The organism is Photobacterium atrarenae (assembly GCF_024380015.1).
GTDB lineage: Bacteria > Pseudomonadota > Gammaproteobacteria > Enterobacterales > Vibrionaceae > Photobacterium > Photobacterium atrarenae.
Map to the genome: position 1 here is coordinate 1 of NZ_CP101510.1, position 57,671 is coordinate 57,671.

Genomic DNA, 57,671 nt, shown 5'->3' on the forward strand with positions numbered 1-57,671 from the left:
ATGAAGTCCCTTTTAAGGATGACCCCGGTGGCACTGGCGGTGCTGCTTGCCGGCTGTGACAGTGACGATGACCAAACAACGTGGGTGCAGCCGGCGCTGTCGGCTCGTGTTGCGACAATCATGAATGTTGACGGCTATTTGTTTAAGGATCTGAATAAAAACGGTGCGCTCGACATTTATGAGGACTGGCGACAATCCGTGGATGTGCGGGTCAACGACCTGGTCGCGCAGATGAGCCTCGAAGAGAAAGTCGGCATGATGCTGATAGATACCATGAATGCCGGTGCTTATGGCCAGGTGAACGACACCCACCTCGATTACATCGCACAGCAGAAGATGAATCGCTTTATCTTCCGCAACCCGATCCTGACTTCGGCCGAGCTGAGTGCCATGACGCCTGAAGAGCGTGCGCCGTCGGGGGCGACGATTGATGGGCGTGCCAGTGCGCCGATCTCTCCTTTCGAAGCAGCGCTGTATATGAACGCCGTGCAGGAGCTGAGTGAAAATACCCGTCTGGGGATCCCGGCGCTGTTTAAATCCAATGCCCGTAACCATAACGATCCCAATGCCAAGCCGGGGATTAACGTCGCTGCGGGGGCGTTCTCTGAATGGCCGAAAGAGGCAGGTCTGGCTGCCGCTGCCCTCGGTGAGGGCGATATGTCGCTGATCGGCGAGTTTGCCGAAATCATGAATACCGAATGGAAAGCTATTGGCCTGCGCGGCATGTACGGTTACATGGCCGATTTGTCGACCGAGCCGCGCTGGTATCGGGTGCATGAAACCTTCACCGAGGATGCTGATCTGGCGGCTGAGATCATGACCGCCCTGGTCAAGAACCTGCAGGGCAAGCAGGTTGATGCCAACAGTATTGTGCTGACCATGAAGCACTTCCCCGGTGGTGGCCCGCAGTTCCTGGGACTGGATCCGCACTACCTGGCTGGTCAGCATCAGAGTTACCCGAGCGGAAATTTCGACTACCATGTTAAACCGTTCAAAGCGGCCATTGAGGCTGGCGTTGCGGCCCTGATGCCGTACTACGGGGTTGTCGGCGGCGGTGTCGGATCTGGGGCAGGGAGAGACCCGTGCGCCGGATGGGACCAATTTGTATGTCGGAACCGATAGCAACACCAACAATGACTGGTCGTTGGCCGATGTGGTCTCTGACCGGGTCCAGGACACTGTCCGGGTTCCTTATAACGCTTACAGCACCAGTGTCGGCACACCGGCCGGAAACGTCGGTATTGCGTTTTCCAAAGGGATTCTGGATGACTTATTACGCAAAGAGCTGGGTTTTACCGGGGTGATCAACTCGGACACCGGAATTATCAATGAGCCGAATGTCGGCCTGCCTGATGCGCAAACGGTTCAGAATAACCGGGCTTGGGGACTGCAGGATAAGACTAAGAACCAACTGTTCCAGACCGCGATGGATGCCGGGACCGATGTGTTCTCCGGTTTCCACAAAAATGCGGATATCCTCAGTGTGGTCAAGCAGGGACTGGTTTCGGAAGCGCGAATCGATGAGTCGGTCAAGCGTCTGCTGAAGGTCCAGTTCGAGCTGGGACTGTTTGAAAACCCGTATGTCGACGCGACGCGTGCCAATGATATTGTCGGCAATGAGCAATTCCAGCAAGCCGCGAACCAGGCTCAGCGTCAGTCGATCGTCTTGCTTGAAAACCAGAATGCGCTGTTGCCGTTGCCGGCCAGCGAACAGGCCGCGGATAAGAAACTCTATACCCTGGGGATGAATGAAGGGGTTGCAGAGCAATATGGCTATCAGGAGGTCACGGTCGGGGATGCTGCGGATCTGAATACTCGGCCGAGCGCGGCCGGTCATGACTATGCGCTGATCCGGGTTCGGGTCACCAATAAGGACACCGGCTTGCTGGTCTTCGGTGGTGCGGACTTCGCGGAAGTGGATGTACTCGATTTCACCAGTATGGCGCAGGCCAATACTTGGGAAATCAGCCCGTCTCTGGATGAAATCAAGGCGGTGATGAGCGAAGTCGGTGCCGATAAAACCGTGTTGTCTGTGTATTTCCGTCAGCCGTTCGTGATGGATGAGGCCAGTGGCCTGAAAAACGCCGGGGCAATTTTGGCGACGTTCGGCTCCCGGGATGAGGCCTTGATGGATGTGATCACCGGCAAGTTCAGCCCGAGCGGCAAGCTGCCGTTTGCGCTCGCCAACAGTGCCCAAGCGATCATCAATCAGGCGTCTGATGCACCGGGCTATGCGCCGGCGGAGACGTTGTACCCGTTTGGTTATGGTCTGAGCTATGACTAAGACCTGAAGGGCTCGGTGGGGCGTTGAAATCTCGGCCCTGCCTGACCGGCGCCACCCACCAGTGGCGCCGGCTATCGGACGCGATGCGGAGCATTGAGCGGCCAGCTTGGTAAACATCACATTTGACCCAGACGTCTGCTTTCAGGATCAGGAGCGCTCAGCCTCCAGGGACTTTCGGGCTCTGAGCATCCTGGCAATGGAGAATAAGTTCATCCCGATAAAGGTCATTTCCATCAAGGTGGCGCCAATCGACCCCAGCAGCAGGTTATGGGTCAGCCAGCAAAATGAATTGAATAAGATCATGAGCTTGAGTTGAATGCCCTGCGCCTTAAATAACCCCCAGGTGGCCACAGAGGCGCCGAACAGGGTCAGGAGCTCATAGGCATGATGCGCGCTGGGTGCCCCCGTCAGCCACAAAAGGGTGATAAACAGCCACATCATGGTGCTTGAGTCCGTCTTGGTCGAGACGTAACTTCTCAGCGCACTGATCCCGCAGCCGAAAGCGGCGGTCATGGCGCCCATCAATATAAAATGACTGCATAAAATGATCTGAAACAGCATTAAGTGGAGACGAAACTTGCGGTCGTCCTGGTGCAGAAATGCCGTTGCCCCGATCACAAAGGCGATGATCCCAACCCCCTGAATAAAAGCAACAGACCCCGCCTCCTGAATCAGGCTGGAATTAATCATGCGCGGCCTCCTTATGCGCTGACACCATAGGGAGTGACGCCAGGTAGCGCAGGCATAGCTCCGGGCTGGTCAGGATTTGTCCGGCTTGTCGCCCCCGGACCAGCTGAGCGGCCGGGGCCATCGAGGCCTGGGCAAGCAGCAGGGCGCCGGAAAGCCCCTGGCAGTTTTCGCGGATGAAACGGGCAATGGTCGCGGCATAGCCTCTCTGATCGCCGGCCTGATAGGATTGCCAGGCTTGGGGCACCACGGCCGTGCTGATCTTGGGCTCCCTGCCAGCGGCTTTTGCAGTGCTTCTTAACAGCGCCATCGTCGGCTCGAGGGTGTCAGGCAGGGCGGCGAGCACATGGATCTGCGGGAAGGCAACCGCAGCCCGGGCCATCGGCCGGTCGACCCGGATCACGGTTGCTGTAACGGCCGGGGTCTGCTCGGCCAGGTCGCCGATGGTCGAGCAGGTACAGACAATCATATCGGCACCTGTATCGGCAATCTCGGTCACGGCTTGGTGGATCTCGGCCGCAACGTTGGCCGTCAGGCCGTCTTCCCTGGCGTGCTGCAGCAGTTCTTCATTGAGGTGATGGGTCACCGTCATGTTGCGATCGCGTAAATACCGCTGAATATACGGGCTGAAGAGCGGAATGTTGTCGCTGAGCGTGTAGAGGAAGGCGATGTGCATGGCTTTGATGGGCGTGGTTTTGATGTACATGGGTTCATGGCTCCGGTGACATGAAAAATAAAGGCTTCCGTCTGGAAGCCTTTGCCGGGAGGGAAGGGCGCGTTACTGCACCAGATCCGCGGCTTCCCGTGCCAGGCGGCCAATCTCGTCCCAGCGTCCCGCTTTGATGAGTTTTTTATCCACCATCCAGGTCCCGCCGCAGGCAAACACTCGATCAATGGCCAGATAGTCTTTCACATTGGCAGCATTGACGCCGCCGGTCGGCATAAACTGGATCTGGGTGTAAGGGCCAAGCAGGGACTTCACCATGTTTAGCCCGCCTGAGGCCTCGGCCGGGAAGAACTTCAGGGTGGTCAGGCCCATTTCCAGCGCGGCTTCAACCGCCGTTGGGTTATTGACCCCCGGGACGATATCAATGCCGATCTCCTGGCAGGCCTTGACCGTATTGGGATTAAATCCGGGTGACACCACAAAGGTCGCACCGGCTTCCTTGGCGGCTATCGCCTGCTCGCGGCTCAGGACCGTCCCGGCCCCGATCAGCATGTCGGGCTGGGCCTCGCGCAGCAGGCGGATGGCTTCTGCGGCCGCGTCTGAGCGGAAGGTGATCTCGGCCGCCGGCAGGCCGTTGTCAGCCAGGGCCTTGCCCAGTGGCAGAATGTCTTCGGCGCGATCAATGGCAATCACCGGGATTACTTTAATCGCGGCCAGTTGTTGTGCAATAGTGCTCATGATTGGACTTCCTTGGTGTAGATAAAACGGGGTTGAACGTTAAAGTTCAGGTGTGATGTAGCCGAGGCCGGGATAATTGCCCCCCGGTGCTGGATCACAGTGCCGGCCAGGCGATGGCCCTGCTCGGAGCAGATCGCCGGACTCTGGCGGGTTATCACCCCGGCCAGAAAGCCGGCGTTGAACGCATCGCCGGCGGAGGTGGTATCAACCACTTTGGCGACCGGCTGGGCGTCAATCCGTACCCGCGAGCGCAGAGTAAAGTTTTCATAGCAGCTGCCCCGGGGGCCCAGTTTCACCACGGCCTTTTTTACCCCGACGGCCTGCAGCCGGGCGAGGGTGTCTTCTTCACACTCATCTCCCCACAGGGCCTGCTCGTCATCGTTGGTGACCAGGGCGAGTTCAGTCAGTGCGAATAGCTGGGCATAGTACAGCCGGGCTTCGTCTGCGCTTTCCCACAGTGCCGGCCGGTAATTGGTATCAAAGGCGATCTGTACGCCGCGCTGTTTCAGCTTGCCCAGTACTTCAATCAGTAATTGGCGATCCTCCGGCGGTAAGATCGCCAGGCTGATGCCGCTGAGGTAGATCATATCAACAGACGCCAGATGGGCGGCAATGGCCGGAAAGTTCGGATGGCGTACCAGGTAGCGAGCCGCGGACTGGTTGCGCCAGTACAGAAAGGTTCGCTCCCCTGCATCATCCAGCTGGATCAGGTAGAGACCCGGCTGGCGGGCCGGATCCCGCAGGACTTGCTCGGTATGGATCCCTTCAGCCTGCCAGGCGCGGATCATGCCTTCGCTGAGCGCATCGGTGCCGAGGACGGAGATATAGTCGACGGCCACGCTGTCACCGGCCGTGCGGGCCAGGTAGACGGCGGTATTGAGCGAGTCACCACCATAGGTCTGCTGCATCGGCCCAAAAGGGGTCCCGTTCAGTTCAATCATGCACTCGCCGAGTATTGCGATTCGCTTCATGTCAGCTCTCCCGGTTGCTGGAAGTAGGTTTTGGCATTGTTGAAGCAAATGTCCTTAACCAGTTGCCCCAGCATTGCCGGATCGTTTGGCGCTTCGCCATTCACCACCCATTGTCCGATCAGGTTACAGAGAATGCGGCGGAAGTATTCGTGACGGGTGTAGGACAGGAAGCTGCGTGAATCCGTCAGCATGCCGACAAACTGGCTCAGCAGACCCAACTGCGACAGCTGCTCCAGCTGGCGCTGCATACCGTCTTTCTGATCGTTGAACCACCACCCGGAGCCGAACTGGATTTTCCCGGCAATACCACCGCCCTGGAAGTTGCCGATCATAGTGGCCATCATTTCGTTATCCCGTGGATTCAGGCAATACAGGATCGTTTTCGGCAGCTCGTTTGTGGTATCCATCGCATCGAGCAGCGAAGCCAGCTGGAGCGCAAACGGCTGATCGCCGATGGAGTCGAAGCCGCTGTCCGGACCCAGCTGCCGGAACATCCGGGTGTTGTTGTTGCGCTGGGCCCCGATGTGGAGCTGCATCACCCAGCCGCGCTTGGCATATTGCCAGCCGAGCCAGATCTGGACAGCGGTGCTGAACTGGTCAATTTCAAGCTCGCTCAGGGTCTCACCGGCCAGTCGGCGGGCCAGGATTGCGTCGAGCGTTGATTCGACCGGGACCCGGGCATAGCGGACGACTTCTATCCCGTGATCGGCCGCACGGCAACCATGGGCGGCAAAATGCTCCAGCCGGCGATCCAATGCGGTGAGCAAATCCTGGAAGCGGGTGATATCCATATCGGCCGCTGCCCCGAGTTGCCGCATGTATTCGACGAAACCATCGAGTTCGATTTTAAACGCCCGATCCGGACGCCAGCTCGGTGCGACTTCGACCTCAATTTGATCATTTTCAGCAATGGCCTTGTGGTATTCGAGGCTGTGGATCGGGTCGTCGGTGGTGCCGGCCATGACCACATTCATCTGCTTCATGATCCCCTGCGCGGAGAACGCCGGACTGGCCAGCATCTCGTTGCACTCATGCCAGATGGCTTCGGCGGTGTCCGGTCCGAACAGCTTGCCGGTGATGCCGAAGGGACGACGTAACTCGAGGTGGGTCCAGTGGTACAGCGGGTTCCCCAGGGTTTTCGGCACGGTTCTGGCCCAGGCCATATATTTGTCAAAATCAGAACTGTCTTTACCGGTGATCAGGGTTTCCGGGATCCCGGCGGCCCGCATACCACGCCATTTGTAGTGATCGCCTTCGAGCCAGATCTGACCCAGGTTGGCAAACTGGCGATTCTCTGCCACCTCCTGTGGGTTGAGGTGGCAGTGGTAGTCATAAATCGGCATGTCTTTGGCGTAGTCATGGTACAGACGACTGGCGATATCGTTGGTCAGCAGGAAATCGTCACAGAGAAAAGGTTTCATTTTCGGACTCCATTTCATGGGGCGGGCATCGGGTGCCCGCCACGCGGGATCGGTTACAGGGCAGCAACGGCGGCTTTGGCGCCTTTGGTGATCAGTAGCTCATAGGCTGTTGTGATGTCGGCAACCAGCGCTTCGTTCTGGACCAGGTCGCTGCCGAAAATCGCTTCAATCCCGAGCAGGGCTTTGACCACCGAAGGATTGATCTCATGCGCCTCATAAATCGCCCGGAACTGTGCGGCCATCGGATCCTGAACATCAATTGGATTGCCGTGCTCGTCGATACCGCTGATATAGCGCATCCAGCCGGCAATCCCCATCGCCAGCCAGCGATAGTCCGTGCCTTGCGCCAGGTGGTGACGCAGGGAGGCGCCCAGGCGTTGCGGGATTTTCTGGCTGCCGTCCATTGCGATCTGCCAGGTCTGGTGCTTCAGGCTCGGGTTACGGAAGCGCTCGATGAGCAATTTGGCATAGCTTTCCAGATCGGTGCCTTCCGGCATCTTGAGGGTCGGCGCCTGGGCCTGCATCATCATGTCGAAGGCTGCTTTGCGGTAGCTGAGGTTGGTCATAGTGTCCGAGATATGGTCATAGCCGCCCAGGTAACCCAGATATGCCAGGAAGGAGTGACTGCCATTGAGCATCCGCAGCTTCATTTCTTCAAACGGCACCACGTCCGCGACAAACTCGGCCCCGGCCTGGTCCCATGCCGGGCGGCCGTTGACAAAGTTATCTTCAATCACCCACTGGCGGAACGGCTCGCAGGCGATGCCGCATGGATCGGCGACCCCAACCAACTTGGCGATTTCCGTCAGGGTCTCGTCGGTTGCTGCCGGTACAATCCGGTCGACCATGGTGCAGGGGAAAGTCACATGGGCTTCAATCCAGCCGGCCAGCGCCGGGTCAACCAGGTTGGCGTAATCGAGGATTGCAGCCCGGGCCACATGACCGTTTTCCTGGATGTTGTCGCAAGACAGCACGGTGAACGGCTTGTGGCCGAGCTCCCGGCGCAGGCGCAGGGCTTCGACGATATAGCCGATCGCAGAGTCGGGATCATGTGGGTGGGTCAAATCCGCCTTGATCAGCGCATTCTCTTTGTCCAGTCGTCCGGTGGCCGGATCCGCGCAATAGCCTTTTTCGGTGATGGTCATTGAAACGATGGCCACCTGCGCTTCGGTCATTTTGGCCAGGACCGCCTGTTTGCCGTCAAGAGCCGGATGCAGCGAGCCGGTGACGGCACCAATCATTTTTACTTCCGTGGCGCTTGCGCCTTTTTCGGCAACGGTATAAAGGTGATCCTGCTCGCGCAGCTGGGTGATCAGTGCTTCGCCGCCGAATAAGTTGATTTCACAGATCCCCCAGTCACTGCCGGTTTTTTCCAGCATCTCATTGGTGAACAGGGCCTGGTGTGCCCGGTGGAAAGCACCGAAGCCGAGGTGGACGATGCGATCGGCTAATGTTGTTCGATCATAACCGGGACGAAGAACCTGGGCGTGGACGGGGGTGTTTGAAATATTTTTCATGGTCGTATCCTTGATCGTGCCGACCTGTGCCGGCACAAAATTCTCTGTTTGGGGAATCTCAATTCCGGATTAATAGCCCAGTACCAGGTTGGGCAGAAACAGGCTCAGCTGCGGCATAAAGGTGACCGCCAGGAGGGCGGCGATCAGCGCTGCGTAGAACGGCAGCAGCGGCTTGATGATTTTCTCAATTGAGACCTTGGCGACCGAGCAGCCGATGAACAGCGCGCTGCCGACGGGTGGGGTACAGATCCCGATGGCCAGGTTGAAGGTCATCATGATCCCGAAGTGAACCGGGTCGATGCCCATATCCAGCACAATCGGCAGGAAAATCGGGGTGAAGATCAGCACGGCCGGCGTCATGTCCATGAAAATACCAACAATCAGCAGGATCAGGTTGATGATCAGCAGGATGACCAGCGGGTTTTCGGACACCGCTAACAGGGCATCGGCAATCATGTAGGGGATGTCGGCATTGGCCATGGCCCAGGACATGCCCATTGAGGCGCCGACCAGCAGCAGGACGATCGAGGTGGTGACGGCTGACTCGAGCACGATTTTCGGCAGCTCACGAAACTTCACCTCGCGGTACACCAGGACGGCCAGCACGAAGGTATAGACAACCGCAATGGCCGAGGCTTCAGTGGCGGTGAAAATACCGCCGATGATCCCACCCATAATCACCACGACCAGCAGCAGCGAAGGCATGGCCTTGAGGAAGGTATTCCAGACTTCGGCCTTGCTCGGTTTGGGGGCTAATGGGTAGCCGCGGCGTTTGGCGATAAAACCCGCAACCAGCATCAGGCTCAGCCCCATCAGGATCCCGGGAATATAGCCGGCCAGGAACAGGGCCGCGATCGACGTGCCGCCGGAGACCAGCGAGAACACAATCAGGGTGTTGCTCGGCGGGATCAGCAGGCCGGTCGGGCAGGAGGTGATGTTGACCGCTGCCGAGAAGTGCTCATCATAGCCGTCTTTTTTCTGCAGCGGCGACATGGTTCCGCCGACCGCAGCGGCCGAGGCAACTGCTGAGCCCGAGATTGAGCCGAACATCATGTTGGCCATGACGTTGACGTGGGCCAGCGATCCCGGCAGGCGGCCGCCGAGCACTTTGGCAAAATTAATCAGCCGCAGGGCAATGCCGCCCTGGTTCATGATGTTGCCTGCCAGAATAAAGAAGGGGATTGCCAGCAGGGCAAAGTTGTCGAGTCCTGCCGCCATGCGCTGGGCGACGACGGCAATGGCCGGCTCCAGCGGCAGACTCATCAGAATGGTGGTCAGTGAGGAAAGCCCGATCGCAAATGAAACCGGGACCCCCAGGGCCAGGAGTGCTGCGAAGGTACCAAAGAGGGTCAAAATGACTTGCCAGTCCATAAACAAACTCCTGTAATGTTATTTTTTCTGCGTTGCTGCAATCAGCACATCGCATTTCAGCAACTGCCTGGCTTTTTCGTACCCGAAAATGAGCGAGTAGAAAATCATCAGCCCGCCGCTGATCGGCAAGCAGAAGTAGATGTATCCCATTTCAATGCCCAAGGCGGGCGTGACCTGGCCTGTAGCCAGCGTTTTCAGCGCCAGCTGGGTTCCGCCGTAAACCAGCACGATCATTGCAAATAAGGCGATGGCGCCCTGAATGACGATTTCATTCAGCAGCTTACGTTTGCCGCTCAGCTTCATGGTGAGCAGGTCGATGGCTAAGTGGCGCTTTAAGCCGGTGGTGTAGGCGGCGCCAATCAAAGCGACCCACATAAATAAATACCGGGCCAGTTCGTCGGTGACTGTGCTGGGTTTCCCGATGACATACCGGGAGATGACCTGCCAGATCACGCAGAACACCAGAAAGGTCGAGAGTGTCACGGTGAACATGGCCAACCCTCTGTTTATGTAATCAACGGATTTATTCATCTTTCATTCCTTTTTGTTGAGCCCGGAATCATTTGGTTTACCAATTTAGAGCCGTTCACTGGCATTTAATGGTGAAACCCGGCCTCATTACCGCTGGGATTATAGGAATAATGACAAAATTGTCATGTGAGCTTGCTCACACCTGCTTTGGTTGACCAATTTAAAGGGGTTTATTGTGATATAGGTCAACCAATTTGGTTTTTTGCTTTGACGGTTTTGAAATTGGTTGCCAAGATTGATTTCGTTTTTATGACATACCCTACAAAAACGTACCCTATAACACGGATAAAGATTCTCACGGAGACAGAAGATGATGACGCGTAAAAGAGTGTTAACCGCAATGATCGGGGCAGCCCTGACGTTCGGTGCGACGGCCTCAACCTATGCCGCCACGACGTTGAAACTGAGCCACAACCACCCGCGTGACCACGCGGTCCATAAAGCGATGTCACATATGGCCAAGGAAGTCCGCAAGCTGACCGATGGCGATGTCCGGATCCGGATTTACCCGGATGCCCAGCTCGGTACCCAGCGTGAATCGATGGAGCTGATGCAGAACGGCGCGCTGGACATGGTGAAGTCGAACGCGGCGGAGCTGGAAGCTTTCGCTCCGGCATATGCAGCATTTAACCTGCCTTATCTTTTCCGTGATAAATCACATTATTACAACGTACAGGAAGGCTCGGTCGGCGAAGAGATCCTGGCTTCATCCCGGGAAAGCGGCTTTATCGGCCTGACCTACTATGATGCGGGTGCCCGCAGCTTTTATACCTCAAAGCCGATCAAGACCCCGGCTGATTTGAAGGGGCTGAAAGTCCGTGTTCAGCCAAGCCCGTCAGCAATCAATATGGTGAAAGCGCTGGGTGGTAGTCCGACACCGCTGGCCTATGGCGAGCTCTATACTGCGCTGCAACAAGGTGTGGTGGATGCTGCGGAAAACAACATCCCGTCGTTCAGCTTGAGCCGTCATAGCGAAGTGGCGAAATACTACAGCATGGATGAGCACACCATGGTGCCAGATGTGCTGGTGATCTCGACCAAGACTTACGATGGCCTGTCGGATGAAAACCGTAAAGCGCTGAAACAGGCAGCCATGGAATCCATGGAGCTGATGAAGCAGCTGTGGGCGGAGTCGGAAGCCAAAGAGCGGCAAAAAGCAGAAAAACTGGGTGTGACCTTTGTGTCACCGGATAAAACCGCGTTTGTTGAGTCCGTCCAGCCGATGTATGCGGACCTGGAAGCGTCAAACCCGGCGCTGAATGATCTCGTCAAACGAATTAAAGAAGTCCAATAACCTGAAACGTAAGTAAATAATAAAAAACCAAGGTGTTGCTAGACTCTAGTATATAGAGGTTGACCAATTTTGATTGGTCGCTATGATGGCGTGAAGTGTGCGATGGAAAACAGTGACAATATCATCATGATGCCTTTTGAACCGAAACGGCCTTACCAAGAGCTAGGGCTTATCCTGCGACAGGAACTTATTGATGGCCACTATCAAGTGGGTGATCGTTTGCCGCCGGAGCGAGATATCGCTGAGCGGCTGGATGTGAGCCGGACCGTGGTCCGGGAAGCCATCATTATGCTGGAGCTGGAGAATCTCGTTGAAGTCAAAAAAGGCTCAGGTGTTTACGTCCTGAATATTCCGAATCAGGCACACAGCCGGGAAGCGGTGATCAGTGATGATGCCGGCCCGTTTGAAATGCTGCAGGCAAGGCAGTTACTGGAAAGTAATATTGCCGAGTTTGCAGCCATTCAGGTCACCCCTGGCGATATCGTCAAGATGCGTGCTGCGCTTGATCTGGAGCGGCAGGAGCTCGCCAACGGTGTCGAGGATGAGGCGCTTGGTGACAAGCAGTTTCATGTTTGCATCGCTGAGGCGACACAGAACTCGGTGCTGGTTGATATGCTCAAGGACTCCTGGGAGCGCCGTGAGCAGAGCCCGATGTGGAAAAAACTCCATACGCACATTAATGATCAGGCCTATCGCGAAGAATGGTTGGAAGACCATGCGCGTATCCTGGCAGCCCTGCAACGCAAAGACCCTGTCGCATCCAAAAATGCCATGTGGCAACACCTTGAAAACGTGAAGCAACGATTATTAGAGCTGTCGGATATTGATGATCCGAATTTCGATGGCTACCTGTTCAGTTCAAACCCGGTTGTTCTCCTCGGCGGAGATTAATCTTGCGTGACTGATCCGGGCCAATCACCGATTGGCCTATATCCAGAGCAGCCGCATTGCCCGAGCTGTTTATTTTTATCGTTCAAAGACGGAGCTTGACGCGGTTCGAGCGGGTTTCGTCTGTCTGTTAAAAGGTGATTGTTATGGAGCAAACCTGGCGTTGGTATGGCCCGAATGATCCTGTTTCCCTTGATGATATTCGTCAGGCCGGGGCAACAGGAATTGTGAATGCGCTACACCATATCCCCAACGGGGAAGTGTGGTCCAAAGAAGAGATCCTCAAGCGCAAAGCCCTTATTGAAGAAAAAGGACTGACCTGGTCGGTAGTCGAGAGTGTGCCGGTCCACGAAGAGATTAAAACCCAGTCAGGCAACTATCAGCAATGGATTGACAATTATAAGCAGACGCTGCGCAATTTGGCTGAATGCGGGATTGATACCGTCTGTTATAACTTCATGCCGGTGCTGGACTGGACCCGAACCGATCTGGAATTTGAATTGCCGGATGGCTCGAAAGCCCTGCGTTTTGATCAGATTGCCTTTGCTGCGTTTGAACTCCATATTCTGAAACGTCCGGGCGCGGCAGCAACATATTCTGATGCGGAGCAGGCGGAGGCGCTGGCGTATTTTCAGCAAATGACGGCACAGGATATTGATCAGTTGACCCGGAATATCATTGCCGGTTTGCCGGGGGCCGAGGAAGGCTACACCCTGGAAGAATTCCAGGCCCAGCTCGACCGCTATGCCGGGATCAGCAAAGATCAGCTGCGTCAGCATCTGGCTTATTTCCTCCGTGAGCTGATGCCGGTGTGCGAAGCGCACCAGCTGAAAATGGCGGTTCATCCGGACGATCCACCGCGTCCAATCCTCGGTCTGCCGCGGATTGTCTCGACCATCGAAGATATCGACTGGCTGACGGAGAACGTGCCGAGCCAAATGAACGGCCTGACCATGTGTACCGGCTCTTACGGCGTGCGTAGTGACAATGATCTGGTGCGGATGATTCAAAAGCATGGCGATCGGATTTATTTCACTCACCTGCGCTCGACGCTGCGCGAGGAGAACCCGAACACCTTCCATGAAGCCGCCCACCTCGATGGTGATGTCGATATGTATCAGGTGGTGATGGCGATCCTTGAAGAAGAAAAGCGCCGGGCACAAGCCGGGGATACCCGGTTGATCCCGATGCGCCCGGACCATGGTCATCAGATGCTCGATGATCTGAAAAAGAAAACCAATCCGGGCTATTCCGCGATTGGTCGCCTCAAAGGTCTGGCTGAAGTTCGTGGCCTGGAAATGGCCCTCAAAAGGGCGTTCTTCCAGCCCTCGTAACTCGGTTGCTCCGGGACTTGACCCAGGGAAGGGTCTTGTTCCGCGCATCCGCACCTTCAAGCGAGGTCAACCCGTCCAATCCTGGTCCCCATCATTCGAGGGAAGTTGTATTGACTAGTGACGCTGTCACACCTTAGGTGTTCCGACCTGCAGCGTTTGACCCTGTGTTGGAGCGGACCGTTGCCATCGCTTTGTTTTGCTTACCTCATGCCGGCATTGTGTGAATAAAGGAAAACCTGCTGTGATATCAGATGCCTGTCCGCCATCGATTGGCTCGGCCTTGCCCGGACATATTAGAAAAGGCCATCAGTTGCTTTTCAGCCGCCAGGATCTCTCTGCCCGTGAGGCCGACTTGCTGGCGCTGATGATGGCTCACATGCAAGCGCCGGACTGGCATCACCATACACCGGTATACCGATTTTCCTGCAACCAGCTTTCCCAATGGCTCGGGATTGAGCCGCGTCATGTCGCCTCGGTGCTCAGTCCGGTTGCCGAACGGTTGTCGCTGCGCCAGGTCGGCCTGCGAACATTGTCGGTCAAAGGCAGGGAAGAATTTGATTACCTCCCTTTTTTCAAGCGCCTGACTTACAGCGACGGTCATTTGGTGATGATCCCCAATGATCTGCTGCGGGCTGAGTACCTCGCGTCCGCCCAGGGCTGTGCCCTGATTAATACCCGGTATTTCCTGCAGCTGAAAAAGGAGTACTCCAAGCGTCTTTACGAGCTGCTGAGCTGTTTCAAGACCGCCGACACTCCCCTGCAAGTGCAGAGCATGAATGAGCTGAAAGGGTTGTTCGGTCTGCTCGATGAAAAAGGCCGGCTTAAAGCCGGCAAGCGTTCCTTCCAGAACAACAGCGTGTTCATGAAGCGCTGTATCCGCGACAGCATCGAGGAGATCACGACCAGGACGCAGCTCCGCAAGGAGCTGCTGTTCCTGACCAGCGAGCGTGGCGAGAAGGGCTATCGACTGATCAAGCAGGGGCGGGAAATCGTCGGCATCGAGTTCCTCTACCGCTGGCATGAGCCGCGGTCATGGACAAACGAGGTGACATCGGTCGCGACCTGAGCGGCGTCTCCAGGTGATAGACGCGCATCTCTCACAAAGTCATATGCATCACATTTAACATAATTAATATAATGTGCATTTATTTTGTAAGATCTAATTAGAAATGTCCTGTTTTTCCTACGGTGATCAGTATCTATCTGGTCTGTGTGAGATAAACAAACGATGTTGGTACCATGAATGAGTAAGAGATTTTACGCCTGAGTGCTATTCGGGACGTATGTGAAAAACTCACTGAATGCCACAACATTTCTATCTCATTGGAAACCCTGCGCCAATGGATGATCGCCGATGGCCTGTGGATCCCCCATGCCAAACGCAAACCCCGGGTTTATCAGCCTCGCCATCGCCAGGACTGTCTCGATGAGCTGGTTCAGATTGACGGCTCCCCATAGGGTTCGTGCCAAGCAGTCGCCAAAGCCGAGAGTTCGTGTATTGGTATAAAGCGGAAGTAGAGCGAGGAGATGATTGAAGGGCTGGGTATCGAACAGACGCGAAAGATCACTTCGCGTTTAATCGCCAGAGCGTTTGACGGGAACCCGCCCCTCCGCGCAGTTTGACTCTGGCGGAGGGACAGGCACTTATGCCATCAATAGCCCATATAGGAGGCTGCCACCATCATGATCCAGCACATGACATACATGGGAACCATGATCGGCAGAATGACCGGTAGCCAGCGAGCATAGGATACGCGCCCCAGAGCCAGCATGGCCAGGATGCCGCCGGCCGTCGGGATGAACAGATTGGTCAGGCCGTCGCCAATTTGGAACGCGGTGACCATCAACTGGCGACTCATGCCGAGCAGGTCAGCCACCGGGATCAGGATCGGCATGGTAACCAGTGCCTGGGCCGAGCCGCTGGGAATGAACAGGTTGATCACCCCCTGAATGACGCTGGTCATCACGGCGGCCAGCGCCACAGGTGTCCCTTCAAGGATGGAACTCAGGGATATGACGATAGTATCGACAATGTGAGCATCGTTCAGAATGACCTGTATCGATGCCGCCAGGCCGATCACCAGTGCTCCCGAGGTCACGGATGCCGCACCGTCCATCAGCTGACGGACCAGTTGATTGGCGTTCAGGCCTGAAGCGAAACCGATCACAATCGCCATCATCAGGAAAATTGCGGTGATTTCCTTGATATACCAGCCACGCGTGAATACCCCGGTCAGCAGGATCGCCAGTCCGGTCAGGAAAATTGCCAGAATGACCACATCCTGACGTGATACTCGGTACTCATGCAGTGCCTTGCTCATTTCCACCGGTTGATCATCATGGAACTCCATATTGACCACACGCAGGCAGATATAGGCCGACAGGGTGGCCAGACAGGTCACGACCATCAGCGTACGCAGCTCCCAGCCTGAGAACAGCGGCAGTTCACCGATGCTCTGGGCTACACCCACGGTATAGGGGCTGATCGGAGACAGGGCAAAGCCCACGCCGATCCCACCCACTGCCATGGTGACCCCAACCAGCCGTGAGCAGCCGATGGCGGAAGCGATCAGCGCTCCTATCGGTACTAGGGCGATATTGTTTTCACCGCCTACCGCAACGCCGAAAAAACCGTAAATGAAGGTCCCCAGAGTGAGAATCAGGTTACGGCTTTTGATACTGTCGTTGGCCCCCAGTTTGTTGGCGGTCACACCGATCAGGTTTTCCAGTGCACCGGTGCCCTTGAGCACATGGAAAAGGCCGCCGGCGATAAACACGATGAACAGAAACTGCGCCGCATTGATCATCCCCTGGGGAATAGCCAGGAACAGTTGGAAGAAGCTCAGCGTTGCAACACCCTCCAGGTACTCGAAAGAGCCCGGAATCACCCGGTTGCGGCCATCCACGAGCTCCCGTGTGAATTCACCCGCCGGAATGATAAACGTCAGCAGGTACACGCCGACCAGTACCAGAAAGATCAGCACCATGGGGTCAGGAAATTCGCTGAACCAGCGGCGTTTTTTGACGTCTCCACCGTGATGCGTCTGGGGTGGTTTTGAGCTCATGGTGACCTCCTGGGTGTTGGGTATAATCTTGATAATATTAATTTATGCTTAAGCGTGGGGGCTGCCGCTGAAATAGCGGGATACCAGGCCGACCAGGAAGTTGGCCGCCGCTGCCATGCAGTCGTCGTTGAAATCATAATGTGGGTTGTGCACGCTGCAAGGTCCCACCCTGACGCCGGCGTCGTGGCCGTTGTCGCCGTTACCGACCAGGAAATAACAACCGGGCACCTGCTCCAGGAAGTAGGCACAGTCCTCGCTACCGGTCAGGGGTTGTATGGATGCATCGACGCGGTCGTCGCCGAACAACTTCCTGGCTGTGTCGATGGCCAGCCGGGTCATCTCCGGGTCATTTTTCAGCACGGGGTAGCCACGGGCGTACTCAACCTCACACTGGCAGTCGAAGGCGTCAGCCTGTGACTGGGCCAGGGTGCGAATCCGGCGTTCGAGGGTGTCGCGCACCTCGGGGGACAGGGTACGGATGCTGAGCTCCAGCTCAGCCGTGTTGGGAATCACGTTGGCCGAGGCACCGGCTTGCATCCGACCCACGCTGATCAGCGCCATCTGATTGGGATCCACATTGCGCCCGACAATGCTCTGCAGCGCCAGCAAGGTAGCCGCAGCCGGCAGGGTCGGGTCCTGCGCCAGATGCGGCAGAGCAGCGTGCCCCCCTTTGCCGGTAAAGGTCAATTTGGCCGTGTCCGATGAAGCCATGAAGGCCCCTTCACGGAAACAGAGTTTGCCCATGGGGATACCCGGAAAGTTGTGCAGTGCAAAGAGCGCATCACAGGGAAAACGCTCGAACAGACCTTCCTCTATCATGCGCTCAGCCCCACCACTGAACCCCATCTCCTCAGCCGGCTGGAATATCAGATGCAGGGTGCCGCTGCCAGGCAGCTGCTGGGTACGGTGCAAGCGCGCGATTGTCTCGGCGACTCCCAGCAAGATGGCGGTATGGCCATCATGGCCACAGGCATGCATTTTGTCCGCGACCTGGCTGGCCCAGGGCAGGCCGGTGGCTTCCTGAATGGGCAGCGCATCCATATCCGCACGCAGCCCCAGGCGTAGTACCGGCTCCTCTCCCCAGCGCAGCACACCAACGACCCCAGTGACCGCTATGCCGGTATGGACCTCATAGCCCCAGTTCTTGAGCTGCTCGGCTACTAGCTGACTGGTGGCGAACTCTTCAAACCCCAGCTCCGGGTGCTGATGGATTTGGCGGCGCCAATCCCTCATCTGATCGAGATCTGGCGTAATTTTCGAGTGAACTATCATAACAACCACCTGCTGGCATGGACTTTCATCATGGTGGCGTAATAATATCCGTCGACTATGATAGTGAAAAGGCAGATCATTTTGCCTGGTGACAACCTATGGTGTTCACATAAAATGAAAGATCATCAGCTCAAGGCCTTAGTGAAAGTCGCTGAGGAGGGCTCGATTCGCGCAGCGGCAAAGGCGCTTCATCTAAGCCAGAGCGCGCTGACCAAGGCCTTGCGTGAACTGGAAGCTGATCTGGGTGCACAGCTGCTGATTCGCAGTTATCGTGGTGTCGAGTTCACCCCGTCGGGAAAAGCGTTATTGACTCGGGCGCGCCTGGCGATGTCCACCCTGGATAAGGCGCGAGATGAGATACGCTGGTTACAGGGCGGCGTCGGGATGCGGGTAAACGTAGCTGTGACCTCTTCCGTTGCCGCCACCGCACTGGCAACTGTGTTGAATGAGTTTGAGAAAGAGTTGCCTGATGTCAGTCTCAGATTTGTCGAGGGCATGTTGCCTACGGTGCTACCCGGCTTGATGGAGGGAGACCTGGACTTCGCCATTGCCGTCGCCGAGCCGGGGCAGTTACCCTACGAGATCGCTTTCGAACCCCTGACCCAAATTTTATCTGAACCGGTGGCGCGGGTGGGGCACCCGCTGCTGGGAGCCACCGACTGGTCGCAGATGTTGGCTGCCCGCTGGGTACTCAGCCTGGCGGCCGGCAGCTCGGCCCAGCAGCTGGTGAACTGGCTTGAATCTGAAGGTGTGCCATTGTCACAGCGCATTGTCCACTGTGACTCGCCTTTCCTGATGATTGAACTTATCCGCCGCACAGACCTGGTGGGTTTTGGTCCCCGTATCTTCTTTACCGACCCCCTTTCCGGCAGTGGATTGGCGTGTTTTGACGGCCTGCCCACCTTTCCGTCGCATGCCTTGGGCTTGCTCAAGCTCAAGGGGGCTCCCCTGAGCCCGGGGGCACAGAAACTTGCCAACCTGTTCCGGCGTCATATCAGCCAGTAGGCACTGATACCTGAGTACCCGAACCAGAGCGCAATAAAAATCACCCGTGACGCCGTCACTTTCCTGGAGGCATCAGTTCTGCCAATCGCGCTGGCTTCTGCCGGTTTCATCACGCCGGAAACATCAAGACAATCACCTGCACCGGAATTTAACCCGGCAGCAGACTGTCAGGTAGGCTCCCCCGTCGCTCATCATATCGGATCGAGCCCCGACGATGATCCCGGCGGCGGAGGCTTGCTATCACCCAGAGCTGACATCAAAAAGCCCGCCGTATCACCGGCGGGCTTTGCTTAATGTTCGCGAGAAGGCATGGTGTGTTGAACGCTTATGCAGCTTTCTCCACCATCGGCTTACTTTGCGACTTTACAAAATAAATGCAACCTGCCAGGCCCCCCACCGGGAGCACCGGATCAAACCAGCTGCCGTGCGTCCCGAACATCAGGTTCATGATCATCACCAGTGCACCACCAATCGCCCAGGCAATTGTCGTCGGGACCGTCCAGATTACCAGCTGCTTACGCACCTCGGTGACGCCCATCAGGCGGTTGACGATGTGGAACAGGCTGTCGTTGAAGTAACCGGCAAACAGGCTGCCCATGGTGGCGGCTGATGCTGCGAACAGCATGTTGATCCCTTCCATTTCCGCCAGTACCGGGGCAGAAATCGATGCCGCGGTGATCATTGATACCGTCCCGCTGCCCTGAATGACGCGCACCAGGGTGGCGATAATAAACGGGATCATAATAGGTGAAATCGCCAGCGCCGCAATCTGGTTGGCAATCTCAGCACCAGCACCGGATTCGCGCAGGACACTGCCCAGCGCACCGCCGGCACCGGTGACCAGCAGAATGATCCCTGAAGTGGAGATCCCTTCTTCTAGTTTATGGGTTGTGGTGGCCTTATCCAGGTACGGTGTCAGCGTGTAGACTGCCAGCAGCGTACTGATCGACAGGGCAATCACCGGGTGACCCAGGAAGCTGATGGTTGCACCCACAGCACTGGCCGACAGCCCTTCCATGCCCAGCTGCTTTTCAGCCAATGACATCAGCGATTTCACCAGGATCAGCACAATCGGCACGACAATCGGCATGATCGACTTGGTCAGTGAAGGCAGGGTTTTCGAGGCCTTCGATGCCATGTAATCGTCATGGACTTTTTTCAGATCACCGGACTCATGCGCCAGGCTCGGCGGTGTCATGTATTCCGGGAAGTGGTTTTCCAGCCAGCGCGCGTACATCACGATGCCGTAGATACAGGGCAGTGCGATCAGCAGGCCCAGACCCAGCATCGAAGCGATGTTGACGCCGAAAATACTGGCCACACCCAGCGGCCCGGGTGTTGGCGGAATACAGTGGTGCGCCACCACCAGACCCCCGGCCAGTGCCACGGTCAGCGTCAGGATCGAGCGCTGTGAGGTTTTCGCCAGCGACTTGGCAATTGGGTACAGGATAATGAGTGCGCTGTCGACAAACACAGGGATACTGACAATATAACCGGTAATGGCCAGCGCCATTTCTTCCCGCTTTTTCCCCAGCCATTTAATGAAATGGTAGGCAATCGACTCACCGGCGCCGGAGGTTTCCAGAATCGCCCCCATCATGACGCCGAGACCGATCACGATCCCGATCCCGCCCAGGGTGCCGCCAAAGCCCTTACTGATCGCGGCCATGGTGTCATCAACACTCAGCCCCCCAATCAAGCCGGCAATACAGGCAGCCGCCAGCATGGCGATCAGGACGTGGACCCGGGTCCGCAGGACCAGGAAAATCAGGACAAATACCGCAATAATCAAACCAATCACTGAAATAGGTAACATTACACCGCCTCCTCTTGTGAGACCGGGTACTGGCTCAGATACATCGCCAGGACCGATTGAAAATCACTGTCTGCCTGAAAGCCCAGCGCCAGCTCTTTCTCATTGTTGAATGCCTGCGGCCAGCTCGCCACAATCTGCGCAATGGCCGGATCCGGCTCGTTGCTGACCAGTGCCACCCGTGCCGGACTCACCACGTCTGCCATCGCCGCCAGCATGGTGGCCGGTGTCACCTGAATCCCCGGCAGGTTAAAGGTACGGAACCCTTTGATGGACTCTGCGGGTAACTGGCTGGCGTGAATGATGTTGTTGATCACCGTCGCCGGGCTGGAAATCCACAGCGGCAGATCCTGCGCCACCGGACAGTTGGAGCGCTCGCCTTTGAGCGGCTCGCGGATGATCCCGCTGACAAAAGAAGAGGCAGCTTTGTTGGGCGTCCCCGGACGAATGCAAATGGTTGGCAGACGCACGGAGATGGCATCAACCAGACCCCGGCGGCCGTAGTCATTGACCAGCAGCTCGCACATGGCTTTCTGAGTGCCGTATGACGAACTCGGCTGAGTGGCGGTCATCGGCTCAATCACAGCCGGTAATGCACCGCCGAAGACAGCCAGTGAGCTGGAGAAGACAAAACGGGTCGCCGGGTTGACCTGGCGGCATTTTTCCAGCAGCAGTTGCGTTGCGGTGAGGTTGACCTGAACGCCGAGATCAAAATCTTCTTCCGCGTGGCTCGACACAATGGCCGCCAGGTGAAATACGTGGGTGGTGTCAGCATCCACAAGGGTCTCGACATCAGCGGCATTGGTGATGTCGGCAACCACAGAGGTCACGCGCGCGTCAGTGAGTGCAGTTTCGGGTAGCGGCACCCGATCAACCACTTTCAGTGAGGCAATGTCCGGGTAGCGGTCCAGTAGGGTATGGGTCAGCATGGCGCCTAAAAATCCGGCGCCACCGGTAATTACGATGTTCATAGGATTATCCTTGTCGTGATATCTCATTTGTACTTCCTGTTACAGGTACGGTTTTACCCAGCTCAGGCCTTCTTTGGTGCCTGTTTTCGGGTTGTATTCGCAGCCGATCCAGCCGCTGTAGCCCGCTTGATCCAGCGTGGCAAAAATATGGGGGTAATTCACCTCTCCTTCTGACGGCTCATGACGGTCCGGCACAGAAGCAATCTGGACGTGACCGATGGTCTGCGCTAAATCCCCGATCATCGTGGTCAGATCGCCATCCATGATCTGGGCGTGGTAGACATCAAACTGCAGCTTCACATTTGGCCGATCAATTCGCTCGATGATCTTTGCTGCTTCACGCTGATGGGCAATCAAGTAGTTCGGCACATCCCGGCTGTTGAGCGGCTCGATCAGCAGCGTGATCCCATGCTCGGCAAACTGGTCTGCGGCATAACGGATGTTGGCCACAAACGTTTCCAGGTGCTGCTCATCGCTGTAGCGAGCATCAACAATCCCGGCCATGGCGTGAACTTTCGGACAGTTCAGCACCCTGGCATAGTGGAGTGCGGTCGCCACACTGTCGCGAAATTCGGCTTCACGCCCCGGCAAGGCGGCGATGCCGCGTTCGCCGCTGCCCCAGTTGCCCGGCGGCATGTTAAACAGTGCTTGCTCCAGCTGGTTTTCTTGCAGCAGCTCGGCCAGCTCGTCGGCTTCATACGCATACGGAAACAGATATTCCACCGCCTGAAAGCCGGCTTCGCGCGCCAGCGCAAAGCGCGCCGAAAACGGCTGCTCAGTGAACAGCATGGTCAGGTTTGCAGCAAAACGGGCCATTACTTCCCTCTCCCTTTCAGAGCAGTTACTTCAGCCGCCGTCAGGTAACGAATGGCTTTGCCGTCGAGCATCAGCGCCAGCTTGGCGGTCTCTTCGAGCTCCTCGGCGTTATCCACGGCGTCACATAAATCCGTCCCGGTCACCACCGGGCCATGGTTGGCCAGCAGGAATGCCCGGTAATCCCCGGCACGGTTGGCCAGCTCGGTGGCAATTTGCGGATCCCCCGGACGCAAGTAAGGGATGACCGGCAACTGCCCCACCCGCATGACATAGTATGGCGTGAACGGACGGATCGCATTGTCAGGGTCCAGCCCTTCCAGGCAGGACAGCGCAGTCAGGTAGGTCGAGTGCAGGTGCACAATGGCGTTGCACGCCGGGTTGTTGCGGTAGATGGCCAGGTGGAACGCGACCTCTTTCGACGGTTTATCCCCTGACAGGTGGTTCCCGTCGATGTCTACCACAGACAGCGTGTTTGCATCCAGGCGGCCGAACGAGGAGCCTGTCGGTGTGGCCAGGAAGTTGCCGTCAGGCAGTTTCAGCGACAGGTTTCCCGCACCGCCGGTGGCATAGCCCCGTTCGAACATGGAGCGTGCCAGGCTCACCATCTGCGCTCTTAATTGTTGTTCAGTCATGGATAAACCCTTGTGCCGTTGTAAAGAATTGTTCATCGCCAAAGTTGCCGGATTTGAGTGCCAGCGAGAGCGGCTGATCGGTTGCTTTGACCCACGGGACGCCCGGCGCAATTTGCGGCCCGATGTAGAAGCCTTTGACGTTCAGGCTCTGGGTCACCACACCGGATGTTTCGCCGCCGGCGACAATGAAGTTGGTGACACCATGCTGTTGCAGGCGCTGGACCAGGCGATGGAAGAAGTGCTCGACCGCCTGGCTTGAAGCCTGGGCACCATACGCTGCCTGAATAGCACGCAGGATCTCCGGCTCGGCGGTGGCGTAAACCATCGGGGCCAGTGTGCTGCCCAGGTGAGAGACGACCCAGTCGTAGACCGTATCGACATAGTGCGGCTCGCTCAGACACGACTGCACATCCAGCGCAAAATGCGGCGCCTGTGACTGGTAGACTGCCACCTGACGGTTGGTCATCACCGAGCAGGAGCCGGATAAAATCACGGTAGGACCGGGTGCCGGCTGCCCGGCTTGCATCGCTTGGGACTGATCAGACAGCGACTCCGTCCAGTTGTGTGCAATCCCGGCTGCGAGGCCTGAGCCACCGGTGATGAGTTTCAGTGTTCGGCAAGCCTCACCAATCGAGGCCAGGTGGGTATTATCGAGCGTATCGACGACGGCATAACGACAGCCCTGCTGCTTGAGCGCCTCAAAGCGGGCGGCGATCTGAGCGGCTCCCTGTGCAATGTCGTGGTATGCGACCAGTCCGGTTTTCCCGTTTGCCTGGGCATCCATCAGCCGCATCAGGTTGGCATCTTTCATCGGTGTGACCGGGTGGTTGCGCATGCCTGACTCGTTAAGCAGGGAGCCCTGAACAAACAGATGGCCCTGATAGACGGTGCGGCCGTTGACCGGCAGCGACGGGCAGAGAATCGTGAATGACTCCCCCAATGTATCGAGCAGCGCATCAGTGACCGGTCCGATATTGCCTTCAGCCGTGCTGTCGAAGGTTGAACAATATTTGAAGTAAAACTGCCGGCAACCTTGATCCTGTAACCATTTCAGAGCACTGACCGATTGTTCAATGGCCTCGTTGACCGGACAGGAGCGGCTTTTCAGGCTGATCACAACCGCATCCGCTTTAACCGCAGCTTGTTCCTGCGGGACACCGTTCAGCTGAATGGTCTTCATGCCGTTGGCTACCAGGAAACCTGCAATATCCGTGGCGCCTGTGAAATCATCAGCGATGACACCTAATAACATCGTTTTTACTCCTTGTTCGGCAGCGTGATACCCGGAAAAATTTTAATGACGGCACTGTCATCTTCTTTCCCGTATCCGGCATTGCTGGCCGTGGTAAACATATTGAGTGCCGTACTGGCCAGCGGCAGCGGGAAGTGCAGCGACTTGGCCGTCTCCGCGACCAGGCCCAGATCCTTGACGAAAATATCGACCATGGATGTCGGGCTGTAGTCGCCGTCGACGACATGTTTCATCCGGTTTTCAAACATCCAGGAATTGCCGGCGGCATGCGTGACCACGTCGTACATTAAATTGAGCGGAATATTGGCGCGTGCCGCCATGGCCATGGCTTCTGCACCGGCAGCAATGTGGACCCCGGCCAGCAGCTGATGAATGATTTTCACCGTAGAGCCCATCCCGATCGCGTCACCGACAGGATAGACCTGGCCGGCAACCGCGGACAGCACCGGTTCCAGCCGGGCAAAAACGGACTGCGGGCCAGACGCCATCACCGTCAGCTCACCCGCTTCTGCTTTCGCGGCCCCGCCGGAAATCGGCGCATCCAGCATCGGTAATGCATAGACGGCCAGCTCAGCAGCAATCGCTTTGGCATCTTCAGCAGAGATGGTGGCACAGACCATCACCGGGGTATTCGGCTTCAGCGCCGCGGCAAGCCCCGAGTCAAACAGCACCGTTCTGACCTGTTGCGCGTTGACCACCACAATGACAACGGCATCAAGCGCTTTTGCGAACGGCACGGCACTGGTTGCGGTTGCTTTGGCACCACACGTCGTTAGTGTTTCCAAAGCCTGCGGATTGATATCAATCCCATACACGTCGAATTCGGCACGGAGGCAAGATTTCGCGACGCCCATGCCCATGGAGCCCAGCCCGATCACCGCGACCGATTGGATTATGTTCATCTCTCTCCCCTTCTCTGGGCTGTTATATTTTGTGAATTAATGTTCATGTTTGTGATTCTAGTCGTTCATTGAAACATTACTGCAATGCCAATCACAAAAATTAACATTTCTGTAGGATGTTTTTGTGAATCGTTGTGAGGATAGATACATCAATTGCAATCTACGGCGTGATATCAGAGGCTTACATAGCGTTAATTCTCAATGTTTAACAAATGTTCACAATTTCGCGTCATGACGTGTTATGCTTTTTCCGGATTTGATCGAGAGACGGGTAATAAATATGATTCCAGCCGAACGTCAGCGCGCCATTTTGGCGTTACTGGGTAACCAGCAAGTCATCAGTATTAACGAGCTGACCCAGCAGCTGGATGTGTCACATATGACCATCCGCCGGGATATCGCCAAGCTGGAAGCTGACGGGCGAGTCATGTCGGTCTCCGGCGGGGTGCAACTGACGGAATCGATCCATATCGAGCTGCCGCATGATGACAAAATGACCCAGCAGCGAGAAGAGAAGGTCAAGATTGGTCTCTACGCCGCTGAATTGATCCGCCCGCATACGACGATTTATCTTGATGCCGGGACCACGTCCCTGGAAATCGCTCATCAACTCACCCAGCGAAGCGACTTGACGGTGATCACCAATGATTTTGCGATTGCAGCCTATCTGATGGCCAACTCGGATTGCGTGCTTTATCACACCGGCGGCAAAGTCGACCGCCATAACCAATCCTGTATCGGAGAAAAAGCGGCGAACCTGCTGCGTGAAATGAATATCGACCTGGCATTCGTTTCCACCTCCTCCTGGAACCTGCGGGGGATTTCCACCCCGAGCGAAGAAAAAGTGCTGGTCAAAAAGGCCATTGTTGCTGCGGCGCAGCATAACTACCTGGTGAGCGACTCGTCAAAATACGGCCGGGTGGCGACCTTCCATGCCGTGGATATCAGCAGTTTTGATAAAGTGATCACCGATAAGTATTTCCCGAAAAGCTGTATTCAGGATTTTGCGGAGCGAGGGGTCGAGGTGATCGCGGTTTAACGAACCAGGGGCATGGAGCTCGAGAGGACGGATTTAACATGTCTCGGTTGGCCCGTAGCGAAGTCCTGAATCGCTCAGCTTCCTTGCTGCGCAGGAAGCAGTAAACCGGTGGCTTGCCATCCAGGTGCTCCCCTGCTGTGGTGCAACTGCACTTCGTTCTAACGGTGAACATTAACCAGAATGATCGGCAGAGAAGTGCTTTCTCAGCCGATCATTGACTGTATTGAACCGCTTGGGTAATACACGATGACGTTTACTGACCAGATATAAGGTTTCCTTCACTTCTTTTCCTGGGCTGAAGACAGCAAGTGTTTCAGGGTGGCTGAAACTATCGACTGCTGATTTGGGTAACACTGTGAACCCTAATCCTTTCGAGATGGGGAGCAGTATTTGGTTAATTTGGTTCACATATCCTGTCACCGGAAAGCTATCCGTCTTCAAGGCAGAAAAGGTTTCATCTCCAAACTTGGCCATGTATAAAGACAGGTAATGATCGATATCGGGGTGGCGAATGAGTCCCAGCTCCATCAATGCGTCAAAGACATTGGCTGTATCAGCATATTTTTGAGGGAGTACCAGGCAGAGAGACTCCTGGCCGAGTAACTCAGTGTCAAAATGGACTCTGTTTGGCATTGATGTCACGATCCCCACATCAATATCACTGTTTTTAATTGCGATTAGAATCTTATGATTCGGTGCGGCTTCCAGCGTGACAATAAGTTTAGGAAATTCTTGCTGGAGCTCGAGCAACTTAGGGTAAAGAGTCAGGGCCTGGGAGCCGGAGCATGCAATTCGGTACTGGCCTGCGTAGGGGTGGTTTGTACTGAGTTTGTCCAAAAGGGTCGCTTCACTCCGCTCCAGCTGACATGCATATTCATACACATCCCTTCCCTGCTCAGTGATCTCAAAGCGTTTTTTAACTCGCCTCACCAGTTGGTGCCCACAGGCTTCTTCCAGTTTGCGTATTTGCTGGCTGACACCGGGTTGGGTCATATGTAACTTTTCGGCCGCTTTTGTAAAGTGTCCCGTATCAATCAAAGTTTTAAATGTATTCAACCAGACTGAGTTTAGCATGACAAAAAACCATAAATTTATATTATTAAAATAATAATAAATAATAATTTTTTATTTAGCAAAAGCTGCTCTACTCTCCTCCTGAAACTCCATCCGAAGATAGCAATGGACAATACCATATCCGCATCCTTTCCCTCATATGGGGGGCATACCGGCTTTTGAAGCCGCTGTACGGTTTTCTACCGATATGTGGATACCTTAATCATGGGTTAACTGAAATCGTCAAGGCGGTTCAGAATCTATCTATATTCTACCCATTGCATTTTGTTGGGTTAGTATTCGGCGCCTTGTTCGGAAACAATCTCGAAATTTACAGCTGCAGTGACGATTTTCATTGTAGGGCATATGAATAAAATGAGTGCTTCAATATATTACGTATGGATGCTACCGCGCTGATTTAGTGATGCTGTGTGATAAATTTTATTGGTATTCAAATTAGGGGTTTTACTCTATTTTTTGTGAGTGAGACCATTTCAATGGTCATACCAGAGGTAAATTGACGGTGTATATCTATTGATTAATTGAAAGCGTCAAAAAAACATTTGAATTAGTCAATAATATATCTTTTGTGACTTATTATTGGCGATGAATAAGTGTTTATTTGTATTGATTATATATTAAAGATTATTGTATATTGTAGCGTATGCTACATATGATTTCCCATATGTTTTTTGTGTCCAAATTTCACATCCCATACATCATTAGGGATTTTTCTTAAAAAATAATATTTGATTATGTTTACTTACCGAGAGCGAAAAAAATCAATATGGGGGATTTTCACTAAAAATGTTCAGGTGAAAAGTCGCCTGAAGAAAAATCCGAACCATAGTGAGGGCCAGCGAAAAATTTACATAAGAAGCAAGTATCATCGTGGCTATTATATTGAAAGCATTAGTGGTGAACAAGATAAATGGCGCGCACGAATCAATGGAGAGTTTGTTTCTGGCAGTCTGGAGCAGATCAAAATGAGCATTGATCTCTGGTGTGACAGGAAAGAGTTTGTCCCTCCTGAGTCCATTAGAGTCCCCCTGAAGAGTGACAGTTTGAAAAAGAAGCCCAGAGTGAAGGTGTATAAGGGGGTGAAAATATTTATCGACGATGAGGGTGATGACGAGTGGTATTTGATTTATAAAGGAAAACTTCTAAAAGGAAATCTTCCGAATATCGTTTCCTTTATCGACAAAATAAGGAAGTGATGCTGCCAACATATCATCAACAGGTTGTGAAAATGTTCGGCTTTTTTTGAGGTGTATTAATTTTAAGAGGTGTTTGCTGTGTCGTGCTTCAAAGCGGTTCGACTAACTTATGGTGCTTGTCGGATTTACAAAGAGAGTGATAGTTCATTATATTCCGATTTTGATTATATACTACAGCCCATTATCAACCCGTTAACCGGGAGAGCACACTCGTACGAAGTTTTATCCCGAGTATTGAGTAGCTCGGGTGAGTGTTATGATAGTGAAGATTTTTTCTCAAGTATAGATGATGAATTTATTAAAAGCATTGTATTGAATCAGTTGGAAACGTTACAAAAGGCTTCTGAGGTAAGAGGAGTTATCTTCTCTTATAATATGCCACTTTCTGTATTGGAAGACTATGATTTCGTCTGTCAAATAATTGAATATGCAATAACACCGATTGCGATTGAGGTTAATGATCTTAGCGCAGATTTTGAATCAGCCCGGTTACATAATCATATTCAGTTGCTTCGATCTGCAGGTCATAAAATTTGGCTGGATGACTTCAACCATAAAGATTTAACTTTCTTCCGTTCGCTCACTCAGTTTTCCTGGGATCTGATTAAAATTGACCGGGCATATTTGTTTAATCATGATTTGTTTGAAAACTTGGAATCGCTGATCAGATTTCTGAAATACTATACCAAAGAAATTGTTGTTGAAGGGGTGGAGAGCGATTATTATCTGAGTTTTCTGTCTCGCAAGAAGGTCTTGGCGCAGGGGTTCTATTTCTCCCCTGGTTTGACGCCGGACGAGCTCTTACCGCGTGTCTGTGATACATCACTTCACTGATTGATGCTATCGTTAGGGTGAAGGTATTCACCCTATCGGGTAACCTTGTTGCGCTGTTTTTTTGCTTTAACTTAGATGCGCCGGAATTCGAAGCATATCTCCCCACCCCGTTGATCTGATAGCAGCCATTGCTGAATCCCCTTGTATATATTCTCTGTCATCGGCTAACAGAGAAATCGCCTGACCTGGGCCTAATCGTGTCGTTTGGCATGACGGTTGAGATTTTGGCTGTATGACTGATACGACATGGGTGTTTCGGTAATCTATTTGTTGCTGGATTCGATTCTTCCGTTGCCTAAGATAGATACAAGACCGCGTAATTATAGCTGCTGAATATGACAATACCATTACAGGTGATCTTGTATGTGTTTTTTATGATTTCTTATTCACAACTCTGATGGTGGTTGCTTTATACCCTTGCGACGTTGAAACTATCCATTCCATCCATACAAATCGATACGATGTTGCTGCGCCGGAGCACAAGGGTTAGCTTAAGGTGCTCGTCCCTGTGCCGTTCTCAGGTTGGTGGTAGTGCCAGGTTTGATTGCGGCCGCGGCGCTTGGCTTCGTACAGCGCCATGTCGGCCTGGTAGATCAGTTGATCGCGCAGGGAGGTGATATCGCTTTCCGATGGTACTTCGGTGGCCTTGAGCGTGCTGATGCCGATGCTCACCGTGGCGGCGTGCATTGTGGTGAGTTGTGCTTCAATGGCGGCCCGGAAGCGATCGGCAATCCTGAGGCTTTCTGTAAAATTGGTTTCATCAATCAGCACGATAAACTCGTCACCCGCCAGTCGCCCGATGATATCACTTTTTCGGGTATAGCTCTGAAGTGTTGTTGCGATAGTGCTCAGAATGTGGTCGCCCTTTTGATGGCCATGTTGATCATTGATGGTTTTGAAAGCGTCGACATCAATGATAGCCAGAGAGTACCCTGCACCACGGGAAAGCCCGAGTGGGAGCTTGTGATCCATCTGAACGAAAAAACCACGACGGTTATACAGGGCTGTAAGGTCATCCTGGTGAGCTTGTAGCCTGTATTCTTCATTTTCCCGCTGTAGTTGTTGCTCCTGACGTTTATAGTCTGTAATGTCATACGCGATCCCCTGAAACTGGTTCGCCTTAAAACAGAGACTACCCTTACAGTGAAGCCAGACCGAATTGCCGTTTGGAGCACGGAACTCGATAGTCCCGTTCAACTGGGTCTGGTTCTTTGCTTTCATTACCTGAATGTGACGCTTCATTTCGTCAGTATTGGCTGGTGTTAGATGTACCTCTTTATTCCCTGAAAGTAAACTTTGTCGGCTGATATCATGGCGAGTACTGGATTGAGCCCTGATCCTCAGCACAAAGTATTTGAAATCGAATACACCGACCCCATCAATCATCCCACTATTGGTCAGGGTTTGAATGGCGCTGTCCTGCTGCTTTTTCTCAAGAGGATCCATCTCAGGAGGTTGAATGAGGTAAGACTTCATTTTCAGTAAAAAACCGGCCTGATTGTGTATTAATTTGCTCGGGCGTCCATATTTCTGGTTAGGACATCAGTTTTGAATTCCACACCATTATAGTTAGATTGAAATTGGTTACAATAAACACGAATGTTTAATGCGGGATTAACAAAAAGTTGTATGCAACTTAAGGCATCCTACCTGTAAAATGTATTGATATCACTGCGCTGCTGAGCATCTCGACTTATCATCTTACCAACTTCGGTTGCCTCGACTGGTTTGCTGAATAGGTACCCTTGTCCGTACTGACAGCCGGCATCCCGCATGAGCTCATATTGCGCCTCTGTTTCAATTCCTTCGGTCACAACCTTCAAGCCCAAATCCTGTGACAGGGTCAGAATGGCCTTCAGGACACTCATTTTTTTGCTCGTGGGCGTCAGCTGCTGAATAAAGACTTTGTCGATTTTCAGCTTTTGGAATGGCATCAGGGTCAATTGACTCAACGAGGAGTAACCCGTCCCAAAATCATCCAGTGCTAGCTCGACGCCAAGCGCATGTAAGTTTTGCAATCTCTGCAGTGAATTCTCAACTGCCTGCATGGTGGTATCTTCGGTGATCTCCAGAATCAGTTTATTTGCCGGTAGTCCTGTTTGCACCAGCACGTTGCTCACCATGGTTTCCAGGTTGTAGCGGGTATGCATGGCTGGCGAAATATTGACGGAAATCTGAATCTCGGTCAGGCCAGTGCGGCGCCAGGCCATGGTTTGCCTGCAGGCGGTCTGCAGCACCCACTCGTTGAGCCGCTCTGCCTGGCCGGAATTCTCGGCGATGGTAACAATATCCGGTGGCGGGATTGCACCATAGACATCATGTTGCCATCGTAGTAGGGCTTCGACTAGTATGACACGCCTGTCTTGCAAGCAGACAATCGGCTGATAAGCGAGTGTCATCTGATTGTCTGCCAGCGCTTGGTGCAGGTCGTTGGTGAGTATCCGGAACCGTTCTGCCTTGTCGTTCATCGACTGGTGAAACATCTGGTAGGTGTTCCTGCCGCGGGACTTGGCCTGATACATGGCTGTATCGGCATGTTTGGTAAGTGTGTTGGGATCCTGGCCATGATCAGGATAGATACTGAGTCCGATACTCATACTCGGGAAGAGTTGATGCCCCTGAATCTTGATGCCGTGGCTGACTTGCTCGCAGATTCGTTGTGACAGCTCAAGGCCAGTCTGAGAGCTTTGTATATCGTGTTGAATAATGCCGAACTCATCGCCCCCCAGGCGGGCCAGTACCATTTTAGAGGGGAGCATCTGTTGCAACTGCCTGGCAAGCTCCCGGAGCAATGTATCACCGATCGGGTGCCCCAGCGCATCGTTGACATCTTTAAAGTTATCCAGGTCAAGGATATACACCGCATAGCGGGTTTTCTTGCGCCGGGCCCGGTGTGTGGCTTCTGCCAGCGCGTTTTGAAAAGCATAGCGATTGGCAAGGCCTGTCAGGCTGTCCCGCCGGGCCTGTCTTTTGTTCTCGGCATTGGCGCGATACAGCAGGAAAATGAGGATCCCGCCGCTCAGCAGCAGCCCCATCAGGTAAAAATTGGACTCATACTGCAGCAGCGAGAGGCGCTGGAGTGAGCCCCAGGCCCGATCGCCGGAAAAACTTTTGACGTTGAAGGTCCGGACCCGGGCATACAATCGTTCCAGCTCTTCGAGGGTGGCGTTCATCACCGCCTCAGATCTGCTGTTCTGGGCCAGTAGCGGCTCAATCCGGGATAAAAACTGCTTGAGATCGCCCAGCAGCAGCAGGGCATCCGGCTGACTGCGAAATGGCCGGGTCTCCTCGCCGGTGGAAAGGACGTCAAGGCGACTCCAGAGAATGTCAAAGCGTAACCAGAGCTCGTCATCGTCGATGTTATTCAGCGTGGCGCGCCGGAGTGCCTGCATAAATTTAAGCGTCTCGATCTCAAGCTCAGATGAGGCCCAGCCAACGCTCTTGAGCGAAACGGAAATCAGGCTGGTGACTTGATGATGGCGCTTGGCACTGATGGTCGAGATGGCCGCAAACACGAGAACGACCACCGCGGCAATGGGCAGTTTGAAGCGGTTCATGGCTTGACTTCCAGCGCACTCAGTTGCCAGACCATCCCTTCATAATGATTTGGGGCGTCGAGTTCCGGGTATTCAGAAATCGGGTAGATGATCCAGAGCGGCCCTTTGTCGCGCACCCGCATCAGGGTTCCGTTGTCTTTCATCGCCAGCAGGATCGGATAGGACTGGATAATATCCATCTTGATGTCGCTCTGGTAGGCATTGAGTGCCAGCGCTGTCACATGTTGTCCAAAGGCGCCGAGAGACTGGAGCAGATCCCGGAGCAGGACGCCTTCATAGGTATGGGGCTTTTCCGTCCAGGGCGTTTGCGTTGTCAGAGTGTGCTGCGGCAGCTGTGCCAACATCTGGCGATCAAACCGGGCGCTGTGGCCGGTATTGGTTTGGCTGATGTTGCCGCTGATAGTTAGAATCACCTTCCCCTGGGGAAGAGGAAGGCTTGCGGCATAGCTGACTGTAGAAAACAGCCAACCCAGGCAGAATAAGAGGATGTTGCCCCGCATAACAAATGATTCCGTGTATGATCGAGATGAACTGTCAAAGCGGCAAATAAAGACTGGCTATTGAGCAGTGTCTTACTTTTTAAAAATCAGCAGTATACTTTCTAGGAATTGTTTTTTTTGTGATTTTCCTCCCAGTTTACATGTGAACTTTTTGTGACAAAATAATGATATCTCGTAACGACAGGCGTGTGTTTTACTGGTCTATCACTGCCGCGTGATAAAAACAGGGAGCAGTCAGGATCATTTTGCTGCGTGGGGGAAACCGCGGTAGCGCGGTTCTGGGAGAGCTCGGGTTGCAAGCCGTCGAGCCTCTGGCCGGCTCAGCTCTGCGTGTCCGTCGGTAATATGGCATACCTGTTCTTGCCGCTTGCTTTAGCGCCATCAAGTGCCCGTGAAGCCTGCGTAACCACTCCTTCAGATAGCTGGCTGAGTAAGGCAGAGTTCACATTGGATGGTGCGGTGAACGAGGATAGCCCGACACTGACCGTAATGCCTCGCTGGCCGAGCAACTGTTCAATGCTTGTCCGGTAACGCTCGCCGGCAATTTTGCTCTCCCGGAGACTGGCCTGACACATCAGGATGATAAACTCATCACCGGCCAGGCGGGCGACGGTATCGCTGTGTCTGGCTACGCTAAGCAGTGTTTTGCTCACCGAGTACAGCATCTGATCGCCGGCCTGAAACCCCTGGTTGCGATTAAAAGTTTTAAAGTTGTCGACGTTGATAACTGCGACTGAAAAAGGGGTTTGGTAACGAATACTTCTGGCAAGCTCTTTCTCCAGCAGCTCACTGAATGCCCGGCGGTTATAGAGCGAGGTTAACGGGTCGCGCAATGCAAGCTGCTCAAGTTCGAGGTTCTTCCGTCGCAGTGCTTCTTCGGTTTGCTTCAGTGCTGTGACGTCGTTGTGCGCGCCGAGCATGCGAACCGGTTTTCCTGACGAATCGCGGATCGCGATGCCGCGACAGCGGACCCAGACGGTTGAACCGTTCTTGTGCCGGTAGCGGACCACCTGATCATAGGGGTGCAGGGGATCCTGACAATGTTGTTTAAAATTATTGAGCGCCACCTGGAGATCTTCCGGGAAGATTAATTCCTGCCATTCGGCGGCCAAATGCTGTTTTTCAGTCGGGTCATAACCCAGTAGCGTCCAGAATTTCGGGCTCATCCATTCATGAGTCGGATTTTCCAGATCCCAGTACCACAGACCGTCGAGCGAGCCTGCCTGGAGAAACTCGAAAATTTCAGATTCTTGATTGAGTAACGTGTATAGCTCTGTTTTCAGGTAATGCGCGTTGTCCTGACTCATGGGTATGACTCCGTGATTATTCTGATCTGGCGCCTGTGGTCATCGACGATTGGCGTGGTGCCCGTACGAGTCATCATGTCCATTCCAGGTAAGACCTGATCACCTCAAGTGCAGCAAAGCCCTTTGCCTTCGATAAATATAGCTGTTTTTCTTGTCATAAGTATCCGCTTTTTCAGGTACCACTCTAATGCACTATAACTTTAAATTTTAGGAACAATAAAACTCATACCTCACCATTCAATCCGCCCCATCACACCCAAACAATACCAGCTTTCCAGAACATTGAGCATGAATCGTCTCATCACACGGTACAGATGTCCCCGGCTCTGAACCAGCACTGCCGCCCACGTTGCCTCCCCCCACCCAAGCAATCGTGGTCCGCGCATAAGGCCTGAACCATCAATGAGTGACCCTGTCACACGATCACGCCGTTGTATTCAAGGGGAGCATCACCAGCAATTGCGGCAATCACCAGTTGCCAACACCACAATTCTGTTATTTAATGCCAGAATTGTGTTATCGATGGAAACCTGCCGTGAATTCAGAAGCCTATTACCCGGCGATTGGCCCGGCCCTGCCCAAGCACATCAAGAAAGGCCATCAGCTGATCTTCAGCCGCCAGGATCTCTCCGCCCGCGAGGCCGATCTGTTCGCCCTGATGATGGCCCACATGAAAGAGCCAGACTGGCATCACAACACCCCGGTGTACCGGTTTTCCTGCAGCCAGCTGTCGGAATGGCTCGAGATAGACTCGCGCCACGTCGCCTCGGTCCTCAGCCCGGTTGCCGAGCGACTTTCGATGCGCCAGGTCGGCCTGCGTGCCCTCTCCGACAAGGGCGAAGAAGAATTCGACTACATCCCGTTTTTCAAACGCCTGGCCTACAAAGACGGTCACCTGGTGATGATCCCCAACGACGAACTGCGCACCGAGTACATCGAATACAACCAGGGCTTTGCCCTGATCAACACCCGGCATTTCTTCCACCTCAAGAAAGAGTATTCCAAGCGCCTGTACGAGCTGCTGAGCCGGTTTAAAACCGACGGCACCGCAATGAAGTCGCAGAACATCGATGATCTCAAAGGCCTGTTCGGCCTGCTCGATGAAAAAGGCCGGCTCAAAGCGGACAAAAGTTCATTCAAAAACAACAGTGTATTCATGAAACGTTGCATCCGTGACAGCATCGAGGAGATCGCCACCAACCCGCAAACCCGCAAGGAGCTGTTGTTCCTCACCAGCGACAAAGGCGAGAAAGGCTACCGGCTGATCAAACGCGGACGCAAAATTGTCGGTATCGAGTTTCTCTACCGCTGGCTGGAATCCGCCACCGTCCAGGAGCTCAACGATCAGGATGCCAAGGAGACCATCCGCAAGCTGGAGCTTAAGCGGCTGCAAAGCGGAGAAAAGCTGACCGTGGCCGAACTGCGCCGGCTAGCCGACGCCTACCGCGCTGTCGAGCACTTCGAAACCGCCGATGAAATCGAGCAGAGCATTGCCTGCCGGGAGCAGGAAGCAGCCCGGAGCCAGGCGCAGGAAAACGCGCAGGATGAGGATTTTGAAGCCATGCTGGCCCGCCTTGAAACCCTTAAAGACATGAGCGAGCACCCGCAATATTGATCACATTTCTGGCGTCAGCGCGATTTGACGCCAGAATTGTGTTATTTATACCCGCCTTCCCCGGATCTCAAGTGGTAGAAAGACTCACATCCCGCGATTCCACCGAATAAATAACATATTTATGGTGTTACACAGGACCGACACCATAAATGTGTTATCAATACACCACAATTGTGTTATCTATACACCATAAAAAGGATCAATAACACCAGAAATAAGATCAACAACGCCATAAATGTGATCAAACAAGCCAGAAAAGTGTTATCTATACGCCATAAATGTGATCAGTAAGGCTTTTTTTCTTTTTAAAAATCAGACAGTTACAACGCCTATAGATCTTATAGATCTAATAGTGTTTATAGTAATAATAGAAATATAGATCTTATAGTCACTGTGGATAAGTGGAAAATCTTCGATTTACACACTTCCCCACAGCCAAGGTAAAAATCAGTTCTCTCTTTCTTTCTCAGAAGCTTAAGGTACCCCCCGCAAAAATCCCCTGCCAAGCCCGGATCCATCGCTCACAACGCGTTACAGCGGCTCTGAGCACGGTAAACCTGCGTGTTCCCCGAAGCACTGCCGAGATAAAAATTAAAGGCAGATCAAGCTGATATTCATTTACTTTTTTTCATACATGCAGCATTATAGCGTTAAAGCTAAAATGCTGCATATTAAAGGAAGCCACCGAATGTATGATCCCAAACAGTTGATTTCCCGGGTTGCCGAACGCTCCGAACGGATGCTGGCCTCGCTGACGACTCAGATCCATGAGCAAAAAGCCGAGCTGGCGCTGGACACCTATTACCAGGTGTACTCAAAAGCAGCCGTGGCCAAGTTGCCGAAACTGAGCAAGGCGATCGTGGATAAAACCGTTGGGGAAATGGAGGCGCGCGGCTACTGCTTTGAAAAGCGCAAAGCCGGCACCTCGGAAAAATACGCGATGTCGATCCAGAATATTATCGATATTTACCAGCACCGGGACGTGCCGAAATACCGCCGGCGTCATCCGCAGGCATTCACCCTGTTTGTCGGCAACCTTAAAGGCGGGGTCTCGAAAACCGTCAGCACCGTGTCGCTGGCCCACGGGCTGCGCACCCATCCGCATTTGCTACAGGAAGATCTGCGGATCCTGGTGATTGATCTGGATCCTCAGTCGTCGGCAACCATGTTCCTTAACCATACCCAGGCGGTCGGCTCGGTTGAGACCACGGCCGCCCAGGCGATGTTGCAGGATATTAGCCGTGAGGAACTGCTTGATGAGTTCGTGATCAGCTCCGGGGTGCCGGGTGTCGACGTGATCCCGGCCTCGATTGAAGATGCTTTTATCGCCTCACGCTGGGAAGAGCTGTGCGCCGAGCACCTGCCGGAGCGCAATGTGCACACCGTGCTGCGCGACAATGTGATCGACAAACTCCAGGGCGACTATGACTTTATTTTCGTAGACAGCGGCCCGCACCTTGATGCCTTCCTGACCAACGCCTTGGCATCGTCCGATCTGCTGATGACCCCGATCCCGCCGGCTCAGGTCGATTTTCACTCGACGCTGAAATATCTCAACCGCCTGCCGGAGCTGATGAGCATGATCAGCCACTCTGGTGCCGAGCTGCGGGTGCAGGGCAATATCGGGTTTATGTCGAAGTTGGCCAACAAGGCCGACCACAAGCTGTGCCACAGCCTGGCTAAGGAGATCTTCGGCGGTGATATGCTCGATGTCGCCCTGCCCCGCCTCGATGGTTTCGAGCGCTGCGGCGAGTCGTTCGACACCGTGATCTCCGCCAACCCGGCCACTTATGTCGGCAGCAGCGAAGCGCTGAAAAATGCCCGCGTCGCTGCGGAAGATTTTGCTAAGGCGGTATTTGATCGCATTGAATTTATTCGTGCCAACTGAGGTTCACCATGACAACCAAACGTAAAACCATCGGCCGTACACTCAGCGGGGCCACTTTTGACAGCGCGCCGGCCCAGTCGGCGGGCGCAACGCGCACCTTTACTCTGGCTTCCGGGCAAAGCGCCACGTTCACCCTGAAATCCATTGCGGCGGATGCGCTGAAAGACAAAACCTTTGTGGAGCTCGCCACCAACGGCCGCGATCAGGACGCCCTGACCGAAGCTTCGGTGGCCGATATCACCCGCACCCTCACCCTGCAGCAGTTCTTCCCGGCCATCGGCCGCGAGGTTGGCGACAAAATCGAGATCCTCGACGGCTCCCGCCGCCGGGCCGCCGCGCTGTTTGCCGGGACCGGCCTTGAGGTCCTGGTGACCCAGGATGCGCTCAGCAGTGACGATGCCCGGCAGCTGGCGGCTGATATCCAGACCGCCCGCGAGCACAACCTGCGTGAAGTCGGGATCCGCCTGTTGGTGCTGCGTGACGGCGGCATGAGCCAGAAAGAGATCGCTGCCAGCCAGAACCTGTCGGCAGCCAAGGTGACCCGGGCGATCCAGGCGGCCTCGGTGCCGGCCGAGATGCTGCAGGTGTTCCCGGACCATGCCGAGCTGGCCTACCCGGACTACAAACAACTGCTGGAGATCGCCACAGCCATCGCCGGCAAAGGGTTGGATATTGCTGATGTGATTGCCCAGGTGATGGTCGATCACGACGAGCTGGCGCCGGAACTGGCCCCGGATGAAGTCAAAACGGCATTGATGAAGGCGTATCGCCAGGCGGCGGATCAGCAGCTGGCCAAACCGGCGCCGAAGAAAGCCAAAATTGAGCCACTGTGGCAGTTTGATGATGCCAATATGTTTGCCCGCAAGCGCAGCAAGGATCGCAACTTCAGCTACGAGTTCAGCCGCCTGCCGAAAGCGGTGCAGAAAGAGCTGGACCAGGTGATCGGCGAGACGCTGGCCAAGCACCTGGCGGAGTAAGATGCTTAGCTGAAAGCTGTTTCGAGCGAATAGAATTTTGATGAAAAAGGCCCGGTTTTCCGGGCCGTTTGCGATCAAATGCCGCGCATATTCATGCTTTACACGCAACTCCGTGTAAAATAAGTTTTGCCGGTTATCGCGTGTAAGGAGCCGCCGATGAAAGTCACTTCCGCCCATCAGCTCAGTCATCTGCTGCAGGATCAACGCAAGCAGCAGGGCCAGTCCCAGAGTGTGATTGCCCGTAAGGTCGGGCTGCGCCAGGACACCGTCTCGAAATTCGAAAACGCCCCGGACGGAACCCGGCTCGATACCCTGTTCAAGCTGCTGGCAGCGCTGGATCTGGCGCTGGAGATCCGCCCGCGCGGTGAAGCTGCCCCGGCGGCCACGCAGTGGAAGGAAGAGTGGTAAATGGCCGATCTCGCTGTCGTTGCTGTTGGGACGGCGCCGGGCTCTCGGAGCGCAAGGTGAAAATGGCGATGGGGCTGCATGGCAGCAAGGGGCGCCACTACAAGTGGTATTCCATTTTCCCGCGTCATATTTTGGCCACGGCCCGCGCGGCCGGCTGATTTCCCGGCCGAGATCAGCGAAGCGATTTTCGCCGGCCTGCTGAAACGTGCGCAGCGAATGGGCTGAAATTCACCACGCTGATTTCAGTGTTAATATATTGATTTTTAATGGTTTTAATTGGCGATTTCAGGGTGAAATCGCCAGGTTTTTGGGGTGAGTTAGTTTTGGGCATTTCTGAGTTACGAAATGCCAACTGTGTAAGTTCTGGACAGGAATGAGCCAGTGACCTCACTGAATTAGTAATCAGTGGATTACTTCAAGTACAGGAAACTTCGCGAGGTAAACGGCAAGACCTGTCCCTTTGTTTTTCCTCTCGAGCAACAGAGCCATCTACTTCGCTTGGCCCAAAGATACTTATTCGTAGGGTCAAACAATATCTCGATGGACAAGGCGGATATGCGTTTGTCATCTTGCTTAGTCTATGAGCTGCATGTGCCATTAACAGGAGGAGTACATACACTGTTATTTAGTCTTTTATACAGCGGACGTTAAGACCAAAAGATTCATCGCCAGAGCCAACGCCGGTAAACCCTGCTTTCTCGTACCTTAAGAATTTTCCCGATCCTTCACCATATTTAGAATTCAGCCAGATCTCGCCAACCCCCCCTCTGCCAGATAACTCCCCCGTATCTGGCTGACGCCATCCTGCATATGGCAGTTTTAAGAAATGTCTAAACATCGCATCATTTGAAGAAAACTTGGGTACGTCAACCAGTTCTGCTTCAAGCTCATCTTTGGTCGGTACTCGAAAACCAGTCGGACAAATATTATCTCCCGATGTCTTAGACCAAAAAGCTATTCGAGCATCTCCATCTTCGTCACCAATTAACCAATCATTTCTCCCAGTATCTATACTCGCAATATAAAACCGACTGTTGGTCGCCTTAAGTGTTCTGAACGAGTATCGCGTGATGCGGCTATCAGGCATTTCATGCCCATCCGCACGCCTGCCCCATTGGAAAAAGTAGCCAAAGCAAGCACTGTCAATTGCAGACTGACATACGCGGCTGGCCCCTAGGTTTCTATCTAGCCAGATACGATTGGTATGTGGTGATCTAACTTCTTGATAGTAAGGATTATCTTCAAGTACCACCTTGACTATTTTCTCCTTGGAATCTATTAAACCGTCAGGGTTTCTCACATAGAGTAGCGAGCTGTAACTTCCTGGTTGATCGTATGTGTGCTTAACCGAATCGGTAAATGACCAACCTGAATCAATTCGCCCATCTCCGTCCAAATCCCATTGATATTCTAATTCGCTCGAATCATACACAACGTCCCACGACGACGAAGCATCGAAAGCGACACGCTCACCAACAAGTACGTCAGAGGAAAGTAAAATCGAAAATGATGCTATTGGCGGTGCATAAGTACATTTCGTACTTGGAAGCAACACGCCGTCATCTTGCGTAATACACCATTGACGTTGTATCGGGCTGAAAACGAAGTCATGCGCAAAAGGGAGGTACTTTGTGCCTGCGTCATAAATCTTTACAGCATTGGCGGCTGCTTTCACTAGCGCTTTCGCACTTTTGAAGAAAGCGATTGACTCCTTAACATGGCCAGGTTTTTTGTACAGTGCTTGGGTCATTTTCCCAGCCCATTCATTCCCTTTCTCCTTGAGCAGTTTATTGGCAAAATCTTCATACAGGCTTGCAGGTGATAGGAGGCCTAGAGCAAAGTCTTCTCCCCACATTTCAACTATATCGACTAGGCTAACATCCCGTTCAAGTGTTGCTTCGATCGTCGAGTTACGAACACCCGGAAGACCAAACCACTCCCCAAACATTGAAGCAATCTTGAAAGTATTCGCTGCCGCCGAGTAGCGACCCCCCGATGTTGTTAATGCATTTTTGGTAAAGGAAATCTCAAAGTTACCATTGCCAAGGCGAATGTTCTCAGTGACAGGGACATTGGCTGCCTTGTCGAAAAGTGCAAACAGCCGCTCTCTACCTGCAATCAGTTGGGTATTTTTCCCTTCAAGTTCAATGCCGTAGAACACCATAGTTGGATTAACGACGACAATGTCATCGCCCGCAACGTCGGCCAAATAGGGCCCGCGATCGTCGCCAATTATTCCACTCGGAGTCTTTCTTCCCTGCATGGCTTTAAGCACCAGTTTACTACCCCCGCCCAACGCGTCGATGGCCTCAAGTGTTAGCGTGATCGCGTACTCGTAAACTTCTTCACCTACTAACTCTGTTGGCGTTTGCGATAAGACGTCGTCAATAAAGTTTTTAAATGGCACATATCCTGCTGTCGCTTTGGCTTTAGCAAGAATACGCTCTCGATCGCTATATGAATAACCACTCAGTAGGGGGTTGGTTATAATGATACCGTCAGCCAGGCTTTCAATTGAAATATCAACTAACTTTGATTCAATCTGGTCACGGTTAAAATACGCGACCCCAATCGGATTACCATTTTCATCTGCCACAAGCACAGACTGCCCTCTGTCGGGCATATTGAATGTGACCGATGCTCTCCCCGCAGCATCCATTTTATGTGCTGCTAAAGGGGTAATAGCCGAATAGTTTTCAAGTGATAGAGTTCGGTTCTCGAAGGCAGTGCTCATTGATTCAACCAAATAAGGTTCTAGCGTCGTCAACGCTGGGGCAACGTCAATCGTAAAAGCGGTAAGCGATGCTCTTCCTCCATTACCATCGTCTGCAGTAATGATTATGTCTGGATAACTGCCAATATTGCTATCGGTTGGTATTCCGTTCAGTTCACCAGTTTGGGTATCGAATGTAGACCAATCGGGGGCATTCTCTACGTCAAAGGATATAGGGTCTCCATCGGTATCAATGACACTAGGCTTAAACACATAGGGTTCTCCAGCGTATACAGTTGTAAGAGGCGAACCCGATATTTCGGGATTATTGTTTGTCGCACCATCACCACATGCAACGATCACTAAGCTCGATATTAAAGCTATTGCTTTTTTTTCACCGTCTTTTCCCTTAGCCATTAACTAAACATAAACAAGCTAAAAAATAACACTTGAGGAAGGGGTTAAATCGGATATAGATCTCATTGCTTAGGTTTATGAATGTGAAATGAGTGATTTGTATTAAATATTTTATCAGAGCTAGAAATCCGCAATCTAAAAGTGAAAATTGGTGAACAGAGCCTCAATTATGGTACCAACAGATTTGTTTTTGAAGCAGCCCAGAAAATCGAATCAATTGAGGTATCCCAAATAAACAGTGAAGCATTGAACTTATAACACGTTTCGGGGCAATTCTAATTTACCCAGCGCCCTGCCCGCTCTATGACTCTCCTACGCCTCCTCCCTTCCCCCAAATATCCCTGAATTTCACCACGCGAATTCAATGTTTAATTCATTGATATAAATAAGTTTTTTGTGATAATTTCAGCCTGAAATCGCCAGAAATTTTGGACGCTTCTCTGCTTTCAGGAGCCAGCTCTGTGATGGGGGTTCTACAGCAAGCACAATAAGTTAAGAAATTGATAGATTTGACTTTAGTAGCGATAACTTCTCATACTGCCGCTTGTACTATCTAACAACAAGGAAATCAGATAGATATGTGTACTCGCATTCTCAACAATGTTGATAACAAACACGTCGCCGTAGCTCGCAATATGGATTGGGAGTTTCACCTGGATGCGACCCTGTTTCTCACCCCCGCCGGTGGACAAGCAGTAGGCATGAGTAAGTCCGAACGAAAAAAAGAAGGTTTATGCAAAAGCCAGGTGCTGAAATGGAAGGTGAAGTACACCAGTGTTGCCACGTTGATTGGTGATCAAGACAACGGCTTTGGTTTCTGTGACGGAATGAATGAGAAAGGGCTCGTTGCCAATGTGCTCTACGATACCAATAGCAGTTTTCACCAAGGCCCGTTAAAAGACAATGAAAAAGGGCTGAGTGTGCTGCGTTGGGGGCAACTGATCCTTGACCGATTTGCCAGTGTTCAGGAAGTGGTGAGTTATTTTTCTTCTCCTGCTCGGGAAATTGACATCTGTCTGTTCGGCGGCAATGTTCCGGGAGACCCGAACGCTCCGGCACAATTGCATGCGGCCATTTCTGATCACCGGGGGGATTCGGCTATTTTAGAAGTGCATGACGGAAAACTGACCATCTACCATGATCGTCAACACACGGTCATGACCAACGAGCCGGATTATCAGACCCAGCTCGAACTCGCGACATACTGGCGCTATCAATGGAATCAAACCGACACCTTGAATAACACCCCTGTGTTTACGGTTCCCGGCGGGCATACTTCCGTGCAGCGTTTCGAGCGTGCCAGCTACTATCGTCTGCTGCAAAATACGGACCTGATGAATGTTGATCGTGTTGCCCAGGTTGGTGCGATGATCTCACCTTGCAAGGTCCCACAGGGCTTTGAGGCGCTCCATCCGATGAATGTTGAAGAGTGCCTGGAGAAAAAAGCCGGGATTACGTTTAACTCATTTACGTTGTGGACCAACATCAGTGATTGTCGTCGCAAACGCTACTATCTGCAGAGTAACAATAATATTCAAACCGTTTGGGTGGATATCCCTAAATCACTGGAACAAGCGCGAGCCATCACGCTGGATACGCCATTCAGGGCGTCCCAAACCATGGGTGATATCATGCAGGATATGACACAGGTGAAAAACAACCCACTTCATATCGCGTAATCGAACTTGTCACTGGCCAGGCAGAACTGATTTTTGCCTGAGGCTTTTGCCCGATACAGCGCTTCATCAGCGAGCAGCAGCGCACTTCTATGCTGTCCTGGCTGATGAAGCGCCAGGCCGATACTGATGGTCACTGGCCGTTCAATACCGAAATCATGCCTAGACACTTGCTGCAATAAGTCCGACACTTTTTTCTGGGCCCTGAAGGCATCTACTTCATTGATGGAGAATAAAAACTCCTCTCCCCCCCAACGCCCAACCACATCACCGGACTGCGCGACATGCTCGAGGCAACGAGCCACGTCAGACAGCACGGAATCGCCGACATGGTGGCCGAAAATATCATTGATCTGCTTAAAGTCGTCGACATCAATCATGGCGATCCAGCGTATAGTTTTGGAGTCAAGCAAATAATCATCAAGGTAGCGTCGATTGACTAACCCCGTTAAGGGGTCTTTAGTCGCCAACGCTTGCAGCTTTTGATTCGACTCTTGCAAGGCAGCTAAAGTCTGACGGCGGCTCGAGTCATAAAAAAAACCGACAATAAACAGGAACAGATAGACCGCCGTAAAATGGATAAAGCTAATGGGCTCAAAGCGCGCAGCGCCCCAGGTGTCCATGGTCGACAGGGTAAAGGTAGCGGTTCCGATAAAGGTGGCCAAGCTAAACCAGGCCCCTCTTTTGTAGCCAAGAATGAACATCGAAATTACAGGAGTTAAAAACATAAAGGCCAGTGCAAACTCGTGGTGCCCCTCCACCAAGACCAATAAAAAACTCGAAAACGTGATGTCCAACTGCATAATCAATGCTGCCGCGTTCGGTGCACGTCGTCCTTTCATCAGCCACAAACTGATCAGGCATGAGAATGTTGCAACCGACATTGTATGACGCATGTATGTGTTGGGAACGACAAAGATGTTGTAGTAAAGGAAATATGCATTGGTCAGGACCAGGATTAACAGTGCAATAACCAAAAAGGAGTAATCTTTGTAGCGTTCATCATCTGACTTTAGCGCCAGCCATTGTTCTATCCAAGCAGTGAGCACGTAAACCTCTTGATGTGGGCTGATATCATTATTATTTTTGATTCCCGAGAATCATCTATTGATAGAAATAATATCGAATGTATGTATCGGATGCATAGCAGAGATCTTGATACTTATTGAGCCTTCTCCGACAGCATAGGCATCGCTGACTATGCTGGAAGGCGACTAAACCCAACACGGAGAAGACTCAATGAGATTTTATAACCAACAGCACGACTATTACTGTGGTATTGATCTGCATGCGCGCATTCTCTACGTTTGCATCCTCGATAACTGCGGCAATAAAGTCATTCACCAAAAAATTGGTGCCAGCCGAGATGAACTGTTGGCAGTCCTCGCACCTTATCACGACAACATTGTGATTGGCGTCGAGTGCATGCACTGCTGGTATTGGGTCAGCGATCTTTGCCTCGACTACGCTTATGACTTCGTGCTTGGCCACATGCGCTTTACATGAAGGCTATCCATAGCGGCAAGACGAAAAATGACCGGATTGATGCATTTAAGATCGCCGCTTTACTTAAGGGCGGTAACTTCCCGGTAGCTTATGTGTACCCCAAATCTATGCGGGCGACACGCGATTTACTCCGTCGACGCACGAAAATCGTCCGACATGGGGCCGATTTGAAGGCCCATGTCTCCAACACATTCAGTCAGTACAACCTCGAATCACACCGTTTGCAGTTGCGTTACCCCCATGCCAGAGAAGAAGTCAGAGAGCGGTTTTCCCAAGCGGCCATCAACCGCAATATCGACATCGATCTCAACATTATCGCCTTTTATACTCAGGGACTCGCCAGCGTGGAGCACTTTATTGAACAGCATGCCAAACAGCACAGTGCGCAGGATTATCAACTGTTAAAAACCATTCCCGGTATCGGCCGCATCCTTGCACTCACCATCTTGTATGAGATCGGGAAGTCATGTTCGTGTTCTGAGCCGATGATTACTTTCAGTCATCTGTCGTCATCTTGATTTGTGTAATAGGGTGTAATTTCGATCAGCACCGAAGCAGTGATAAATTGAAAGCTCTGACAGATGAAAACATGGACATCAAAGCATCTAATATGATTGACGAGGTGGTGTCATGGACGATGATAAATTTAATGAAATCATGGCTTCAATGAAGCTTCTGAATAAACATCAGTTAAGTCGGCTAAAATGTGAGATCCTGGCACTTCAAACGAACACACCAGAGAGAATTATTTTTGATGATGAGTTACTCATGCTAAAAGAAGTGTTCAAAAATGCAGAAGATTATTGAGTAACATACCATTAACTGAAAATGATAGGATTGACCTATCCATATTTCCCCATTCAGATATTGATTCTATTTTTGTGGGACATTTCAGGCTGTGAATATCTCATGTAAGAGCCGTCGTGAAGGTCCGTACTCCTCAATCGCTTTATTACAGATCAGCTCGACATCTGAGCTTCCTGAATCTTTTATACTTACCCTCCTGAAATCAGTTGAAATTCACCACTTTAATTTCAAGTTTAAGTCATTGATAAATAACATTTTACTGTGGGGGTTTCAGCCTGAAATCGCCACAAATTTCAGGTGCCGAATGCCGGCTCTACTTTCTTTTCCGCAAGTCTTTTATCAACGAGCCGGTAACCGTCAAGACCGTCAATGGCATACAGAAATAGAAGATGAATAGCTCGAGTGAACTGAGCCAGTGGGCATGGATTGTCACGCCGATTAAGAATGCACTGTAGAGCAGGTATAAGCTAAAAAAGATCCCGCCTTCGATACGGCTCAGGGACGCGCCGGTGAAAAATAACGGCAGCGCACAGCAAAGCGACGGCCAGCATGATGGGAAAATCCTGCTGCACGAGTTGGAGGCTGCCAACCAGCCCCTGCTCACTGACTAAGCCTGAAATGCCAAGCACTGCCAATAAGTTAAAGGTATTGCTGCCCACCACATTCCCCACTGCGATGTCGCGCTGGCCCCGGAGACTGGCCACGATCGAAGTGACGACTTCGGGTAACGAGGTCCCGACGGCCAGGATCGTCAGCCCGATGACGGCTTCACTGATCTCAAAGACTCTCGCGATATTCACCGCACTATCGACCAACACATTCGCCCCGAAGATCAGGCAACTCAGTCCGATTGCCAGCCAAAGTAAGCTGTGCCAGGCGGGGGCGTTCTTTTTAATGGGTTCGGTGACAGCCTCGCTGTTTGATGCTGTCGTTTTTACGTGCGCTGTCCGTTTGCCCTGAACAAATAAAAACACTGTATACCCAATGAGCAGCACAACCAGTACGGCGCTATTTCCTCGGCTGAGTTGCCCATCGACTGTCATAGAGAGTACGAGTGCACTGATAATGATCATAATCGGCACGTCTTGACGAATCAGTTGTCTGGAAATGGTTAAGGGGATAATCATGGCCGAGAGGCCCAGAATGAACAAGACGTTGAAGATATTACTCCCCAAAACATTCGCCATGGCCATTTCACGCTGGCCGGTTAGCGCAGCGCGAATGCTCACTGCCAGTTCAGGCGCGCTGGTTCCGAATGCGACCACGGTTAAACCGATCACCAAGCTGGGGACTCCCACGCTTTCTGCCAGTCGGGCGGCACCTTTCACCAGGCTTTCTGCCCCGCCAATGAGCAGGAGCAGACCGATCACCATCAATAAGTAGTCCAATGTGGCCTCGCGATAAAGGCGGGCCCGTTTGAAGCGCAGAGACGCGACTCGGTAGCATGCATATTCTATTGCGTATCGTGCCCGCACGGGCCCTGCCGAGATAGTATAGATAATCATGAGGGCGAAGCCGTGTCACATTTATCAAACCACAAGGTGAGAATACCTGCCGTTGAACATGAGCTTGGCCGTCATCGGTTTGGTGGACGCTCCGAATTCTGTCTATTATGATAGTGTCATAAGTATGAGCCGTGGTGATTATCAGCCTCGGTTCTGATGTAATGGGCTTTCATGGCCCTCGGTGTTTATGCTTCGGCTGGCGTGATTGGTGAAACACTCACGATTTCAGAGGGATCTGATTCATGATGAAGAAATTACTATTGTCCGGCACATTTGGCCTGCTCGTTGCGTGTAACGGCTCCGACACGGATGATGCAAAAATTATTTCTGAACAGCAGGCCTCACTATTGATCCCAAAATCGGCGGTGGTGGTATCACCGTTTGAGGTGATGCAAGTTGATAGCGGTTCACAGACGCGCAGTTTTTCCGCCGGAACAACTTCGCGTTATGCCTGGGCCACCGCGCGCATTAATGCGATTCTAAGCGGCGCCACGCCCTTAAGAGATATCTTCACTGCGGCGCTTTTCTATCGCCAGGGGAGCAATGCAGCCTGTTATGGGCCCAGCCTACGCTATCAGGATCACCCTGACGGCACAGGCGGAAGCGGCGAGCTGCCCGGCGGCGATTTGCTGATGTGGCTGGAAGCCGACATCACCGGGCATGCGTGTGCTGCTGCGCAGATGAACGCGCGTCTGGCCGGGGTCCACGATCAGTCGATGGCAGCGCTAATGGTCACGGCCAGCATGGTTGCGACGGCGAATTCGAACGGGATTGCGCTGCCGGCTGCGGGCGGGAGTATCACCCTCACCACGGAGATGAACGCGCTATCTGTCCCGGATGTTAGCTTCAACAGTGCGACCCTCAGTCAAACCGCCACCAATGAATGGCTTTATGAAGTGGATCTCACTTATACGCCGGGCACGACGTCGAGAAACATTGTGATTGGCTTAGAGCATACTTCAAGTGGCAGCTTAAATGAGTACAGCGGCGTGCTGTTTTATCGCGCTGACGGCGATCAGAGCGACTTTCCCGGCGGAAACTGCAACTTAAGCGCGCGAACCCTCAATGGCTCACTCCGGTACGACCGAAGCAGCCTGACAGACATGACACTGCAAAGCCGTACCGCTGTTTTCTGCGGTAGCAGCGTGGATGGCCTAACCCGTGGGGCCGGGGATGAGACCGATCAGATGGTGGATGCGTCCCGCTATTATGATGCCAACAGCGAGCCTTCCGGCTGGAGTGAAAATTTCAACCTGTTTGTTGCTAATTTTGATCCGACCCAGCTGTCAGGCCAGTATGCCTATGTCTGGCAGGCGGGCGCCGGGGACAGCCATAGCCGGGTATTAAATGTCGGGATCAATGATCACACCCCGTTGGATGGTGAATCTTATGCCGGCTACGGTGCCAGGGTGGGGGACAGCCGGGGCGAGGTACAGGGCATGATCTGTAACTGGGCCGGGCCCGGCAGTGATCATACCCTGCAGGAGTTGGCGCAGCGCCAGTTCATCACGCAAGATCCGACCACGGGCCTGTTTGACGCCTCAATCGGCGCAGGCTCAGCAGATATCACCTATGCGCCGACCAACAGTTGTGATTATGACGGCAGCGGAAGCTTTCTCTATGACATTGATGCTGATGGGGATTTAGCGGATGAGGGCCACGTCGCCGTGACGGCTGATTTGATGCAGCCGGCGGATACGGACGGAGACACCATTGCGACGATCGAAGAGAAAATCACCAGTCGCGGTTATACCTTACCAACCGCGCCGGGGAACTGGCCGGGGCAATAACTTTGGGCTCCTGTGGGCGGTTGGTCGGACTAGCCTTATCCGTGCCCGAGGCTGTTGGCGGGTAAATCCTGTGTGTTTGGCGATTACAGATACTTTTTTCGGTAGTCAGCCGCCTTCGCCATGAGGAACAATGGCAATAAGGGGGCTGCCATACCCAACATGAAAATCAATTTTTCTTCTGAGAGTAGTAAGTACATATTGGCTACCGTGAATAACGCTATCAGCAGGAGCATTGTTAGGTGCGTTTTGGGATTTTGGTGAGAGAATATGGCGTATTTTCTGATCATGGCTTTGTCGCAATGTATTGTTGTGTTTTTTGACTTATGTGCCGAAAGGTACCAAGGTAGTCTAAATTTTCATAGTGATATTTAACACAATAGTGAATAAGTTTGCTTTTTATGCGTCCTGTCGTTTGTTGATGATTGAGCGCACTCAGCGACTATCGCGGTAGTCGGGCGTATTTGTGTGATAGATGAAATTGTTTTCTTTGGTAAACATCACAGAAACATCAATAGTTGTATGCTTATCTGGTAATTAGGTGAGTTGACAGGACGAATAATATAATGCATGGATGTTGCCCTTCTTGTTGTCAGAATGTTTTTTTCAATCAAATTCATCGGACTTGGTTAGATAAAGTGCTGCGAAGAAATTACTATAAATATATCTGTCCGAATTGCTCGGCGGAAGTGTTTTCGCATCGGTCTCGACAGGAAATGTGGCTGTACCGGGTTGGTGTTGAATCTCACCGTGACCTCTGAGTCCATCAAGGTTGTATTGCTACCTGTTGATCGCAGACGGATTCACAAGGAACTCTACCGCCACGGTATGGTTCAGTGCTGCTTGAGCCTCTCTGGTTTCCTTGAAATCACGTAAATGCTTTTCTTTGGTGTGAGAAATCACTGACTTTGCTCTTTGTTTGGCTTGTTGATTGATTTTTTGGGTGAGTGATTGATAGGACATACTGGCTTAGGTTTTACGGTGCAAACGATGTGAAAACAGCTCCGGGCGGCATACATGACGTTGATATTCGATCATATGTTATTCGAGAAAGTTGTTGCTGTTGAGTCAACCCCATGCCGTGCTTTCAGGCCGGACCTGGTTTGGTCGATCATCGATTCAATTTTACCTTTTTAATTATTTCACTTTGATGAATGCAGTTTGGTTTTTCGACCTGGTATGACTTGTCATTTTTCTGATGATGCGGCCATCTCAAACAGGATTGCTGCGATCTTACTCGTTACAAAAATGGTGTGAATGTCATCATTTACCTAAATCAACCGGAAACGGTTCGCCTTCCATTCCGCGCCGTCGATCAGTCCTTCCTGGTAGAGCCCGCCCCAGTCGTAGAAAAACGGCGCGAATCCGCTGCCGCCGGTGAGGTGACTCAGGCCGATACAGGCCATCACCACCAGGGCGGCAATGGCGTACTCGATGGGATCGCCGGTGCGAAAGCGGCCGCCGAACAGGTGGAGTGATCATTACCTACCCATATCAATCATCCTTCCAGCCATAAGTATTACCTGCGATGTCAAAGTGCCTGTTTTTCATCAATAAACCAGTGCTTGGATTGATACGTCGAGACGTTAGTGTGGTGATAGATGATGGATTAGTTGGGATGTTCCGTTGGTGCAAATGCCATATATTAATGAAGAAATAGGCGAGAACTCCAGTTGTCGCGAATAACCAATTCAAATAGAGGAGTACTAGCCAAAGTAGTAATGCGACGTACTTATTTTTGTGGATAACACCTAGTGGTTTAGATAGCCAAATAACGCTTGGGAAGACCATCAACATTATTCCCCAGCTTTGATATATAGTCACTAACGCACCAAGACAAAAAACGCAGAAGAGCGCGAACTTTTTCAGTGTTTTCATCTTAGCCTCCAGTTTGTGCTTAGTTTTCCTAAGTATACAGGTATAATTAAAACTTAGAAAATCTAAGCTTCATAGGTTGATGATGATTCTCACTTGTCTAAAAAAAATCCATTTCCACAGCGCCTTAAACAGGCAAGAAATCGCGTTGGTATCAGCCAGAGGGAGCTTGGTATCCGTTTGGGTATGGACCCAAGTTCAGCGAGTGGCCGTATGAATCATTATGAAAAAGGGCGTCATATGCCCGATATCGGCACACTACAAAAGCTTGCTCAGGAGCTTGGCGTGCCTGTTGCGTTCTTCTTTTCATATTCTGACAGCTCAGCAGAACTGGCCTGTTTGATAGAAAAACTAAGTGAAAATAAAAAGCAGGAGCTTATTGAGCAGATCAGGCAGGATCTTGATAACGCTGACCAGTGGTAAGTCTATTTCTGTCGTCCTGAGTACCAAAATACACCACCGACTGCGGCAATCGCCAGTAATAAACCACCTAGCCAAATCCAAAGTTCCATGTTCGTCTCCAATATGTTGTTTATGTCTACATTTAGCTTAGACACCCTAAGTATAAAGTCTGTATGTTTGTTTTGTTTTGTTTTGTTACCAGCGTATCATCGATTTTGAAAATGCAAAGTGTGGGTAGAAGCTTCATTTAACTACATGAAGCTTCTAGATCGGATAGATCTAAATGTGTAGTTTTTCTATCGCTCGCATTGTTTTTCTCACTTGACTGGATAGATTTTTTATTGGCTTAACGCGATTCTCTAGATGGTCGAGCTCATCTAATAAATGCAGATAAAGTGGGATTTCCCAGTCCATTGTATTTGAAAATCGACGCAATACGCCATTGGAAACCTCTTTCGTTTCAAGTTCTGGGTACCAACCTTTACGAGCGATCACGCGGTGCCACTTGATCCTAGGTAAGCGTTGTTCACTCACGACAACGAACTCATAGCGAAGTGGGTACTCTACTTTGTACTCTTTTGACAAGGTCTTCTTTAGCTCATCCAATTGTTTCTTCAGTCCTTTTGCCGCTGCCATTAAGTGCTTTGACTCTGTAGCGACGAAATTAGGTAAATCATCGATTTTTTCAGGTAGAGGAGTTTGCTTAGGCAGCTTTAGCTTGAGATTACTCAACTCAATTTCTTTGCTTAGTTGCTCGATACCGACGTTTGGTGTAGTTTTCTTAGTCATTGTGCTTCTCCATTTTTTGAAAGTGTTCACGTAGCTTGTGAAGTCGTTTTGTACAGATTTGTGCTTTTTGCTTGATGGTGAGGATTTCGTGCCGCACTTCTCGGATCAGTGCGAAGGCATCTTCTGTGTACTCAATAAGATCGGATTCCCATTCACCGTCGGCTTTTGAAAAGCGGCTAGGAGGGTAACGAAAGCCTTTACCTTTGGATAAATGCTTTGAGCGAACACGCTGTTCTTTGTTGTTTCGCAGTGGCATTTGATCAGCACTGAGATACCAGTTGTGGTACCAAGCAGCTTCAAAGCGATGGTTGCGAACTCGAACACGACAGCCGTAGCGGCCAGGTGATGTTTCCTTATGGGCTCGATGGGTACGCCAAAAATGGTTGGCGTAGCAACTGGCTAAAAACTCAAGCAGATAGGGTTCCTGCATGGCAAAATTCTCGATATTTGCAAGTGCTTTTAGCGATTGGGAAAGCGCGAGTTCAAAGCTCTCTTGTTCATTTTCGGGGTGTCGCTGCTGGGCTCGTTGATGCCATTGATAGGCGGCGGAATGCTCATTTAATACAGTCATGTTGGCTCCTTGTTTATTTTGTTCAAGGTAGCGCGATTACGTTTTGGCTTACGCATCTGTAATTGCCCTTTTAGGGCGTAATTTTTCCTCGTGTCCCACCGCTGATTGGCAGGTATTGCAGCGATTCCTCTCCAGGGACCTAACCCGTTGCTTTCCAGATACCTATCTTTGTGGGACTCAGTAACGGATTGTTTTCGTCAATATGCCGTTTAGGATGGGATGTAGGAAGTAATGCACCAATCATTGTGGGACCTGAGCGTCCATTATTTCTTTGGATGGGTTTGCAGTGGTGACTTTCTAGATTATTGTGGGATTTGACCTGTTTGTAGCGCTTGAGGGCAGATGAACTTTCACATGTGAAAGCCCATAGTCCACTAGGCGCTTTTTAGGGGAATCTTTTTTGCAGGTATTCTGCGGTAGTGAGTATGAGTGCTTTTGGGTTGCTTTTTGATTAGTAGGTTTAAAACCTGGTTGGGAATTGCATCAAAAGGCCATCGAATTAATACCTTTTGATGAACTGTAATGATGGACGCCCCTCCCTCGGCGTTAATGCGCCAGAATTAAGTTGCTAACGCTTAGTTCAACCATGGCTGTTGATGCCGTTTTAGTAATTAAGAGAGAGGGTTCTGATTACATAATGGCGCAGGTGAAAAATGCTTATCAAGACGTCGGATATATGGAAGCGAGCCGCCATTAATCAACCATTGCAAAAACCGGGGCGTCCATATATGGATCTAATGAGCCCGAACACCACTTTAGGTGATAAATTTCCACCGTAACAAGAGGTGTTTAATGACAAGAAAACGTTGCTCATGTATGGCAGAGTTCAAATTGGAAGCCGTATGTAAACCTCCCCTAATTAGTTACATGCGTATTCCGGAGTATTGCGAACCCTGATCCCGGGATTATCCGATCGCTCATTCCGGTTTAAACCGATCACCGGTTCCGGGATTACCCGGCCATTTTTCACCCAACTCCGGAACTTATGACCGGAATCGCCGGAGTCCTTAATTTTTCTCTTTTAAATCAATAACTCACTATTCTTGCTGTACGTCAGAAGGTTGCAAGGAAGTGACAATGCCGAGAAAGAGAATACCGATGACCAAAGTTAAAGAGGTGCTTCGCCTGAAATTTGATTGCGGATTGTCCAACCGCAATATCGCTTCCTGCCTGAAAATAGGCTGCTCCACCGTCTCCGAAATCCTGACTCGTTTTAAGCAGAGCCATATTGGCTGGCCGCTTCCCGAGACTTGCTCAGATGCCGAGCTTACCCGGGCGCTTTACCACCCGAAAAGCGCAAGTCAGTCCAAAGTGATGCCTGACTTCGCCCAGTGCTTTGTTGAACTCAAACGCAAAGGCATGACCAAGCTGCTCTTATGGCAAGAATATTATGAGCAGTATCAAGAGAGAGCTTACGGTTACAGTCAGTTCTGCGAGCACTATACTCGCTGGCTTAAAAATCGAAAGCGCAGCATGATACAAATACATACCGCAGGCGATAAGCTCTTCATCGATTACTGCGGCCCAACGATCCCCGTAGTTAACCCAGATAGCGGGGAAGTCCGCCAGGCCCAAGTCTTTGTTACCACTCTAGGTGTATCTAACTACACCTATGTTGAAGCCTTCCCGGGTCAGGGAAAAGTATACTGGCTGGAAGCGCATGCCAATGCCTTCGAGCACTTCGGTGGCGTTCCCAGACTTCTGGTGCTTGATAACCTACGTTCCGCCGTCAGCAAAGCAGACCGCTATGCGCCAACGATCAATGACAGCTATCAAAAAATGGCTCATCACTATCAAACCGCCATCATGCCAGCCCGCCCATATAAACCCAAAGATAAGGCGAAGGCGGAAAACGCGGTGTTACTGGTTGAACGCTGGAGTATGATGCGCCTGCGTCATCACACCTACCATACCTTCAAAGAACAGAACCTCAGCATCAGGGAACTCATGGATGAACTCAACCAACGAGAGATGAAGCAAGTTGGCGCTAGCAGGAAGGTCCTATTCGAATCCCTGAACAAGCCGGCATTAAAGCTACTTCCCATCCAGCGTTATCTCTATACCGAAACAAAACGCGCCAAGGTCGGCCAGCATGTAGAGTTGGAGGCCACATCGAGGCTGGTTCAGATTTACTTTCAGGGCAACCTGTTTCGCAGCAGGTCAGAAGCACGAAAGAAAGAGGGATGAGCACATATCCCGAACATATGCCCGAGAATCACCGTCATCAAAAATGGTCACCAGAGCGCTTACTGCGCAGGGGGTCGCATCGGCAGTGCCACAAGAGAAGTGGTGAACGCCCTACTGATGTCCAGGCCACATCCAGAGCAGGCATAGCGTAGTTGCCTTGGGCTGTTGAACTTAAGTCAGAAGCATGGGGAGTGCCGCCTGGAACAAGCATGTAAAGACGCTCTTCTGGTCAACAAGCCTTACTTCCAGTTCATCAAAAATCTGTTGGTTAATCATCGCGAAGGCCACTCAATCATGACATAACAACGACACCTGATCTTGTTCACAGCAATGTGCGTGGCCCCGACTGTTACCACTAGGAGATAACGATGAACCAACTGAATGAACAACTTAAAGCCCTTCGCCTGAGTCATGCCGCCACCGCACTGGAGCAGCAACAAGAGCAACTCTCCACGTATGCTGAGTTGACGTTCGAGGAACGCTTAGGCCTGCTGCTCGAAAGTGAGTTACTCAACCGAAGCCAGACCAAAATACAACGCCTGAAACGTCAAGCAAAGTTAAGGCTGGATGCCCAGCTAAGCCGAATACTCTACAAGGAAGGCCGAGGGCTCAAACGCCAGCAGATCAGTGAACTACTGACAGGTGGCTATCTTCATAAACACCAGAATATCTTGGTGACAGGCCCGACAGGTGCAGGCAAGACCTATATCGCTTGCGTCCTGGCAACTCAGGCTTGCGAGCAGCAACACATGGTTCGCTACTATCGGCTAAGCCGTCTACTGGATGACTTGAGTACAGGTCGTCTGGGTGGCACGTACCAAAAGCAGCTTTCTTGATGACTGGGGAATGGAAAAGCTGTCTCAAGACCATGCGGGGCACTTACTGGAAGTGCTAGAGGATCGATACCAGGTAAGTAGCACTATCGTTGTCAGCCAGCTCCCCGTAAAGGAATTGTACAACATGATAGGCAATGCCACCGTCGCAGATGCGCTGTTAGATCGTCTGAACCACAACAGCCACCGAATCGAACTGGGAGGAGAATCCATGCGGAAACTGGTGCAATCCGATCACTTAGAGTAAAAATAAGGATAGAGAAAAAGAGAAGAAAAAGGTGATCGGATAAAAACGGAATCCTAGATCATAATCGCCGGAATACGCATTACATGCATAATTAGAGTTTCCAGCCTGAGAATGCAGTACCAGGTACTCCAAGACGTCAGATCATTCAGTGAGTCATGAGGCCGTTCGGGCATGACAGAAGGAGATACCATCGTGTTTTCTGAAGTAACCCGGATGGCCCGTTCGGCGTTGCAGGTGCTGGAAATCCTCGAGCTGTGCATGGAGAAACAGCTCCGGGTTTATATCGCCAAGCAGAACATGCAGCTCGACGGCTCGCTGCAATCGAAAATCATCGCCACCATGCTCGGTCTGGCCGGCGAAATCGAGCGCGAGTTTATCCGGATGCGAACCAAGGAGGCCTTAGCGGCCAGAAAAGCGGCCGGCTATCAGCTGGGGCGACCGAAAGGGGCTGCCAAAACCCTCAAGCTTGATGCCAGGCGCGAGCAGATCGAGAAGTACCTCCGAATGGGGTTGGGGATCCGAGAAACCGC

The 57,671-nt window shown here is 52.3% G+C and carries 46 protein-coding genes and 6 pseudogenes (1 of these 52 running past the window's edge); 24 read left to right on the plus strand and 28 right to left on the minus strand.

Annotated features, from left to right (window positions below; all coding sequences use genetic code 11):
- Together NNL38_RS24295 and NNL38_RS24300 are read left to right on the plus strand one after the other, a co-directional pair.
- Positions 1–1,122, plus strand: coding sequence for a glycoside hydrolase family 3 N-terminal domain-containing protein (locus NNL38_RS24295; protein WP_255392367.1), 1,122 nt, complete (start codon positions 1–3; stop codon positions 1,120–1,122).
- The gene (locus NNL38_RS24300; RefSeq protein WP_255392368.1) at positions 1,055–2,284 is read left to right on the plus strand and encodes a glycoside hydrolase family 3 C-terminal domain-containing protein; all 1,230 of its coding nucleotides are present in this window, start codon (positions 1,055–1,057) and stop codon (positions 2,282–2,284) included. The genes NNL38_RS24295 and NNL38_RS24300 overlap by 68 nt, the downstream gene beginning before the upstream one ends.
- Before the next feature lie 147 nt (positions 2,285–2,431).
- Here NNL38_RS24300 and NNL38_RS24305 read toward each other — a convergent pair whose 3' ends face one another.
- The 8 genes from NNL38_RS24305 to NNL38_RS24340 form a co-directional block, all read right to left on the minus strand.
- Positions 2,432–2,974 carry a YgjV family protein gene (locus NNL38_RS24305; RefSeq protein WP_255392369.1) on the minus strand — a complete coding sequence of 181 codons (543 nt, stop codon included), beginning with the start codon at positions 2,972–2,974 and terminating at the stop codon, positions 2,432–2,434.
- On the minus strand, positions 2,967–3,677 hold the full coding sequence (locus NNL38_RS24310) for a hypothetical protein (RefSeq protein ID WP_255392370.1): 711 nt from the start codon (positions 3,675–3,677) through the stop codon (positions 2,967–2,969). Before NNL38_RS24310 ends, NNL38_RS24305 begins: the two co-directional genes overlap by 8 nt.
- A gap of 72 nt (positions 3,678–3,749) precedes the next feature.
- On the minus strand, positions 3,750–4,376 hold the full coding sequence (locus NNL38_RS24315; protein WP_255392371.1) for a bifunctional 4-hydroxy-2-oxoglutarate aldolase/2-dehydro-3-deoxy-phosphogluconate aldolase: 627 nt from the start codon (positions 4,374–4,376) through the stop codon (positions 3,750–3,752).
- A complete protein-coding gene (locus NNL38_RS24320) occupies positions 4,373–5,347 on the minus strand; it encodes a sugar kinase (protein WP_255392372.1) in 975 nt (324 codons plus the stop codon). Before NNL38_RS24320 ends, NNL38_RS24315 begins: the two co-directional genes overlap by 4 nt.
- A complete protein-coding gene (gene uxaC / locus NNL38_RS24325) occupies positions 5,344–6,768 on the minus strand; it encodes a glucuronate isomerase (RefSeq protein WP_255392373.1) in 1,425 nt (474 codons plus the stop codon). The genes NNL38_RS24320 and uxaC overlap by 4 nt, the downstream gene beginning before the upstream one ends.
- Positions 6,769–6,821: 53 nt before the next feature.
- Positions 6,822–8,285 (minus strand): fructuronate reductase, encoded by a 1,464-nt coding sequence (locus tag NNL38_RS24330; protein ID WP_255392374.1) that lies wholly within the window; start codon positions 8,283–8,285, stop codon positions 6,822–6,824.
- Positions 8,286–8,354: 69 nt separating this feature from the next.
- Complete coding sequence (locus NNL38_RS24335) at positions 8,355–9,656, minus strand: TRAP transporter large permease (protein ID WP_255392375.1); 1,302 nt, start codon at positions 9,654–9,656, stop codon at positions 8,355–8,357.
- 18 nt (positions 9,657–9,674) lie between these two features.
- Positions 9,675–10,187: a TRAP transporter small permease gene (locus tag NNL38_RS24340; protein WP_255392376.1), complete on the minus strand. Its 513-nt coding sequence runs from the start codon at positions 10,185–10,187 to the stop codon at positions 9,675–9,677.
- A 310-nt stretch (positions 10,188–10,497) separates the two neighbouring features.
- Between NNL38_RS24340 and NNL38_RS24345 the strand changes: the two genes are divergently transcribed.
- The 5 genes and pseudogenes from NNL38_RS24345 to NNL38_RS24365 form a co-directional block, all read left to right on the plus strand.
- A complete protein-coding gene (locus NNL38_RS24345) occupies positions 10,498–11,481 on the plus strand; it encodes a TRAP transporter substrate-binding protein (RefSeq protein ID WP_255392377.1) in 984 nt (327 codons plus the stop codon).
- 102 nt (positions 11,482–11,583) lie between these two features.
- Positions 11,584–12,372 (plus strand): FCD domain-containing protein, encoded by a 789-nt coding sequence (locus NNL38_RS24350; RefSeq protein ID WP_255392378.1) that lies wholly within the window; start codon positions 11,584–11,586, stop codon positions 12,370–12,372.
- Positions 12,373–12,515: 143 nt separating this feature from the next.
- Positions 12,516–13,703, plus strand: a complete 1,188-nt coding sequence (gene uxuA, locus NNL38_RS24355; protein WP_255392379.1) for a mannonate dehydratase — start codon at positions 12,516–12,518, stop codon at positions 13,701–13,703.
- Positions 13,704–13,944: 241 nt separating this feature from the next.
- Positions 13,945–14,769 carry a replication initiation protein gene (locus tag NNL38_RS24360; protein WP_255392380.1) on the plus strand — a complete coding sequence of 275 codons (825 nt, stop codon included), beginning with the start codon at positions 13,945–13,947 and terminating at the stop codon, positions 14,767–14,769.
- 221 nt (positions 14,770–14,990) lie between these two features.
- Positions 14,991–15,155 (plus strand): annotated as a pseudogene (locus NNL38_RS24365) (ISNCY family transposase); the annotation flags it as partial.
- A gap of 200 nt (positions 15,156–15,355) precedes the next feature.
- On the opposite strand, the gene NNL38_RS24370 reads toward NNL38_RS24365, so the two are convergent.
- Complete coding sequence (locus tag NNL38_RS24370; RefSeq protein WP_255392381.1) at positions 15,356–16,768, minus strand: YfcC family protein; 1,413 nt, start codon at positions 16,766–16,768, stop codon at positions 15,356–15,358.
- A gap of 48 nt (positions 16,769–16,816) precedes the next feature.
- Positions 16,817–18,040 (minus strand): M20 aminoacylase family protein, encoded by a 1,224-nt coding sequence (locus NNL38_RS24375; RefSeq protein WP_255392382.1) that lies wholly within the window; start codon positions 18,038–18,040, stop codon positions 16,817–16,819.
- 114 nt (positions 18,041–18,154) lie between these two features.
- Here NNL38_RS24375 and NNL38_RS24380 point away from each other — a divergent pair, with 114 nt between their 5' ends.
- Positions 18,155–19,045 (plus strand): LysR substrate-binding domain-containing protein, encoded by an 891-nt coding sequence (locus NNL38_RS24380; protein ID WP_255392383.1) that lies wholly within the window; start codon positions 18,155–18,157, stop codon positions 19,043–19,045.
- 325 nt (positions 19,046–19,370) lie between these two features.
- Here NNL38_RS24380 and NNL38_RS24385 read toward each other — a convergent pair whose 3' ends face one another.
- Genes NNL38_RS24385 through ltnD form a run of 6 tightly spaced genes read right to left on the minus strand, consistent with a single transcriptional unit; the run spans position 19,371 to position 25,431 of the window.
- On the minus strand, positions 19,371–20,861 hold the full coding sequence (locus tag NNL38_RS24385; RefSeq protein ID WP_255392384.1) for a GntP family permease: 1,491 nt from the start codon (positions 20,859–20,861) through the stop codon (positions 19,371–19,373).
- A complete protein-coding gene (gene denD / locus NNL38_RS24390) occupies positions 20,861–21,829 on the minus strand; it encodes a D-erythronate dehydrogenase (RefSeq protein ID WP_255392385.1) in 969 nt (322 codons plus the stop codon). The genes NNL38_RS24385 and denD overlap by 1 nt, the downstream gene beginning before the upstream one ends.
- A 39-nt stretch (positions 21,830–21,868) precedes the next feature.
- Positions 21,869–22,645 carry a 2-oxo-tetronate isomerase gene (gene otnI, locus NNL38_RS24395; protein ID WP_255392386.1) on the minus strand — a complete coding sequence of 259 codons (777 nt, stop codon included), beginning with the start codon at positions 22,643–22,645 and terminating at the stop codon, positions 21,869–21,871.
- A complete protein-coding gene (gene otnC, locus NNL38_RS24400) occupies positions 22,645–23,277 on the minus strand; it encodes a 3-oxo-tetronate 4-phosphate decarboxylase (RefSeq protein WP_255392387.1) in 633 nt (210 codons plus the stop codon). The genes otnI and otnC overlap by 1 nt, the downstream gene beginning before the upstream one ends.
- Positions 23,270–24,529 (minus strand): 3-oxo-tetronate kinase, encoded by a 1,260-nt coding sequence (otnK, locus tag NNL38_RS24405; RefSeq protein ID WP_255392388.1) that lies wholly within the window; start codon positions 24,527–24,529, stop codon positions 23,270–23,272. Before otnK ends, otnC begins: the two co-directional genes overlap by 8 nt.
- Before the next feature lie 5 nt (positions 24,530–24,534).
- Positions 24,535–25,431 carry an L-threonate dehydrogenase gene (ltnD, locus tag NNL38_RS24410; RefSeq protein ID WP_255392389.1) on the minus strand — a complete coding sequence of 299 codons (897 nt, stop codon included), beginning with the start codon at positions 25,429–25,431 and terminating at the stop codon, positions 24,535–24,537.
- Positions 25,432–25,711: 280 nt separating this feature from the next.
- On the opposite strand from ltnD, the gene NNL38_RS24415 reads away from it, so the two are divergent.
- The gene (locus tag NNL38_RS24415) at positions 25,712–26,470 is read left to right on the plus strand and encodes a DeoR/GlpR family DNA-binding transcription regulator (protein ID WP_255392390.1); all 759 of its coding nucleotides are present in this window, start codon (positions 25,712–25,714) and stop codon (positions 26,468–26,470) included.
- Between the two features lie 171 nt (positions 26,471–26,641).
- Here NNL38_RS24415 and NNL38_RS24420 read toward each other — a convergent pair whose 3' ends face one another.
- Positions 26,642–27,544, minus strand: a complete 903-nt coding sequence (locus NNL38_RS24420; RefSeq protein ID WP_255392391.1) for a LysR family transcriptional regulator — start codon at positions 27,542–27,544, stop codon at positions 26,642–26,644.
- A gap of 734 nt (positions 27,545–28,278) precedes the next feature.
- Between NNL38_RS24420 and NNL38_RS24425 the strand changes: the two genes are divergently transcribed.
- A complete protein-coding gene (locus tag NNL38_RS24425) occupies positions 28,279–28,740 on the plus strand; it encodes a DUF3319 domain-containing protein (protein WP_255392392.1) in 462 nt (153 codons plus the stop codon).
- Positions 28,741–28,818: 78 nt separating this feature from the next.
- Positions 28,819–29,574 (plus strand): EAL domain-containing protein, encoded by a 756-nt coding sequence (locus NNL38_RS24430; RefSeq protein WP_255392393.1) that lies wholly within the window; start codon positions 28,819–28,821, stop codon positions 29,572–29,574.
- A gap of 486 nt (positions 29,575–30,060) precedes the next feature.
- On the opposite strand, the gene NNL38_RS24435 is transcribed toward NNL38_RS24430, so the two are convergent.
- The 4 genes from NNL38_RS24435 to NNL38_RS24450 form a co-directional block, all read right to left on the minus strand.
- Positions 30,061–31,050, minus strand: coding sequence for a GGDEF domain-containing protein (locus NNL38_RS24435; protein ID WP_255392394.1), 990 nt, complete (start codon positions 31,048–31,050; stop codon positions 30,061–30,063).
- A gap of 170 nt (positions 31,051–31,220) precedes the next feature.
- Positions 31,221–33,131, minus strand: a complete 1,911-nt coding sequence (locus NNL38_RS24440; RefSeq protein ID WP_255392395.1) for a putative bifunctional diguanylate cyclase/phosphodiesterase — start codon at positions 33,129–33,131, stop codon at positions 31,221–31,223.
- Positions 33,128–33,544, minus strand: coding sequence for a putative pterin-binding protein (locus NNL38_RS24445; RefSeq protein ID WP_255392396.1), 417 nt, complete (start codon positions 33,542–33,544; stop codon positions 33,128–33,130). Before NNL38_RS24445 ends, NNL38_RS24440 begins: the two co-directional genes overlap by 4 nt.
- A gap of 407 nt (positions 33,545–33,951) precedes the next feature.
- Positions 33,952–34,938, minus strand: coding sequence for a sensor domain-containing diguanylate cyclase (locus tag NNL38_RS24450; protein ID WP_255392397.1), 987 nt, complete (start codon positions 34,936–34,938; stop codon positions 33,952–33,954).
- Positions 34,939–35,440: 502 nt separating this feature from the next.
- Here NNL38_RS24450 and NNL38_RS24455 point away from each other — a divergent pair.
- The 5 genes from NNL38_RS24455 to NNL38_RS24475 all read left to right on the plus strand — a co-directional run bounded on the left by NNL38_RS24455 (position 35,441) and on the right by NNL38_RS24475 (position 39,984).
- Positions 35,441–36,553 carry a replication initiation protein gene (locus tag NNL38_RS24455; protein ID WP_439651435.1) on the plus strand — a complete coding sequence of 371 codons (1,113 nt, stop codon included), beginning with the start codon at positions 35,441–35,443 and terminating at the stop codon, positions 36,551–36,553.
- A 688-nt stretch (positions 36,554–37,241) separates the two neighbouring features.
- Positions 37,242–38,441 (plus strand): AAA family ATPase, encoded by a 1,200-nt coding sequence (locus NNL38_RS24460; RefSeq protein WP_255392400.1) that lies wholly within the window; start codon positions 37,242–37,244, stop codon positions 38,439–38,441.
- Between the two features lie 8 nt (positions 38,442–38,449).
- Entirely contained in the window at positions 38,450–39,418 is a 969-nt protein-coding gene (locus NNL38_RS24465; RefSeq protein ID WP_255392401.1) for a ParB family protein, read from the plus strand.
- 156 nt (positions 39,419–39,574) lie between these two features.
- A complete protein-coding gene (locus NNL38_RS24470) occupies positions 39,575–39,826 on the plus strand; it encodes a helix-turn-helix domain-containing protein (protein WP_255392402.1) in 252 nt (83 codons plus the stop codon).
- Entirely contained in the window at positions 39,820–39,984 is a 165-nt protein-coding gene (locus NNL38_RS24475) for a hypothetical protein (protein ID WP_255392403.1), read from the plus strand. Before NNL38_RS24470 ends, NNL38_RS24475 begins: the two co-directional genes overlap by 7 nt.
- Before the next feature lie 467 nt (positions 39,985–40,451).
- On the opposite strand, the gene NNL38_RS24480 is transcribed toward NNL38_RS24475, so the two are convergent.
- Positions 40,452–42,956 carry a PKD domain-containing protein gene (locus tag NNL38_RS24480; RefSeq protein ID WP_255392404.1) on the minus strand — a complete coding sequence of 835 codons (2,505 nt, stop codon included), beginning with the start codon at positions 42,954–42,956 and terminating at the stop codon, positions 40,452–40,454.
- Positions 42,957–43,534: 578 nt separating this feature from the next.
- Between NNL38_RS24480 and NNL38_RS24485 the strand changes: the two genes are divergently transcribed.
- Positions 43,535–44,635, plus strand: coding sequence for a linear amide C-N hydrolase (locus NNL38_RS24485; protein WP_255392405.1), 1,101 nt, complete (start codon positions 43,535–43,537; stop codon positions 44,633–44,635).
- On the opposite strand, the gene NNL38_RS24490 is transcribed toward NNL38_RS24485, so the two are convergent.
- Positions 44,623–45,681 carry a GGDEF domain-containing protein gene (locus tag NNL38_RS24490; protein ID WP_255392406.1) on the minus strand — a complete coding sequence of 353 codons (1,059 nt, stop codon included), beginning with the start codon at positions 45,679–45,681 and terminating at the stop codon, positions 44,623–44,625. The genes NNL38_RS24485 and NNL38_RS24490 overlap by 13 nt on opposite strands.
- Before the next feature lie 190 nt (positions 45,682–45,871).
- Between NNL38_RS24490 and NNL38_RS24495 the strand changes: the two are divergent.
- Positions 45,872–46,599, plus strand: a pseudogene (locus tag NNL38_RS24495) (IS110 family transposase); the annotation flags it as partial.
- Between the two features lie 169 nt (positions 46,600–46,768).
- A complete protein-coding gene (locus NNL38_RS24500; protein WP_255392407.1) occupies positions 46,769–46,945 on the plus strand; it encodes a hypothetical protein in 177 nt (58 codons plus the stop codon).
- A 467-nt stretch (positions 46,946–47,412) separates the two neighbouring features.
- On the opposite strand, the gene NNL38_RS24505 is transcribed toward NNL38_RS24500, so the two are convergent.
- Entirely contained in the window at positions 47,413–48,333 is a 921-nt protein-coding gene (locus tag NNL38_RS24505; RefSeq protein ID WP_255392332.1) for a calcium/sodium antiporter, read from the minus strand.
- Positions 48,334–48,692: 359 nt separating this feature from the next.
- Here NNL38_RS24505 and NNL38_RS24510 point away from each other — a divergent pair, with 359 nt between their 5' ends.
- Positions 48,693–50,240, plus strand: a complete 1,548-nt coding sequence (locus tag NNL38_RS24510) for a hypothetical protein (RefSeq protein WP_255392333.1) — start codon at positions 48,693–48,695, stop codon at positions 50,238–50,240.
- 1,268 nt (positions 50,241–51,508) lie between these two features.
- On the opposite strand, the pseudogene NNL38_RS24830 reads toward NNL38_RS24510, so the two are convergent.
- Positions 51,509–51,709, minus strand: a pseudogene (locus NNL38_RS24830) (metal-dependent hydrolase); the annotation flags it as partial.
- 22 nt (positions 51,710–51,731) lie between these two features.
- A complete protein-coding gene (locus NNL38_RS24520) occupies positions 51,732–52,115 on the minus strand; it encodes a hypothetical protein (RefSeq protein ID WP_255392335.1) in 384 nt (127 codons plus the stop codon).
- Positions 52,116–52,208: 93 nt separating this feature from the next.
- Between NNL38_RS24520 and NNL38_RS24525 the strand changes: the two genes are divergently transcribed.
- Positions 52,209–52,535, plus strand: a complete 327-nt coding sequence (locus NNL38_RS24525) for a helix-turn-helix domain-containing protein (RefSeq protein WP_255392336.1) — start codon at positions 52,209–52,211, stop codon at positions 52,533–52,535.
- A 258-nt stretch (positions 52,536–52,793) separates the two neighbouring features.
- Here the strand turns inward: NNL38_RS24525 and NNL38_RS24530 are convergent, their stop codons facing one another.
- Together NNL38_RS24530 and mobI are read right to left on the minus strand one after the other, a co-directional pair.
- A complete protein-coding gene (locus tag NNL38_RS24530; RefSeq protein ID WP_255392337.1) occupies positions 52,794–53,303 on the minus strand; it encodes a hypothetical protein in 510 nt (169 codons plus the stop codon).
- A complete protein-coding gene (mobI, locus tag NNL38_RS24535) occupies positions 53,296–53,874 on the minus strand; it encodes a conjugative transfer protein MobI(A/C) (RefSeq protein ID WP_255392338.1) in 579 nt (192 codons plus the stop codon). The genes NNL38_RS24530 and mobI overlap by 8 nt, the downstream gene beginning before the upstream one ends.
- 1,077 nt (positions 53,875–54,951) lie before the next feature.
- Between mobI and istA the strand changes: the two are divergent.
- From istA to NNL38_RS24550, 3 pseudogenes are all read left to right on the plus strand, one after another.
- A pseudogene (istA, locus tag NNL38_RS24540) lies at positions 54,952–56,420 on the plus strand (IS21 family transposase).
- A 9-nt stretch (positions 56,421–56,429) separates the two neighbouring features.
- Positions 56,430–57,141, plus strand: a pseudogene (locus tag NNL38_RS24545) (ATP-binding protein).
- A gap of 168 nt (positions 57,142–57,309) precedes the next feature.
- Positions 57,310–57,671 (plus strand): annotated as a pseudogene (locus NNL38_RS24550) (recombinase family protein) (its annotated part continues 97 nt past the right edge of the window); the annotation flags it as partial.

Excerpts from the sequence above, each read along its gene's own strand:
- NNL38_RS24375 (WP_255392382.1), bottom strand. The coding sequence starts at position 18,040 with ATGATAGTTCACTCGAAAATTACGCCAGATCTCGATCAGATGAGGGAT.
- NNL38_RS24340 (WP_255392376.1), bottom strand. The coding sequence starts at position 10,187 with ATGAATAAATCCGTTGATTACATAAACAGAGGGTTGGCCATGTTCACC.
- denD (WP_255392385.1), bottom strand. The coding sequence starts at position 21,829 with ATGAACATCGTAATTACCGGTGGCGCCGGATTTTTAGGCGCCATGCTG.
- NNL38_RS24460 (WP_255392400.1), top strand. The coding sequence starts at position 37,242 with ATGTATGATCCCAAACAGTTGATTTCCCGGGTTGCCGAACGCTCCGAA.
- NNL38_RS24500 (WP_255392407.1), top strand. The coding sequence starts at position 46,769 with ATGGACGATGATAAATTTAATGAAATCATGGCTTCAATGAAGCTTCTG.
- NNL38_RS24520 (WP_255392335.1), bottom strand. The coding sequence starts at position 52,115 with ATGAAAACACTGAAAAAGTTCGCGCTCTTCTGCGTTTTTTGTCTTGGT.
- NNL38_RS24305 (WP_255392369.1), bottom strand. The coding sequence starts at position 2,974 with ATGATTAATTCCAGCCTGATTCAGGAGGCGGGGTCTGTTGCTTTTATT.
- NNL38_RS24480 (WP_255392404.1), bottom strand. The coding sequence starts at position 42,956 with ATGGCTAAGGGAAAAGACGGTGAAAAAAAAGCAATAGCTTTAATATCG.
- ltnD (WP_255392389.1), bottom strand. The coding sequence starts at position 25,431 with ATGAACATAATCCAATCGGTCGCGGTGATCGGGCTGGGCTCCATGGGC.
- NNL38_RS24315 (WP_255392371.1), bottom strand. The coding sequence starts at position 4,376 with ATGAGCACTATTGCACAACAACTGGCCGCGATTAAAGTAATCCCGGTG.
- NNL38_RS24470 (WP_255392402.1), top strand. The coding sequence starts at position 39,575 with ATGAAAGTCACTTCCGCCCATCAGCTCAGTCATCTGCTGCAGGATCAA.
- otnK (WP_255392388.1), bottom strand. The coding sequence starts at position 24,529 with ATGTTATTAGGTGTCATCGCTGATGATTTCACAGGCGCCACGGATATT.
- NNL38_RS24420 (WP_255392391.1), bottom strand. The coding sequence starts at position 27,544 with ATGCTAAACTCAGTCTGGTTGAATACATTTAAAACTTTGATTGATACG.
- NNL38_RS24330 (WP_255392374.1), bottom strand. The coding sequence starts at position 8,285 with ATGAAAAATATTTCAAACACCCCCGTCCACGCCCAGGTTCTTCGTCCC.
- NNL38_RS24310 (WP_255392370.1), bottom strand. The coding sequence starts at position 3,677 with ATGTACATCAAAACCACGCCCATCAAAGCCATGCACATCGCCTTCCTC.
- otnC (WP_255392387.1), bottom strand. The coding sequence starts at position 23,277 with ATGACTGAACAACAATTAAGAGCGCAGATGGTGAGCCTGGCACGCTCC.
- NNL38_RS24320 (WP_255392372.1), bottom strand. The coding sequence starts at position 5,347 with ATGAAGCGAATCGCAATACTCGGCGAGTGCATGATTGAACTGAACGGG.
- NNL38_RS24450 (WP_255392397.1), bottom strand. The coding sequence starts at position 34,938 with ATGAGTCAGGACAACGCGCATTACCTGAAAACAGAGCTATACACGTTA.
- mobI (WP_255392338.1), bottom strand. The coding sequence starts at position 53,874 with ATGACTGTATTAAATGAGCATTCCGCCGCCTATCAATGGCATCAACGA.
- NNL38_RS24435 (WP_255392394.1), bottom strand. The coding sequence starts at position 31,050 with ATGAAGTCTTACCTCATTCAACCTCCTGAGATGGATCCTCTTGAGAAA.
- NNL38_RS24510 (WP_255392333.1), top strand. The coding sequence starts at position 48,693 with ATGATGAAGAAATTACTATTGTCCGGCACATTTGGCCTGCTCGTTGCG.
- NNL38_RS24380 (WP_255392383.1), top strand. The coding sequence starts at position 18,155 with ATGAAAGATCATCAGCTCAAGGCCTTAGTGAAAGTCGCTGAGGAGGGC.
- uxaC (WP_255392373.1), bottom strand. The coding sequence starts at position 6,768 with ATGAAACCTTTTCTCTGTGACGATTTCCTGCTGACCAACGATATCGCC.
- NNL38_RS24335 (WP_255392375.1), bottom strand. The coding sequence starts at position 9,656 with ATGGACTGGCAAGTCATTTTGACCCTCTTTGGTACCTTCGCAGCACTC.
- NNL38_RS24415 (WP_255392390.1), top strand. The coding sequence starts at position 25,712 with ATGATTCCAGCCGAACGTCAGCGCGCCATTTTGGCGTTACTGGGTAAC.
- NNL38_RS24485 (WP_255392405.1), top strand. The coding sequence starts at position 43,535 with ATGTGTACTCGCATTCTCAACAATGTTGATAACAAACACGTCGCCGTA.
- NNL38_RS24350 (WP_255392378.1), top strand. The coding sequence starts at position 11,584 with ATGGAAAACAGTGACAATATCATCATGATGCCTTTTGAACCGAAACGG.
- NNL38_RS24370 (WP_255392381.1), bottom strand. The coding sequence starts at position 16,768 with ATGAGCTCAAAACCACCCCAGACGCATCACGGTGGAGACGTCAAAAAA.
- NNL38_RS24455 (WP_439651435.1), top strand. The coding sequence starts at position 35,441 with ATGCCAGAATTGTGTTATCGATGGAAACCTGCCGTGAATTCAGAAGCC.
- NNL38_RS24385 (WP_255392384.1), bottom strand. The coding sequence starts at position 20,861 with ATGTTACCTATTTCAGTGATTGGTTTGATTATTGCGGTATTTGTCCTG.
- otnI (WP_255392386.1), bottom strand. The coding sequence starts at position 22,645 with ATGGCCCGTTTTGCTGCAAACCTGACCATGCTGTTCACTGAGCAGCCG.
- NNL38_RS24295 (WP_255392367.1), top strand. The coding sequence starts at position 1 with ATGAAGTCCCTTTTAAGGATGACCCCGGTGGCACTGGCGGTGCTGCTT.
- NNL38_RS24465 (WP_255392401.1), top strand. The coding sequence starts at position 38,450 with ATGACAACCAAACGTAAAACCATCGGCCGTACACTCAGCGGGGCCACT.
- NNL38_RS24440 (WP_255392395.1), bottom strand. The coding sequence starts at position 33,131 with ATGAACCGCTTCAAACTGCCCATTGCCGCGGTGGTCGTTCTCGTGTTT.
- uxuA (WP_255392379.1), top strand. The coding sequence starts at position 12,516 with ATGGAGCAAACCTGGCGTTGGTATGGCCCGAATGATCCTGTTTCCCTT.
- NNL38_RS24345 (WP_255392377.1), top strand. The coding sequence starts at position 10,498 with ATGATGACGCGTAAAAGAGTGTTAACCGCAATGATCGGGGCAGCCCTG.
- NNL38_RS24530 (WP_255392337.1), bottom strand. The coding sequence starts at position 53,303 with ATGACTAAGAAAACTACACCAAACGTCGGTATCGAGCAACTAAGCAAA.
- NNL38_RS24425 (WP_255392392.1), top strand. The coding sequence starts at position 28,279 with ATGTTTACTTACCGAGAGCGAAAAAAATCAATATGGGGGATTTTCACT.